This is a genomic window from Acidiphilium sp. PA (genome assembly GCF_026191915.1).
GTDB lineage: Bacteria > Pseudomonadota > Alphaproteobacteria > Acetobacterales > Acetobacteraceae > Acidiphilium.
The window spans coordinates 1-49089 of record NZ_JAIMBY010000022.1 but is presented as its reverse complement, the minus strand read 5'-3'; the positions used below and the strand labels follow the sequence as shown (position 1 = coordinate 49089).

The window sequence follows — 49089 nt, the reverse complement described above, 5'->3', positions numbered from 1 at the left end:
TATGTGGGCCGAAGCCGGAACGGAGTATGGCATTCAATCATTAAGATGAAGTATAGTTTCGACACCTGCAAAATCGACCTTCGGCACTTTTTACGCTTCGTGCGTTACCTCGGTGGTCGCACCCCGAAGATAATCACCAACCAGCAGAAAATAATCCGCCACCCCTGCCAGCACCTGCAGATCGCGATGAGATATCATCCTCTCACCAAATTACACTCGAACGAACCGTAACAATCAAAAATATCAAACGAACTTTAAAACCAACGAACTGCGCCTTTGGCGCGGTCGTCAACTGTCCTTGCCATGCGCGCCCTCGTGTTTGTGCGGTCTGAACCGGGCCAGTTAGCCGGTCAAGGCCGCTTCGCTGCGCTCGCGCCGCAAGCGGTTCGGGCGCGATAGCGCGCCCTCTGCCCTGACCGGCTGCCCGGCCCGGTTCTCCTGGACCGCACACGAGGGACGTCGCTGGCAAGGGCCGGCCGCCCCCTGAGTGATGAAATGAAAACAGGAGACTGAATATGGCCGGATCAATGAATCGCGTCACCCTGATCGGAAACCTCGGTCAAGACCCCGAAATCCGCACCACCCAGTCGGGCGGGAAAGTCGCCTCGATGTCGCTGGCGACGAGCGAAAGCTGGACCGACAAGCACAGCGGCGAGCGGCAGGAACGCACCGAATGGCACCGGATCGTGGTGTGGAACGAGGGCCTGATCGGGGTGATCGAGAAATACTGCGCGAAGGGTGACAAGGTGCTGGTGGAAGGCACGCTGCGAACCCGGAAATGGGTCGATCAGAACGAGAACGAACGCTACACGACCGAAATCGTCCTGAGCTGCTACGACAGTCAGCTGATCCTGCTCGGCTCGCCGAGCCGCGCTGGCCGACAGGGCAGCGAGCGCGCCGCAACCCCCCGTCAGCGCGAGACCGCCGGCGCCACAGGCGGCTTCAAGCCGGGTATGGGCGCTGATCTCGACGATGAGATCCCGTTTTAGGCTCATCCGTCCACTGACCCATGCAGAGCGGGCGATCGGCCACACGCCGATCCCCCGTGCGTGCCCCTCTCTTCCTCCGACCTCGACAGGAGACGACCATGGCTCACGCCATCGCACCAGGTTTCGTGACCGAAGCCGAAATCCGGCATCTCGCCAATCTGCTGAACGTCAACCGCTACCCCGACCATCAGGTCATCATGTCGTGGGGCGAACACCGAATCACCGCCGGCGATCTGCGACGGTTCTGCACCACCGCCATGATCGGTGCCCGCCTGATCGAGAGCAGCGCAGATTTCGCGTTCGCCTGCGGCTTCACCACAGCCCGGCGCTCTCCTGCCGACGCCGACTGATTTTCCCCGGCCGGGCGATGCCCGGCCACACCCCTGAAAGGAACTAACCGATGCCCTGCACCATCACCCTCTCGACCATCCCCGGCCGTAAGACCCCATTCGGCATGACCCTCGCGCTGATGGGAAAATCCCTCGATCGCAGGACGATCGAGGTTGTCAGCACGGTCAACGACATAAAGAGCGCGGTGGCCGATTTCGGAAAAGCGGTTCACCAAGCCCACCCCGATGAGTCGTTCTATATCTCGGTCTCGATCGCCAAAGGCTGCCGCAAGCCCAACGGCTATGATGCGGCACAGAACAAGCACGAATTGGGACAGGAAACATACATGAAAATGGAGGAGCCCGAGTGATGCCCCGCCACCAGCTGATCGACGATATCGAGGCGATCTGTGCCCGCAACAAGGGTGAAGGGTTCAATGTCGCCTGCGACATCCTCGCCGAACTTGGACTGCATGCCCTGACCGACCAGGCGCTCGAAAGCCTCGCCGAACGCTGCCGTTATGAGTTCGGCAGCGGCGGCATGGTGGCCGTTCCATCCGCGCTTCAGATGTCTCTTGATATCTGAAGCGCCTTCATCCGCACCCTCCAATGTGATAGGAGAGACCATGCCTGATTCACCTGTTGAAAAACAAAGCCCCCCAGACTACCCTCATGAGATGGAAACCCGGGTTGCCATCCTCGAGCACTCGACCGCGGAACTGAAATACGAGATCCGCGAGGTCAAGGCTATGGTTCGTGATCTCACGAATACCGTGCTCGCCAAGTTCGATGCGTCCGATAAAGCCATTGCCACCAAATTCTATGCGACAGACAAGGCCATCGCCGACCTTCGCGTCGAGGTTCAATCCGTTCGGACCGAATTGCAAACAGGATTGAATTCCAACCTCCGATGGACTGTCGGCAGCATCCTGGGCTTCGGAACGCTTGGCCTCGGCATCATCGGCCTGCTTCTCAAATTTCACTGATCCGATGATCCGCCCCTTCCGGGGCTGATCACATCCACCTCCCACATCCACCTCCCACATCCTCTGCGACCGATTGAACCGGACAGGCTGGCCTAATCCGGCCATTGTCGCATGCCCGAAAGGTCAATCCCATGCTCCGCCAATACTTCGCGTCCCGCTTCATGGGCGGGAACAACCCGCTGCGCATCGGCACCCTTGCCGTCGGCAACATTTACTACATTCAGGATGACGGCTGGTGGCGCGATGGCTATCGCGGCGCACCGATCTGCCGCAACCCCTGGATCGTCGAAGCCTTCCTCAATGGCGTCTACACCGCGGCCCGCCGAAATCCCGACTCCGGCCGATGGGAGAATTTCTACATCGCCGGCCGCTCAGACCTCGCAATCGTCCGATCCCTCCGCACCGGCAAACGGCAGACCGTCACCGTCCGCGTTCTCCAACTTGCCGACGACGAAGGGCATCACCGGATTTGGCCCACCTATCCCGATCATCCCGCCACGCACCTGGTCGAGCGCTTCCTCAACCGCCGTCGTCATCGCCATGAGCCGCGCAGGAAAGCGGCATGAGCGGCGCATCGGAACTCCCAATCACCACCGGCATGGCGAAATCCCGACGTCTGCTGATCCTCGCCTGCTCGCAACGCGAGCGGCGTGATCTCGCCCGCCCGCTCGCCATCGACTTCTACGACGGACCGCTCTGGCAAACCCTGCGCACCATCGACCACGCCGGCGCCCACGCCCAGGTCGCCGTGCTGTCCGCCCTTTACGGGTTGCGCGACGCCCGGTTCGAACAGATCGCCGATCGCCACTACGATCAGATGATGACCCGCGATCGGGCCGACGCCATGATCGCAGGCGGGATCGCAACACGATGGCCCCGGCCACCGCGCCGAAGCCTGCCCGACACGTTCGGCATCGCGCCCGCTGCGGAAATCTTCTCGATGACCCGCGCCATCGATGGCCCGTTCACAGACGTCGCGATCGCCGGCGGCCACCTCTACATCGACGTCGCCCGCAGCTGGGTCCCGGGCTTCATCAAATCCGGCTGGATCGCACCGAACGCACCGCTCACGATCATCAACGACATGATCGGCCGCATGCGCCAATCGCTCCGACACTGGCTTGTCGCATCCGGCACGATCGACCTCACCGCATCTCCTCCTTCCCGTTCCCCCTGAAAGGATCCCGCCATGCTCACCGCATACTGCGACCGATCGGGCACGATCGGCTTCTGCCGAGCCACCTGCCCGGACGGCACCCTGCCGATCGCCAGCCACGCCCATGACGCCCTGCTCCGAGGTGCCATTGCAGCCCTCGCGCGCCAATCCTACGACACCAACACCCTTCTCGTACCAGGTCTGCCCGAAGCTGGTAGCAGCGAAGCCGCCCTGGATGCGCTGATCGCCTTCTCGGCACTGGTGCACGAACGCCTTGCCGCCGATCTGGGCCAGAAGCCGGGTCAATCCACCAATGCGATCGTCCCACGCGACGGCGACATCGCGCATCGGCGCGGGTTCCGCGCTGACGAGAACCCGTTCATGCCGGGGACGGATCTGCACGCGATCTGGAACGACGACTGGCATTTCCGGGAGCGGTCCATCAACGGTCCGATTGCGAGTGGCGCGCCGGCAACGACGGGGACAGCGCGCGGAGGACAGGGCTCATGAAACCCGCCAATCATTGGCACCAGTGCCGTATCGATGCTGTCAGCGAGGCGATCCGACGCGCCGGCTCAATCGGGGAGATCGAAAGACTCGCCGGCATCCCACCCACAGCGGAAGATCGAACTGCTTTCTGGCTGCCTTTCAGCCATCTGCCCGGCGCATCCGCACTCGATGCAGGAGTGGCCGAACTCAAACGCCGGATCATCGCCGCCCCAACAGCAGCGGCTGCTGGACCGCAGCAAAAGACGCATCGTCGGAAGTGGGAAAATCCGACCGGGCCAAGATAATGGAACAAACCATGACCAGATGAGCCTGCGGCGGTGTCGTCAATTGTCCTCGCCAGCCGCGCCCTCGTGTTCTGCGGTCTGAACCGGGGCCGGCCAGCCGGTCAAGGCCGCTTCGCTGCGCTCGCGCCGCAAGCGGTTCGGGCGCGATAGGGCGCCCTCTGCCCTGACCGGCCGCCCGGCCCGGTTCTCCTGGACCGCACACGAGGGACGTCGCTGGCAAGGGCCAGCCGCCTCCTGAGTGATGAAATGAAAACAGGAGACTGGATATGGCCGGATCAATGAATCGCGTCACCCTGATCGGAAACCTCGGTCAAGATCCCGAAATCCGCATCACGCAGTCGGGCGGAAAGGTCGCCTCGATGTCGCTGGCGACCAGCGAAAGCTGGACCGACAAGCACAGCGGCGAGCGGCAGGAACGCACCGAATGGCACCGGATCGTGGTGTGGAACGAGGGCCTGATCGGGGTGATCGAGAAATACTGCGCGAAGGGTGACAAGGTCCTGGTGGAAGGCACGCTGCGAACCCGGAAATGGGTCGATCAGAACGAGAACGAACGCTACACGACCGAAATCGTCCTGAGCGGCTACGACAGTCAGCTGATCCTGCTTGGCTCACCTAACGGTGCTCGCCGGGAGGACGGAGAGCGCGCCGCAACCCCCCGTCAGCGCGAGACCGCCGGGGAAACGGGTGGCTTCACACCCGGCGCAGGTGCCGATCTCGACGACGAAATCCCCTTCGCGCCCTGCGTCGACTGAAATTCAGACCAGACGCCCCGGTCGCACCGGGGCGTCGTTTCATTGGAGAATTGTCATGGTCATCGACCTGCGGACCGTCGCCCAGCGGTGGTCACACCGCAGCACAACCTGGCGACCGCAGCGCGAGCCGTTCGACCCGCACTGCTACGAGGTCGCCCCAATACCCCACACAAGGGTCGCCAAGGACTTCGTCCTGGCTCACCACTACTCCGGCACGTTCCCGGTCGCCCTCGCCTGCTACGGGCTTTTCGAACGTACCGGCTGGCAGCAACAATTGCTGGTCGGCGTCGTGGTCTTCTCGATCCCCGTCCAGGCCAAGGCCGCCGCAGCCTATGGTGCCGGGAAGACCCCCTTCTGCGACCTCGGCCGGTTCCTGCTCGCCGACCGCGTCGGCGGCAACGCCGAGACCTGGACGCTCCGCCGCGCCCTGAGCCTGTTCGCGGCCGAACATCAGGACGTGCACCGCCGCCCGAAATACCCGCTCGTGTTGGCGTATTCCGATCCGGTGCCACGTACCGATGCGCACGGCAATATCCGGTTCAACGGTCATTTCGGCGGCATCTACCGCGAGAAATCCGCTCTCTACCTCGGCCGCGCGACACGGCGACGGATCTGGCTCACGCCGGACGGCACCGGCCTCTCCGATCGCGCCCTGTCCAAGCTGCGGACCGGCGGTAACGGTGCCGCCTACACCTACGAGCAGCTACGGCGCCACGGTGCGCCGCATCGCGCCAGCGGCGAACCAGATGCGGCCTACGTCAGTCGCGCCCTGCGCGAGGGGCCGTTCCGGGCGGTGCAGCATCCTGGCAACCACGTCTACGCCTTCACCCTCGGCTCACATTCCAGCCGGGTATCCCTCGCCGCCTCGCTGTGCAACGGCGGCCCCTACCCCACCCACGCCGACCCGATGAACACCATCGGCCCATGAACCGGCACATGAAAGGAGAGGAACATGGCCGTGCTCAAACCTCGCGACGAATTCGACTGCGAGGGCTTCAGATGCGTCATCACCCGCACGAAAGGGGATCGCCCCTCAGGTATCGATCTCGACCGCCTCGGCTTTGTGTACGACGAACGCGGCCGGTACTGGTCGCGCATCGTTGTCGATACCCCGAAGCTTCAGGTCAAGGAACGCCAGCACCACGATCATCTGGAGCGGATCGAGCGCCACTACCACGACCCGGTATGATCAGGCTGCGGCCCGATCGTCCGAGCCGCCCGCGTCACTCACCGCGCCGGCCTGGGTTGCCCCGCCAGCATCGACCGGATCGCCCGCTTTGTTCGTCTCGGCACCACGCACGTCGGTTGTGTCAGCCGCTTCTGCTGAACCCTCGCCAGCGTCATTCGCTTGGTCACTCTCTGCGGATCGACACGCGTTGTCGGCATCGATCCGCGCGCGCCGGCGCGCGCGACGGGCGGCAAGCACCGCCCCGGCCGCCTTCCGCTCCGCCTCACTGACCTCACCGGCAATCTCACCCTCGAGGTCATAGCGCGGACCACCCCGCGCCAGTGCGGCAAGATAGCTCGATGTCCTCGTAACCCGCACCAGCACAAGGTCTGCCTGCTCTTCGGTCAGCCCGACCTCGGCTCGCATTGTCTTGAGCCGATCGCCCGTCCCGATCGCCAGCGGCTTGGCTGGACGCGCGACGAGCACAGTATAGCGGGCCGCAACGATGTCGAGCAGCTCGCTCGCCTCGTTCCATTTATCCCGATCGAGCGTCCGCCACTGCCACGCCATCGTCACCTCACCTCATCAAACGGGTCCGGTCCTACGCGTCGGAACCGGCAGTGTTCCGATTTCTGCACACCACACGATCAGCCGCAAGAGCGCTTCCTCCCGTGGCCCTCACCGGTCTTCGGGCGATCACCCCCACAACGCCCATCGATTTCGACAACCGCCAATCTCCGATGACCCGGTCTCCCTGCTCGCGCCGACGCGCGCCTGAAGGAGTGGAGAGCGCCGCCCTCCCCTCCCTGAAGCGCAGCCTACAGCGGGGCAGCGTCGCTCACCGCGCTGGCCCACAGGCCCGCGCGCTCGCAGGCCGGCCCCGCCCGACTGCGCTTCACCCACCCCTCCCGCATCTCGCAGCGTGGCGTCCGTCGAAAGGCGCGACCGCCTTCCGACGATGAACCCAGACCAGGAGCTTCGCCATGATCTCATCCACCGACACCACCGGATACCCGCCCCTGCCCGGCCAGCGATCCGGCACCCGGCGGGGCGACCGTGACAACAACGCCAGCGAGGTCGATCTGCTGCGGCGGACCGTCTCCTGCGCCCTCATCCTCGAACGCGAAGGATGGCACGTCGATCCGGCTGAAAGTTCCCGGCGCGCGGTGAAATACCGCCGCGGCTCCGGCGAGATCCTGATCGTCACCCATGACGACAAGGGCTGGTGGAACCCGCTCGGCGACGAGAAAGGCGATTGCTTCAGCCTGATCCAGTTCCTCCACCCCGATCGCAACTTCGGCCATGTCCGCCAGACGCTCCGCGCGATCGCCGGCATTGCCCCGTCAGGACCGGTCGCTGTTGCCGGCTCAATGTCGGATCGGATCGAGACGGTCTGTCCCTTGGTCCGCTGGCAGGCGAAGCCTGCGCTGCGCCCCTCTACGAAAGCCTGGGGCTATCTCGCTCGGGAACGGCATCTGCCCGCCACCATCCTCGCCGCTGCCGCGGCACAGGATTGCATCCGTGCCGGCGGGTTCGGCTGCGCCTGGTTCGCCCATCGGGACCACGAGGGCAGATTGACCGGCATCGAGGCGCGCGGCCCGGGTTACCGGGGCGTTCTCCGCGGCGGACAGAAGAGCCTGTTCCGGTTCGCGCCCGGCGACACGACCGGATATCCCCGGCGGGTCGCGGTGACCGAAGCACCTATCGACGCCTTGAGCCTCGCCGCCCTTGAGCCAAGCCGGACGGACACGATCTATGTTGCCACCACCGGCGGGTTGGGGCCGGGCACCGTCGCGGCGCTGCGTCAGCTGGTCGGGGAGCTCGGATCCGCCGGCGGCACTCTGGTCATCGCTACCGATGCCGATGCGGCCGGGGATCGCCATGCCGCACGGATCGAGGCGACGATCGCATCGATCGCCGTGACCATCGAAAGGTTGCGGCCACCCGACGCGGCAAAGGACTGGAACGAAGCCCTGACGAGAGCAAGCGTGGGATGATCTGCCCCGCGCGGATCAGGAGGCCAATGGAGGTCACGGCCGTCACGGCCGCAACCGGCTCATTCCTCATGCAATACCCTCAGCCGCCATCGCCGAGGCCACGATCTCAACCGGCTCGACCAAATCCGGACAATCAGTCGTCGCGCGATTGACCGCGCCGGAAACGGGCCACGCGCCCACCGCGCCTACCGTGCTTCGCTTGAGAATACCGGACGGATCCCCCGAAACCTCGCCAAGCCAGACCGGCCAATCCGCTTGATCGATCACCAGCGGCGCCCGAGCATGGATATCCGCGAGTGAATCAGGTGCCGGCGTGGTGATGATCGCCAGCGATAATTCCACCGGAAAATCCCGGTGGGGCCGGCGTAACGAGATGATCCCGCCCAGCGTGATCGGCTCGGCGTCAGTGCGGCCGAGCGCGTACGGCTGCTTCACGCCGGGAGCGATCGTTTTCCATTCATACCAGCAGCGCACCGGCACCAGACAGCGGCGCGATTTGAACGAGCTGCCAAACAGCTTGCTCGCCGCCACGGTCTCCGCTTTGGCGTTGATCGGCTTGATCCGCGCGAGCTCGGCAACCTTCTCCCAGGGTGCCACGAAGCCCCACTCCGGCATGCAGAACTGCCGCTTGCGACCGTCGCCCTGGTGGATCGCAACGACACTCTGACCGGGTGAGACGTTCCATCGCAACGCACGGGGGATTTTCGCACCGGGGATGCCAATCAGGCGATCCAGCGATCCGTCAGGGAAGCTCTGGGCAATCCTGCCGCACATCAGGCATTGGTCTCCCCGGCAGATTTTCCGCCACCCGATACCGCGTTGGCATGAAACGTGGCACGGATCTGATCGAACAGTGGCGGATTGTTGTTGCGCACCCCCTGCCCGTCGATCAGGTCAAGACGGATCAGGCGCTGACGGATTGCGGAGAGGCTCCTGCCGCATCTTATGCTGATGGTCCTTGGCTTCTCGTTGAAGAGAAACCCCTCATAGAGAATGCGGTCCTCGGCCTCGGTCCAGCGATGACCGAGCCCAGCGGGTTTGGTGCCTTCCAGCGCCATTGAAACACCTCATCGTAAACGAACCACGTCATATAGCAGACCACCGATACACCGCCGCTTAGGCGGACAGTGAATATTGACAGGCAATCGGGCCGATTCATTCACCTGACCCCGGCCGGTCAATCAGAGTCCCTGCCCGCCTGCCACGGCCCTGCACGTCCCGGCAAGGGTGTAGGCCGCATAGGGCGGCCCGCGCGCCGATAGAGGCGCGCGCCCTTGCCCGGCCGGTCAGGCCGCGGCCGCGCGATGGTTGTCTTCAGGAAAAAGATAACCCCATGATCAAGGATCAGAAAATGAGCAGCACCTACAATGTGGTCGCGCTACACCCGACACCGACCGCCCTCCTTGCGTCCCACGTCGCTCGGAATAACAAAGCACCCAACGTCCGCACGACGGAGGCCTTTCGCGCCATGCTGGATGCGCCAGAATCGCCTGCCGAACTGACGCTGCTTCGCCTGATCCGTGCCGACGTCTCCAACGGCGCGCTGGCCGGATATATCACCTGGTCGCTCGACGCGGTGTGCAACACCATAGTCATCCGCCAGTGGCCGTCCTGTAGGGTGCTGGATCTCGTGCCCTTCCCGATCAACAAACTCGATCAGGTCGGCCGCACGCTTCGCTTCGCCGCGCGGATCACGGCCGAGACCGCGACGCTCGGCATCGCCGACGATCCGGATCCGGCCCTGAAGGATGAAACCGGCCGCCGGATTGGATCACGCGTCGGCGTGTTCCCCTGATCGGGCCACACGTCGCCATCGAGCCCGGTCCCATTCCAGTATTCCGTCGGGGCAAGGCTGAACTGCTCCCGGACGGAATGGAGACCGAATACTCGCCGGTCGTATCGACGCGTCCATACTGGACGCATTGAACAACGTCTTTCCCGGCACAGCATTCCGGGTAGGCCACGATTGTGTCGGAGCTTCCAACGGGCAGGTCGCCGATCTACCGGAATCGCCGGCGGAAGAAATTGTCGGAACTATTCTGACAGGACGCTACGGTTCGTCAATATATCAGACGATACGCAATGCACGGAGCAATCATCCGTCGCAGCAAACCCTGAATGCCAGATAAACCAGCCAATCATCCGGCAGAACGGCAGTCAGAAAAGAACAAGTTGATCGATAATCAATAAGCAACAGGAAACAACATCATCACTGCCACCGGCCGGCCGGGCCGGCAAGGGTTTCGCCATGCTTGCCTGCCAAGGGGCAGGCTGCGCGTGGCTCAGTTCCCGCGGCTGGCCCCCCAAGTGGGGCGAGACCGCGCCCTTGCCTGCCTCTCCGGCCGGCGGCCGTTCGATGGGGTCTTCAAACAGAAGATAACATCGAAAGGAACACAACGATGACCGACCAAACCCGCATCAAGGTCCGCTACAGCTCGGTGGATCGCCACAGCGAGACCCGCGAGTTCGACACGATCGAACCGGCCCGGGAATACGCCCAATACTGGCTTGGCCGACATCCCGAAATCGGTCGCGGCTACGCGATCAGCGGTGATGGCATCGGCAAGATCGAAGTCACAGGCACCAGCCTCGCCACCCTGTTCCCGGAGGCCGTGTGATGAGCATCGACTTCATGCCGTATGTGTTCAACGCGGCCGAAAACATCTGGCGCATCCCGGCGGGCTGCGACACCGACGATGACCGGTTCAGCATCAACATGTGCAACGCCAATGCGCTTGATGTGCTGGAGAAACTGGGTTTTCCGGAGACAAGCGTCAGCGACGTCCCGGTTCCGATCGATAACTTCCTCGATCGCACGACCCGCGCGCTGCGGGGATCGATCGATCACCCCTCGCCCGCGATGGACGTCCGCACCAGCCAGACCGATTACGGCATGGCGATCATCATCGGCGGGCGAGTGGAGGGGTATGTCCAGAAACGCCTGCACCAGCTCGCCGTCATGGCTCGCGAAAGCCGCGCCATAGGTGCCACCCACATCGGTTGGTCATAAGGAGATGATGATGCAAGAGACCCCCCTCCTTCATCGTCCCTCGCCTGATCTCGGACTGGCTCAGCCAGTCCGATACCGGCTTGCGCCGACGAAACAAACCGAGCGTCAGCCATCAACTCGGGGCATGGTATCAGGCAAACCGGACCAGCGATGATGGGAACGATCGACCGTTCGGCATCATCGTCCAAGACGACGGCATGGTGGCGAGGATCATGCAGATTGCCAATAGAAAGCGGCATAAAGGTCGCCGCTATGTCCGCACCACCATGGGCATGACGAAAATCGGTCGGTGGCAGACAACGTTCGACGGCTCAATGCCCCGAACCTTCACGATCACGATCACCGGCATCCCGCCCATGTTCGTGATTTCCTGCAGTTTCAGCTGACAGATCGTCACATATCTGATCGGATATCACGCTTCGATCGACGCCCTGAACCGGATCCCGATGGGGTTGAACCGGCGTCTCATCCTGAAACTGCTCGACAACAAGGGGATCCACACGGTGGATATGTTCAGCAGCAACGGGGAAGAAACCTTCCACTACCGCCGCGAGAGAGTCGATCTGGAGAACACGGCCCGACTTCAAATCCATCCGATGTTCGATCAGGTGAAGGCGGAAATTCCGACATTCTTATAGCGGATCGACTGGTGGAACCGGCACCATCAGCCCGGCATCTGGAAGATCCCGCTCGCCGGACCACCGGGAACCGGCAAGACCTCGATCATCGAAGCCATCGCGGCGGAATTCGCTCGTACCAAGCCGCGGTCGATAAGACGTATAATTCTACGAAATCGTAAATTTCGGTGAAGTCCGACAAGCTCCTAGCCGGCGACGATCCGATCATCGTGAGGAAGCTGACGCCTGGGTCAGCGGGGAAGGCGAGCCATTAGGGTCACGCCGTCAGCACGCGGCCCCGCGTTTCGGGCAAAGCGAAGGCGGCGAGGAAGAACAGCGCGTAGGCGGCGACGGCGAAAATCGCGATCGCGTTACCGTAGCCGATCGACTGGGTGAGGTAGCCGATCAAAGCGGGAAACAGGGCGCCGAGGCCGCGACCGAAATTATACGTGAAGCCCTGTCCCGAGCCGCGCAGACGCGTGGGGAACAATTCAGTAAGAAACGGGCCCATCGCCGAGAAATAGCCGCTTGCGAAAAATCCCAGCGGAAAGCCGAGCACCAGCATCGCGTCGTTCAAAATCGTGAGCTGGGTGTAGGCGAGGATGGTGACGATCGCGCCCGCCGAGAAAATCAGGAATACCTTGCGCCGACCCAGACGGTCCGATAGCCACGCGCCGGCCAGGTAGCCGATGAAACTACCGGCGATCAGGATCGCGAGGTAGCCGGTGCTGCCGACGACACTGAGGTGACGATCGACTTTCAGGAAGGTCGGCAGCCAGAAGGTGATCGCGTAATAACCGCCCTGCGCGCCGGTCGAGAGTAGGCTGCCGAGCAGGGTGATCATGATCGTCTCACGCCCGAAAATCGTGAGAATGCCGGGCGTGCCGGTTCGGCGCGCGGCAACGGAGATGGCGGGTTCGGCGACGTTGCGGCGCAGATAGAGTACCAGAAGGGCCGGGAGGGCGCCCACCGCGAACATCGCGCGCCAGGCGATGGCGGGCGGAAGGATCGAAAAGATGATCGCCTGCGCCAGCACCGCGATCCCCCAGCCAACCGCCCAGGCCGACTGCACGGACCCCACCGCGCGGCCGCGGAATTGCGGACGGATCGTCTCGCCCATCAGGATGGCTCCCGCCGCCCATTCACCGCCGAACCCGAAGCCGAGCAGGGCGCGGCAGATGATCAACTGGTCGAAATTCTGCACGAAGGCCGATAACAGGCTGAAGAGGGAAAACCACAGAATGGTGATCTGCAGCACCCGCACGCGGCCGATCCGGTCGGAGACGTAGCCGGCGAGCCATCCGCCGATCGCGGAGGCCAGCAGGGTCAGGGTTGCGGCGAAACCCGCGGGGCCGGGGGCGACCGCCCATTGGTGCATGATGGTGCCGATGATCAGCGGGTAGAGCATGAAATCCATGCCATCGAGCCCCCAGCCGCCGGCGCAGGCCCGGAAGGTGCGCCACTCAGTGGGATTCATCGCCCGGAATAAGGCCGCGAGGCTGCCGCTCTCGGCGATAGGAGACGCGGTCTCGATCGTTATTCCGTTATCGGCCATGGTGGTCCTTCCGTATCGGGTCTGAGGGCGGATTACAGTGTTGTCGCGGCGCGGGCCGCCTGATTGTAGGTTCCTGAAAGTCCGCGCAGTAATGCGGCCATTTCGCTGAGCATCGCATCGCCCGGCCCGACGGCTCCGATGGCGGAGACCAGCAGATCCTCGCGGATTTCGTGATAGCGCGCACACAGCGCGACGCCGGATGGGCTGGTGCTGATCAGCCTGTCCTTGCCAGCGCGTGTCACGGTCACGAGGCCGGCGCTTGTTAGTTTGCGGATGACGTAGGTGATCAGATGGATTTCCTCGATGTCGAGGACGAGCATGATGTCCGCGAAGCGCTTGGGTCGGTCGCGATGACGGACTGTGTGCAGCACCAGAACTTCAAGCGGTGACAGACCGGGCATACCCGCGGCGGCCATGCAGCGGACCATCCAGCGTTGATAGGCCATCGCCGCGAGGTTGAGACCGAATTCCACTTCCGACAATGCGGGGGATCGCCCGGCGGCGAGGTGGGCGGAGGACACGACCGGGGCGCTCGCCCGACGGCCGTCTTTCCGGACGGCTTTGTCGGGTAGCATGGCGCCGCTACTGGGATCGATTTTCGCTTTCATGTCACGTACCCCGTGCCGCAATGAAACTTTATATCGACAAATTACCGATAGATTGTCAATCAAATTTCGCTGTGGCAGGCTGAGTGCCTCGATGGTGCGTTTCAAGGAATGAGGTTCAACCATGACGGCAACGGCTCCCGAACGACGAGACGCGGGCTGGCGGTTCTGGATCGATCGTGGGGGCACCTTCACCGATATTGTCGCGACAGCGCCGGATGGGTCACGGCGGACGCTGAAACTGCTTTCGGACGATCCATCTCGCTATGCCGATGCCGCGATCGCGGGGATTCGCGCCTGCCTGAGGCTCGGTGCGGGTGAGCCGATACCGGATGGCGCGATCGAGGCGGTGAAGATGGGGACCACGGTTGCGACCAATGCGCTGCTGGAGCGCAAGGGGGCGCGGGTGCTGCTGCTGATCGATCGTGGTCTGGGTGATCTGCTGCGGATCGGCACGCAGGCTCGGCCAAATCTATTCACCTTCGATATCAGATTGCCCAGCATGCTCTACGAACGGGTCGTTGAAATCGGCGGGCGGATCGGTGCGGATGGAACCATCGTCGAGACACTCGATGAACAGACGGCGCAAGAGGCGTTGCGAACCGCGCGCCTCACCGGGATCGAGAGCGTCGCGATCGCGCGGATGCATGCCTGGCGCTATCCGGCCCATGAGGAGCGCCTTGCGGCACTGGCGGTCGCGGAAGGGTTCACCCAGATTTCCACCAGCCATGCGACCAGCCCGGTGCTGCGGCTGGTCTCGCGCGGAGATACCACGGTGGCGGATGCGTATCTGTCGCCGATCCTGCGCCGCTATATCGATCATGTTGCCGCTGGTATGCCGAACGCGCCGCTGTATTTCATGCAATCCCTTGGCGGGTTGACCGCGGCGGACCAGTTCACCGGCAAGGATGCGATCCTGTCTGGACCGGCGGGCGGGATTGTGGGGGCCGCGCGCACCGCTACGATGGCCGGGTTCGACCGGATTATCGGTTTCGACATGGGTGGCACTTCGACTGATGTGTCGATCTATGATCGGGGTTACGAGCGCACCCTGGAGACCGAAATCGCCGGTGTGCGGTTGCGGGTGCCGATGCTGGCGATCAACACGGTGGCGGCGGGTGGGGGCTCGGTGCTGGGTTTCGACGGCGCACGCCTACGGGTAGGGCCGGACAGCGCGGGCGCCGATCCTGGGCCTGCCTGCTACCGGCGTGGTGGGCCGCTGACCGTGACGGACGCCAATGTGCTGCTCGGTAAGCTGGCACCGGCGCAGTTTCCGGCGATTTTCGGCCCCGATCACGACCAGACGCTCGATGCCGCGATCGTGCGCGAGCGTTTCGCTGAGCGCGCGCGCGAGATTGCTTTGGCAACCTCTACCGACCAGACGCCCGAACGCGTCGCCGCCGGATATATCGCGATCGCGGTGGCGCGGATGGCGCAGGCGATCCGGCAGATCACGATTCAGAAAGGTCGCGACCCGGCGGATTTTGCCCTGGCCTGTTTCGGCGGCGCGGGTGGGCAGCACGCCTGCCTGGTCGCCGAGGCGCTGGGGATGCGCACCATCCTGATCCATCCTCTGGCCGGTGTGCTCTCGGCCTATGGCATGGGTCTGGCCGATCAGATCGTGCTGCGCGAGCAGGCGGTGGAATGCGAGGTCGATCCGGCGGCGATCGCGGCGCTGGAGGCGGTAGCCGATCAACTCGGTGCGGCTTGCGTTGCAGCACTAGCGGCACAGGGCGCGGTACCCGACAGCATCATGACAAGACGCCGCGCGCATCTGCGCTATGCCGGCACCGACACGCCGATTACCGTCGATCTGGCGGATGCGGCAAGCATGCGAGAGGCATTCGAGGCCGCGCATCGGCGGCTGTTCGGCTTCGTCATGACCGATCGCCAGCTGATCGCGGAATCGATCGTAGTCGAGGCGATGGCACCCGGTGAGACGATCATTGAGCCCGTACTGGCGCCGCGTGAAGCCGGCGCGCCAGTGCCGCTGGATCGGCTACGGTTCTACGCGGCAGACACCTGGCAGGACGCGCCGGTGTTCGATCGCGACGCCTTGTGCGCCGGGGACGTGATCATGGGGCCTGCGATGCTACGCGAGGCCAATGCCACCACCATCATCGAGCCGGGATGGTCCGGCACGATCACGCTGCGCAATCATCTGGTGATGACGCATCACGCCGGCCGATCCGCGGAGCTGGGTGAGGTGGGGACGGGTGAGGCTGCAACCCGGGTCGACCCGGTGCGGCTCGAATTGTTCAACAATCTGTTCATGGCGATCGCCGAGCAGAGCGGTGCGGTGCTGCGCAACACCGCGAGTAGCGTGAACATCAAGGAGCGGTTGGATTTTTCGTGTGCGCTGTTCGATCCCACCGGCGGTCTGATCGCGAACGCGCCGCATGTGCCGGTGCATCTGGGCGCGATGAGCGAAAGCGTGCGGATCGTGCTGGCGCGGCGCGGGGCGACGCTGCGGCAAGGCGATGCGGTGGCGCTGAACAACCCCTACAACGGTGGCACCCATCTGCCCGATATTACCGTGATCACGCCGATGTTCGATCTGGCCGGGACCACTCTGCGCGGTTTCGTCGCTTCACGGGGTCATCATGCAGATGTCGGCGGCCTCACCCCTGGCTCGATGCCGCCGTTCGCGACCAAACTTGAAGAGGAAGGCGTGGTGATCGATGATTTTTTGCTGGTGACGGCGGGAGAGTTTCGCGAGGATGATATCCGGGCAGTGCTGGGCGGTGCGCGCTACCCGGCGCGCAACCCCGATGAATGCGTGGCCGATCTTAAGGCCCAGCTTGCGGCAAACGCTGCCGGGATCGCCGCGTTCGAGGCGGCGGTGGCGCAATACGGCTTTGCCACGGTCGCGGCTTATACTGGTCATGTGATGGATAACGCCGAAGCCTCGGTGCGGCGCGCGATCGGCACACTGCGCGACGGCGCATACGATTACCGGATGGATGACGGCACTTCGCTCGCGGTGCGGATTACCGTCGATCAGGCGGCGAAGACGGCGGTGATCGACTTTACCGGCACATCGGGCCAGCACCGGGGCAATTTTAATGCGCCGCCGGCCGTGACGCGCGCCGCCGTGCTCTATGTGTTTCGCTGCCTGGTGAACGACGATATTCCGCTCAACGAAGGCTGCCTGCGCCCGCTGACCCTTGTCATCCCGCCGGGCAGTTTCCTCAATCCGCACCCAGGTGCTGCCGTGGTCGCCGGTAATACCGAGGTCAGTCAGGCGGTGACGGCGGCCTTGCTCGGCGCGCTCGGGGTCTGTGCCTCGGCGCAGGCGACCATGAACAACCTGCTGTTTGGTAATCAGCGGTACCAGTATTATGAGACCATCTGCGGCGGTGCCGGTGCCGGGCCGGGTTTCGACGGCTGCGATGCGGTGCAGACCCACATGACCAACACCCGGATGACCGACCCCGAGGTGCTGGAATTGCGCTATCCGGCGCGTGTCGAGATGTTCGCGATCCGGCGCGGTTCGGGTGGTGCCGGGCATTATCGTGGTGGCGATGGCGCGATCCGGCGGCTGCGTTTCCTCGAACCGATGATTGTGACCGTGCTGGCATCGCGCCGCAGCGTGGCGCCGTTCGGAATTGAGGGTGGGGGCGATGGTGCAACCGGCCGGCAATGGGTGGAACGTGCGGACGGCAGTGTCGAGCCGATTGGCGGCTGCGACCAGGCCAAGCTGAGGACGGGCGATGCTATTGTTATCGAAACGCCCGGCGGCGGCGGCTATGGGGAGGTAAAACCGTAAAGCCGGTGGGCGTTGGCGGTCAGGATGCGGTCGCGAAGCGCTGCATCCGGTACCCATTCCGCCAGCAGATCGAGCAGATCGCCGACATTCGGCATCTTGCCCCACTGCGCGACATGCGGCCAATCCGAGCCCCAGACGCATCGATCCGGCGCGGCTGCGACCAGCGCCCGTGCGAGACGTATCGTGCCTTCGTAGGGCGGTTCGGCTTGCAGCCGGTAGGCGCCCGATAATTTTACCCACCCGCCCGCGTCGAGCAGGCGAAGCATGGTCGCCAACCCAGTTCCATCCGCATCGTCATCGACTGGGAAGTGGCCCATGTGATCGATCACGCAGGGAACCCGGAGCCGGGCGATTCGATCTTCATGCCCGCCGAGATGGCGGACGTCGGTCAGGAATTGAAGGTGCCAGCCGTGATCGGCGCAGATCGCCGCGTAGCGGTCGAGATGCTTGAAGCCGATTCCGCCGCCGAACAGCGTATTGATGCGCAGCCCGGTGATCCCAGACTCTGCCATGACCCGCCAGGCCGCGGCTGGCAGGTCGGGCGGTGCGACGGCGATTCCGCGTAGCCGGTGCCGATGGGCGGCGAGGGTTTCCAGCAGCAAGGTATTGTCGGTGCCGTGCACACTCACCTGCACGAGTACGCCGAACGTCATGCCCGTGGCATCCAGCATGGCGAGGTAGGCTTCGGCCGATGCCGGTGGCGGGGTGTAGCTGCGGGCCTCGACTAGCGCGTATCGCGGCTCCGCGCCGATGACATGGGCGTGGGTATCGACGGCGCCGGATGGTATCGAGTAGGCACGGGGGCCTCGTGGTTGAGGGTTTGGCCCCGGGCAGGTTGGCGCGGCATCGTGGCTCACGCAATCAGCATACCGGTCGAACCACAACCGTCAAGGAGTGGCGATCGGGGTTTGATCATGTTGGTCGCGGCCGGTTAGGACATCGGTCGGATGTTAGCAGAACGGTCATTCATCATCGCAACAGGCTGGATGCCGATGCGCAGAATATTCGGACTCACGACCCGCCGAACCAGTTTTAGCCCTGTTTTTGCCAGTAACCGCTGGGGAACTGATTGGTCACGCCCATTGCGACGATCGATTTTGCGTTCTTGTAGCCGAGCTTGGTTGGGATGCGCAGGCGGAGCGGTGCACCGAAGGAGGCGGTGAGGGGCACACCGAGGAAATCGAGGGCGTGTAAGGTCTGCTGTTGCAGGCAAACCGGGCCAGCGATGATAAGATCGGTCGACCGGTCGGCATCGTCGTCCAGGACGATCATTGTGAGCGGGATTGTGATGGCGACCAGTGGGGTTTCTCGGCTTAGACTCATGATGTCGGCAGCGGTGTCATCAAAATTTTCTCATGAGCCCAGTTGGCGCTGACGGGCGGCAGTGGCGTCAGGGTGTGATGACCACAATGAATGTTATTTTTTGCTCATGTTCCTTGGTCGAGCGAAGTGGATCACGCCTCAGTTGCGGCCTACGCTTGAAGCCGGACCATCTCCGACGGTCACCAGCCACGCGAACATGAGGTGACAAGCACCCGGGATGCGGGTCCCATATCCGGCCAGTGCGGTTCGAAGCCTTGGCTCCGCTGCGATCTTCAGGGCATGGCAAGGTCAGCCAGCCGCTCGATCACGGCCCCGCGTCTCCGTCGATCCGAGACCGTCCCCGACCAGTCGCGGTGTGACTACGGTTCGGCGTCTCACGGATGCTGGATGACCTCCGCTCTGCCGGTGGTCCGCGCCAGCGAGCCGGAGCAGCGTTCGGATTGCATCGGCGGATGCCAGCCGCATCATGCGAGACGGTCTCATCCCCCGTCAGCCCGTCGCGTCCGCTCGCCCGTTACCGTCGTGGATATCTTCAGTCGGGATCCGGGCAGCGGTGGTGCAGAAGTCCCAGCCGGGCGTGGGATCCGATCAGCGGCCGCCATTGGTGAGGCTGATCAAGGTGCGGAATGTGCGGGTTGCGGGAGACGTTCGGGGTCTCTGCCCCGCCATCGCCGATCTCTCCGTACATCGCACGGGACCGCTGACAATTGCCTGCTTCCCGCCGCGCGAGGTGCCCGATCTAGGCCGGGCGAGACCAGCGGCAACCCCCGCTTCGCCCGTCCTGACAGGCGCGCCTGGTGCGCGCCTGTCAGGACGGGCGAAGCGCCTGCGGTTCGGGCCGGCCCGTGTTGCGACGCGTATAGAACGCGTCGCTGCCCGCGCCAGCCGGCCCTCAGGGGTATGCCTCCGGTCTCTATGCCCGGCCTTCAGATCGGCACCGCGGCGGTAGAGCAGGCAAGGTGCCTGCGATCCCCCGGCTTTGTAGAGAGATCAGTCAGATGTCGAAGACGAAAACCCCGAAGAACGCTCCCGCCACCCCCCGCACCCCGCGCGGTGACACGCCGATCACCCTCGAGACGATCCGGATGATCGCCCCCACGCACATTCAGGCCGACAAGATCAGCTCAGCCTACGCCCTCGATCCCGTCGACTTCGAAAGCATACGCGCCAGCACCGAAGAACAGATCGGCCTCTCGGCCCGGGCGCTGGAAGAGCATCTCGATGAAAAGGCGCTGCAGATCCACCTCGATCGCATCGTCAACGCCTTTGCCCGGTCAGCCCATGGTGCCGCCACCTTCTACAGCGCGAAGGTCAGCGACGCCCGTATGGAGACCGCCAAACTCGCCAACGACCACCGCGACGAGGATCGCGATCCGGTTCTCGGCTTTGACAGCAGAGCGGCACGGGTCCGGGAGTTCGCGGCTAAGGCTGGCCTTAACGCCTACGCCCTCATGGCCGCCGTCACCGGAGCCATCGACGCCTATGAAACCGTAATCGGCTCGGACTGGAAGCCCTACTCCCCCTCGGGTGCATCGTCCCGCAACGTCCAACGGCAGGCGGCTGACGTCGAGTTGGGTGCCTTCGGAGCCTGACCCGGCCAGACCCAGGGGCGGAGACCGCAAGGTCTCCGCCCTTTTCCATGTGTCAGAATGTCGTTGACCGGTTTTGGTCCCACCTGACACACGGGCGACCGGAAGGAAACGCGGGGCCAGTTTCGTCATCACCCTCGCCATCAGATGCGCCCGATCACCGCCGGTTGTTCGTCCGATCTTGCCTGACACTTCTGCTGGTCTTCCTATTCTAAAGCCGGCCAAGGTCGTGCTGGTTCAACCCCGCCCTTCGGGCGCCGCGCAAGAGCGCGGTTCAGCCACGCCAGCTATCGCGAGGCCAGGTTGCGGTATCCGCAGGCCCCAAGAGGCCCGCGTCTTCCGCAACCCGACCTCGCGCGCTCGCGTAGCTTCAGGGTTGAGCCACCACGAAGGCCGGCTTTCCCGCTGATCACCAGCAATTCCGCTGATGCAGAAAGGGATCATCCAGATGACATACCTCCGCACGACTGACCGCCTGACCCGCCACGATGGCCGCCGCATGGCCTCAGGTGGCTTCGAGATCGAGTATATCGAGACACGCCGCACCGCCCACGGACCCGAGACGGTCGTGGTCTGGAGCCGCCCCAGCATGCCCGGAGACGTACCGGAGGATCAGATCCCCTACTGACCGACAGGGCCGGACCCCAAAAGGGTTCGGCCCTTTTGCCGTTCCACAGCAAAATGCCCCCACCGCCCGCAGCAGATGAGTGCATCTGCGGTGAGGCCACCACCTGGGGAAACAGTGTGGATCCCTCACAACCACCCCCAATCACCGTGCCGCAGGATCGTCCAGAAGGAAGTAAGAGGGAGGAGAGGGCTGTCTGCCCTCTCCTCCCCAAAACGCATCCTTAGAAGTGGCAGGGCCGCGTCATCCGCAGGCCCCAAGAGGCCCGCGGCTGCCGCAGCCCGACCATTCACGCATGCATTTTCCCCCTCCTCTCCCGCTGCTCGCCGCAGGGCGTCCAGAAAAAACGTGCGTTTTTTCTGGATAGCGTCCGTCAATGTGGTGGAAATTCTGGTGTAGCTGAAGCGGCCAATGGTCACGCGGCGACGGTGGAAATTCGTGGTGTATCGGCATCGATGGCGGGTGCCATGAGTTCGACCATTCCCTCGATCTGCATATAGCGGTTCTGTGTCTGCCATTCGTCGTTGGCCTCGAGCAGCACGGCCTCGATCAGGCGGATGATCGAACCTTCATTGGGAAAGATGCCGACGACATCGGCGCGGCGCTTGACCTCCTTGTTCAGGCGTTCGAGCGGATTCGTCGAGTGAATTTTGGTTCGGTGCTGGGCGGGAAAGTCCATGTGCGCCAGCACGTCGGTTTCACTGTCGTCGATGAACGCGCCAAGTTTTGGCCATTTGCCCCGGAGCTGGTCGGCCACATGGCGCAGGGTCTGGCTGGCACTGACGCGATCCGGCTGGATAAACGCCTGACGCAACGCTGCAGACACCATGCTCTGCTGCCCCTTCGGCACATAGGACAAGGCGTTGCGCATCCAGTGAACGCGGCATCTTTGCCAGGATGCCCCCATCACCCGGCGGATCGCCGCCTTCAACCCTTCATGAGCATCGGAGATCACCAGTTTCACCTCACGCAACCCACGGCGGACCAAGCTCTTGAGAAAGGTCGACCAGAAGGTCTCCGCCTCGGACGGGCCGATGTGCAGGCCGACGATCTCGCGCCGACCGTCGGTGTTCACCGCCACTGCGATTATCGCTGCAACTGAGACGATCCGCCCACCTTCGCGCTGCTTGAGATAGGTCGCATCCAACCACAGATACGGCCACTCGCCGGCCAGTGGCCGGTCGAGGAAGGCGTTCACCCTCTCATCGATGTCCTTGCACAGTTTCGAGACCGTGCTCTTGCTGATCCCCGTCAGCCCCATGGCCTGCACCAGCTCGTCTACCCGCCGGATCGAGACGCCGCCAATCCAGGCTTCCTGGATGACCGCGGCCAGCGCCTTCTCCGAGGTCCGGCGAGCTTCCAGGAACGGCGGGAAGTAGCTCCCCTGCCGCAGCTTCGGGATCCGAAGTTGCAAGCTGCCAAGCCGCGTGTCCAATGCGCGTTCCCGGTAGCCGTTGCGATAGGTCGCGCGCTCGCCGCTGCGCTCGTAGCGGCTGGCGCCGATCAGCCCATCCACATCCGTCTCCATCAGCAGTTGAACCACCGCCTCCGCGACGCTGCGCAGAAAATCGCCGTCCCCGGCTTTGGCCAGTAGCTCAGCCAGTGGTAATCTATCTTCGGTCATCGAATTCTCCAGGCTTCAGGTTGAAGTCTCGCAACTCCACCATAGCCGACTGATCCGATGGCCACCTCAAACTACACCGTTACGGAGCCCAAAAGTCCACCACGACCCCGGACACTACCTTTTTCTGGATTATCAAAGAAGGAGTTACCCAAATGTCCGTCTCTCTTGAAACAGCCCCCCAGCCATCGCCCCCATGAAGCACAGGAGCACTACCTCCCCCGCCTCGCCCGCGCACGGTTGAAAAGATCAGAACTGCGCGAGATCGAAACCCTCTACGCCCGCCTCGATGCCGACCGCGCCGCCCATGGCCTCCCCCCGGCAGAACGCCCGGAATGGTCGCCCGTTGATATCCTCGAATGGCAGGACTTGAACGCCACCGAACGCTACCTCGACCTCGAAACCTACGCCCTCGCCGCAGATCGCGCCGCACAACCCCAGACCGAACGCGCCCCCCTCCAACCGACCCGCACCTACCGCGTTCTGAATAGAAAGACCTACGCCCGCGTGCTCCCCGCCGATGCAGTTTACATCGGCAGGGGCTCGAAGTGGGGAAACCCGTTCGTCATCGGTTGCGATGGCGCCCGCGATGATGTCATCGCCAAGCATGAGCATTGGCTATCCCGTCAAAACGACCTCTTGCGGACCATCGACGAACCCAAAGGCCGCGATCTGGTCTGCTACTGCACCCCCCTCGCCTGCCATGGTCACATCCTCCTGAAATTGGCCAATGCCAGCCGAGACGACCGCATCGCATGGTGGAAGCAAATGCGGGTGGCACACTGACACCACAACGGGGCGGCACCAGCCGCCCCACCTTCCCCCAACCATGACCGGACAAGGGCGGCCTCAGCGCCGCCCCTTTGCGTTCATCCGCAGCACGCCCGCACTCGCCCGGTCACAGTCACCGGCAGCCCGGATCATCACATTTGCGTGCAATGTGCCAGCATGACCGCTGCGCCGAGACCTGCCAGCCGACTTTCGATTGCTCTCCGCGCAGCCCCGGCACTATTGTGCCGTCAGCGCTCAAGCGCCCCGCGCCGTGCCACCCATGCCACACTGGCACGCCAGCGCCACAGTATCGCGGCCCAAGCCGATCACAGTTTACCCCCCTCACGCACGGCTAACGCCCCGATCACGAACCAATCACGCCCCCCATCCTCTCAGCAATATAATTTCATTATTTACTTTCCATACACCATTGCACCCGATTCCGGATGCGAAACGACTTGTTTTAGCAGTTTTCAAAGGGGGTAAGCGAAAAGCGCCCATTTCCGACACCTATATCAACTGTTACTATCCATTCTTCTTTCGGATGCGATGGCGGCTGCATGCAGGAGACGTCATGCTGTGAGCTGATCGTTCACGAGCTTGTTATTATTTTGCCATCGGTATGGCATCGTTTCAGCGTTCCCGTTTTCATCGTTTGGACGTCGGCTGACGCTATTCGCCATCGTGGCGTAGCGACCCACCATTTCCATTTGAGGGATATCCGATGTCGACGAGAGCTCAGAATACGCCAGCCGCCGAGCGGCCAATCGTAACCATACAGTTCAACAACCAGCCCATTCAGGTATTTCAGGAGGTGGGAGTGTTGTGGGTGGAGGTAAAAGCCGTTGCCAGTATCCTGGGTTATCGAAGCCCAGACGACATGCTGAAAATGGTCGATCGGCAGCAGGTAAGAAAAAAATCGCGTCAGACTCCCCGAGGCAAAAAACGGGTAAATTTTACAAGTGAAGCAGGCCTCTACACGGCGATTTTCAACAGCGAGCGTCCGGAGGCGAAGGAATTCAGCCGATGGGTGACGCATACCGTTCTCCCGGAGATCCGCCGAACTGGCAGCTTCGCGGCTCTCGGGGACGAGAGTGTAACGCCCCCCGATATCGTGGGACTGATCAAGGCGGCGCTGCAGACCCGCGAGGATGGTGCTTACGTTTGCGGGATGATCAACGGCGAATTCCGGATCGTCGATTGGGAAAAATATAGTTTCCTGACCGTGATCGACCGGACAATCTTCGATTTGATCTATCTGTCGATCAGTCGGGCGCTCGCACACTTCACGGACGACGTTATCGCCGAATACGTCCCCCCCGATGCTCCCGGCCTAAAAGCGATCACGATGCTGATCATGACGGCATCGAGAGTACTACTGCCGGGTCTGAAAGACGTGGTTTCACGATGCGTCCTGCTCCATCCAGATCGCGCGAAGGAGATGGAGGCCCTAAAAACCCGGTATCGGTTCGAACACAGGGAGGAAGAGTTTCCGGAATTCCGGGAAGACGTAGCCATCGTCAGGCTCAAACAGGGTGGGTTTATCAAACCTGACGACAGCGGGGAATACGTCCTTGATCGGGAACGCCTCATCGCGTTTGAGGTCGAGGTCTCGAAATTGCAGGAGGCGATCAAAGGCACGGCCAAATTACTCGGTGGCCCGATCGTCGACACGTCTGTCGAAATGGTCGGAAACAAACGCCGGATCGTTGATCTCTCACCCCACCAGATCAGGAAATTTCAATTTGAACGCGTCATGCTGGAGACATTCGAGGATCGCGGTCTTCTGTGGATGGCGGCAGTGTCGATTGCAACCGCGATCGGTCATTCGAACCATTCGGTCATGGCGAAAATGGCCGACCGGGACGACGTTCGCTACGAGTATTTTCCGACAGAGGGCGGGCATCAGCGCATCCAGTTCATCAGCGAGAGCGGCCTGTACCGGATCGCACTGAAAACCACGCTTCCCAGGGCCGCGCGGTTCAGGGATTGGGTGACCGGGACAGTCCTCCCGGAAATCCGCAGAACTGGCCGCTTCCACGGACCGTCTGGTCGCGCGCCGCTGATCGAGGGACCGAAGGATCCTATGAGGCTGGCAAAATCGCTGATGGAAGGTCGCGAGGATGAGCTGTACATCGCGTCCAAAAAAGATGGCGACCTCGACGTAACGCATTGGCGCGGCATCGGCTTCATATCGCCTCGCGTCGAAGGCGTTGCTGCGATGAGCATCATCCATGCCAGCGAGGTTCTGCTGATGTATGGCAGCGCCGGCGTGCTCCGCTATCTCCCGGGGGACCACGATGTTGTCGATGAGATATTCAAATTCGATATCCCGCTCGCGAAGTTCCTCATTTCCGTTTCAGGGTATCTCCTCGAGCAAACGGTGCTTCCGTCCGGGCGCCTGGCAAAGAAGCTGCGGCAGACGCTCTACGACGCACCGACGCCCATCCCGCTCGATGAGACCGACGGCGAACAGACGACGACCGGGAAAAGCGACGAGCAACCGGATCAGAACCCGAAATCGACAGATCCCGCAGGAGACAACGCCGCAGACACCGGATCGAAACAAAATACGACCGAGCGGCCGGAAGGAGACAAGGAGGCTGAATCGTGACCGACCTTGTCACAGGCAACCCGCCCGAAGAACCGGGCGGGAGGTTACCGATTGATTTCGGGGCCCTCCTCCTCGCGATGAACCAGCGGCAGCAGCAGCACGGCGAGATCCTGATCGCGATCCTGACCATGCTCAGGGGCGAAGACGACAAGAACGCCTCGAACGACCTCATCAAGGAGTTGATGAACCGGATCGATCGGCAGACCGCGATGATCCGCGCACTCCTCGTGTCCGTCACCAGCCTCGGCGAGAATGTCCCGGCTACCGTCCTGCGCATGCTCAGGGATGGACAGGGTCAGGGCGGGGACGAATATCTTCGCGCCGATCGGCATAGCGGCGAGCCGCTCGCGAATGGACGGGGAGACGCATGATCTCGTTCCGCAAGATCATGGCCGACAGCAACGGCCAACTGATCATGCAGTATTTCACCGAAAATACCCCCGATCCTGCGCCCAAGACCATCGAGGACCTCCGCGGACAGGTCGATAGCGGCGGCCGGATGACGAACTACTACACCGGTCGGGACACGAGGGCCTCCTGGGGCCCGGACATCTCGCCCGAGATTGCCGCTTCCCTCGGCATCGACCGGATGAAAGGCCCAAGCAACGCGGCACTCGCCCACCTGTTCGAAGGCAAGCGCGCAGACACCGGCGAGGCATGGTCCGGCCACAAGCGCGAGATCAGCGGCTACGATCTGACGATCGCGCCGCATAAGTCGGTGACCCTTGCGGCGGAGTTCGGCACGACCGCAGCTGAACGCGAGGCGGTTCGCTATGCGATCATGCTGGCCAATGACGATACGATGCGCTTCGTCGGAGAAGAACTGGGCTGGGCACGCAAGGGCAAGGGCGGCGGAGACGGTGCCGATCCGGGCGACGTCGCCTGGATTTCCTTCTATCACCATACCGCCCGCCCGACTGTCCACATCGAGGACAAGACGAAAGGGGTCACCTACCTTGCCGATATCCCCATCCCCGGCGATCCGCATGAACACATTCATAACGTCCTGCTGAATTTCGTGCTGACCGACGAGGGGCGCGCGGGGTCGCTCGACACCAACCGGCTGCACAGCCGCGTCCATGAATTCGGTGCGTATTTCCAGGCCCGGCTCGGCGGCTATCTGCGCAATCTCGGGTTCGAAACAGGCATGGACGCCCGCGAGCAGGCGGTCACGATCGCCGGCATCCCGCAGATCGCGGTCGACACATTCTCCAAGGGCCGCAAGTCGGTCGAGCGCAACGCCAAGGCCTATGCAGCGGACCACGGAGAGGACTGGGAAAGCCTGCCCGCCGACCGGAAATACGCGATGCTGCAGGCGGCCGAGTTCACCGCCCGACTGAAGAAGACCGGGGATGCAGACGATCGTGCATCATGGCGCGCGCAGGCCGAGGCGATCGGCTGGACGCCGGAGTCGATGATGGATCCCGACCGCCCGGTGTCATCCGTGCCAGCGATCGAACGATACGAGCGCGCCTACGCCTATGCAGCCCGCCACCTGGAGATCGAGTTCCGGACCGCGGCCGTTCTGGATTTCGAGAAACTGCGCATTCACGCCGCGCGCGGGTTTATCGGTACCGGTATCAGGGGGCCGCACGATATCGATGAAGTGGTGAACCTGCTGATCGACCGGGGGATCGAGGTCAAAGGCGTCCAATCGGAACTGATCGTCGGCCGGGAGATGAATGAAATTCCCGGCAAGCCCGCCGAAAAGACGCCGTCGCCCCTGCGGGTGACCCACACCGCCCAACTCAGACTTGAAGAGGCGCTGATGGAACGGGCGCGGAGTGCTGCATCGAGTCGCGCCGGCGCGCTGACCACGGCAGCGATCCAGCGCGCGATCGCCAACTCAGACCTCGATCTGACCAGTGAACCGGAGCAAGCGAAGGCGCAGATAGCGGCGATGTACGCCCTTGGCACCGGAGGCGATCTTTCGATCCTCATCGGTGTGGCGGGTTCCGGCAAGACCGCCCTGCTGGCGCCGCTCGTGCAGGCTTACAAAGAGGATGGGCGATCGGTGTTCGGTGTGGCCACCGCCTGGCGGCAGGCGGACGCCCTTGCCGACGCCGGCATCGATCGATCAGTCGATAGAGCCGGCTTGATGGCCGGCGGTTGCATGGCGCTGACCCCGTTCCTCGGCGCGATCGAGCGGGGCGAACTGGTGGTCAACGACAAAACGGTGCTCATCCTCGACGAGATCAGCCAGATCGGCCCGAAACCTTTCCTGAAACTGCTCGAATTTCAAGCACGAACCGGCATGGTCATCAAAGGCATCGGCGATCCCGAGCAGGTTCAGACGATCGATGCCGGCAACACCATCAAGCTGCTGAAGGAGATCCTGCCGCCCGATAGCCTCCCCTACATCGACACCACGATCCGCCAGAACTCCGTGCGGGAACGCCAGATCGCCACCCTGTTCCGAGACGGCATGGCGGCGAAAGCCCTGACGATGAAACGCGAGGACGGGACGGCGCGCCTGGTCGGCGGTGATTACGATCAGGTCGTGCAGCGCATCGCGGATTTCTACATTGAGCGGCGGGATATTCTGCGCGCGGCCGGCGCATGGCGGGGCATCACGATCTCCGCCCTCACCAACGAGGACGCCGGCAATATCAGCCGCGCCGTGCGTGAACGCCTGAAGGCACGTGGCGACGTCGCACAGGATGAAATCATCGTGCCGGCGCTCATGCCAATGGGAGATGGCAAAGGCGAACATCACGACCTACCGATCGCGGCAGGCGATAAGCTCCGTTTGTTCCGGCGCGTCAGGGGTACCCCGGTCGACGCGCCCCAACGAAATGGTCGGTCGCGCGGCACGGTGGCGATCGGCAACAATGGTACGATCGTAACCGTAATCGAGCGAAGGTCGGACGGATTGGTCCTCGAGGGAATGAAGCAGCGCCGCGCCTTCGTGCCGTGGGATTTTCTGACCGACCAGGCTTCGGGGCGGGTCATGCTCGGTCACGGCCACGCTTTGACCATCGACAGCGCCCAGGGGGTCACGTCCGACGAGCATATCAACGCCCTGCCCCGCGGTAGCAGCGGCATCACCTCCTTCAAAGGGTACACCGCCGAAAGCCGGCACGTCAGGCAATCCTTTACGATGATCTCCGAGGCGGCGGTAATGGAATCGATCAAGCTAGGCCGCGCGCTGGGCGACAACAAACCGATCACGATCGAAGATCTTTGGGGCCGGGTTGCCGCCGATATGGCCGATCACCCCGCCAAGGCGAATGCGAGCGATGTGGAGCAGGCGGATCGCGAGGACAGCGACGTCCGGCAAACGACCACGCTGTTCCGGCTGCGCCATCATTTTGAGATGGCGGAACAGAACGGCAGGCGCATCAACCAGAACAACATGGCGCGCCGCCGGAGCGATCTATGCCTTGAAGCCTTCAGGGATCAGGCGTCCGCATTCCGGGAGACACTCGACAGGCAGGAAAGACTCGGAACCGACATCGAAAGGCGGTTCATCCCCGCCTTGGACAAATTTCCAGAAACGTTGCAACATCTTGCCCTCGGCTTCCAAGCTGAACTGGATGGCCGACGCTCCGCTCCGAATGGGCCGACACCCCAGTGATACCGACACTTTCGCAGATCGGCCAAACAATCTATGCCGAACATAGGCGCATCTTTCTTTGGACGGTAAATAGGCAATTTACGATCATCAAGAGGCCTGCGCATATGTGCGCGGATGCCCCCTATTCACTCGCGCGGTTGGCCCGCGCTTCTATGTCGGCACACCGATCCATCAGCGCCTTGAAGGGCTCTGCATCATCGAGCAATAAGCCATCATCGACCATTTGGCCGTAGTCTTTGCTCAGCGCCGCAAGCCCTTCGCCTGCCGGGACGAGGCGCAGCCCCCCATTCACGGCGGCGTCATAGTCAACCAGCGTGCCATCCGCCCCCTTCTCGGCGAAGAACATGCTCTTGTGGCGGGCGACAGCACTACCGAGCTGGCGATCCGCGAGGGCCGCGGCGGCGATTCCGGCCTCGTCGAGCCGAACGACATCGTGCCAGTGCCGCGCGAAGCGTTCGCCGCGCAGCCTCTCTTGCAGGCAGAAGACATGGATTGCCGTGACCTTCTCCCAGAAGGTCCGCTCGGCGTGCATCACGCGGGGCCGGGCCGATGGAAAGTCGACGCCGTTGATCAATCCGGCAGCGTCGCAAGTCACGTCGCGAAAGCTTGCCGGCTCTCCCGTCGACCGGGCGCCAAATTCCAGCATTACGCTGGGAGCTACGTACCCGGAGCCCGCCGCCGTGGCCTCATAGTTGATGTAGAGCCGATCGCCCTCTGCTCTGAGGGTTGCCGCGAGCGACTGCGCGTCGATCTCGCCAGCGATGACAGGCTGGACTGTTTCGGCGATCCATTCGGGGAGGCGCTGGCGTACCGCCTTCGACCACCGCTTCTCCTCGCTGCGGTTCTTCGGCAGAGCTTCGCCGTTCTCGCCGACAAGGTCGGGCGCGATGGCGCGAATGTCGTAGGTCAGGTCAACGTCCTCGGAAAAGCGCCGGATGACGCCATAAGCCTTGGACAGGGAGGTGCCGCCCTTGAACACCAAGTGCGCGCCGATGTCCGATCCGAACAAGGTCGCCAGCGCCCAGACGACCCACACATCCTTTTCGAGAAGATGTGCCGGGCGGCCGGATCGATCGGCGGCGACGCGCAGGGCCTCACGGCGGTCCTCGACCGGCAGGGGGAGGAAAGCGTCAGCCATAGGCGACCTTTCCCACGCTCCGCGCGAGCCACGTCGGAAGCTGCGGTGCGGCGGCCACCAACTCGCCGAAGACGCCCGGCGGCATCTTCTGCTTCAGCGTCATGAGCGCTTCCTCGGCTTTGTCGGGACCTAGCCACGCGAGGGCGCGCACTGCTTCCCCCGCCGGCCGGGTCCCCAGGGTCAACTGCCAGCGTGGCGCGTGGCGCAGTTCCACGACCTGCTTGCCGAGGCTCATCTTCCGGCTGCGGCCCGAAGTCAGATAGACCGACCGAACCGGCACCTGCGTCGTCAGGCCAAGGGCGTTGGCCGCAGCCGCCCCGTTCGAGACAATGACCTCGCCTCGCTGGGCGGCAAGCGCCTCAACAGCCTGTTCGACGGAAGGCGCTCGCGTGCCAAACCGGGACGTGATTGGGCGAAGGTAGACCCCCCGCCCGGCGCGGATGAGCTGCCCGCGGTCGGCCAGACGCGACAAGGCCTGGTCCACCGCAGCGCGATTGCCAAGGTGAAGCAAGCTCTTAGCAGATGTGGGCGCCCCTTCGGACTGCCTCTCCGCATATGCCAGAATCTGTTCGCTTAGGCGCGACATGACCATTCTCCTGTTAGAAACATAAGCGGCTTTCTGACAGTTTGCAACCTGATGCCCAGGACACCGAAGGCTCCGGAATTTAGGAGTCATGGGGACCAACCGCACCCAGGGGCCTGGGCAGCTTGGACGACGCTGTCTCAGATCCGAAGATTGCGCTAAGGTTGCAGGCCTCCTTCGCAGAGTCTGGCGACGAGAAACGAGACAGGTGGAGGCCCTGACATGCCGACGATCACCCTCTCTGCCACGCCCAAGGGCAATGGCTTCCAAGCAACGGTGACCTTCCCGGGCGACGGCGTTTCAATCAGCTCGGCCGAAACCTATCCGATGATCGCTGAAGCCTTGACCGCCGCTGCGCTCAAATTGCTCGACATGCCCGAACGCCTGGAGGCGATGGACCGCGGTCCTCAACGGATGGGTACGGCCTATATGAGGTTTCCCAAGGAACACCGCACCAAAATCCACTCGACCAACCCCATCGGACGGCTCAATGGCGAAATCAAACGCCGCACCAATGTCGTCGGCATCTTCCCCAACGAAGCCGCCATTCGTCGCCTCGTCGGCGCCATCCTGCTCGCACAAGACGATGAGTGGGCGAAGCAGCCCAAGGTTCCGCCGACAAAGTCGGTGGAAAGGCAGCGGAGGGGGTTCAGCGCTGACGCTATATGACGCTGGAAACCATCGCCGGGTTGTGCGATGAACTCGTTATCAAACTGCCCGCAGTGGCTGGCTGATAAGCCCGACCAACCCAGCCGGAGAGCGCGATGAGGTAGCTAATCCTACACCACGCAATGCGGCACGATCCTCGCTGCTACCGGAATGAAAAATCCTGTGAGGACGTTGGCTCGGCACCGGTCTGGAATGCTTGTTCCTTGGCGGCAATCGATGCATCGGAGGAGAACGGGAAGCCTCCATTTTTGCCGTGCCATCCATCCACGCGGCAGGTCGCCGGGATGTCGTCGAGAAACATGGAGGGCTGCATTTTTCCGTAACGGAACCCGGCATGGGACACCGTGACCAACTGCCGACCCCGGGTCAGCGCCACATAGGCCAAGCGGCGTTCCTCTGCGAGGTCGCCGAACGAAGGCGGGAATACGCCTTGTTCCCAGGAGAGCAGGAACACATGGTCGAACTCGAGCCCCTTGCTCTTGTGCAACGTCATCATCTGGATGTGGTCGTCGACGTCGCGCTCATCCCCCGGACCACCACTCGCCAACGCGGCATGATCGAGAAGATCCCGCGCCCCATGAAAACCGCCGGCGATCATGATGAGCTCGCGCAGATTCTCGATCCGCTCGGCGGCTTCCTCGGCGCGGCTGTCCCGCCACATCTGCCAGTATCCCGTTCGTTGGAGTAGGGTGAACAGCCGGTCGGCGAGAGTGTCCGGCAGGGCCTCCCCATGACCGCGGATCGCATCGGCGAACGCGAGCGCTATTGCACGGTTGCGCGGCGGCAGCGGCGCGGTCTCGATCGCCGCGAGCAGCGAGCATTGCCGCCAGCTCGCCTCGCCTTCGAGGCAGGCGAGTGCCTTCTCTCCGAAGCCGCGCGCTGGCACGTTGATCATCCGCCTGACCGCCTCGTCGGACTGGACGGAATCCGGCGATGCCGAGATCCGCAGCAGGGCGAGCGCATCCTTGATCTCGGCGCGCTGGTAGAACCCAACGTCGCCAACGAGCACATAGGGCACCCGGCTGCGGATCAGCGACTCCTCGATCGCCCGTGACTGGAAATTGCTACGATAGAGAACGGCCATCGTTCCAAACCGGGCTCCTTCGCCATGCCGGCAGAGGATCCGATCCACGATGCCGTCAGCCTCGGCCGTGCCATCGCGGAAGCGAACCACCTCGATCGGATGGCCGGCGGCCTTCCGGGTGAATAGGGTCTTGCCCATCCGTTCCTTATCGTGGGCGATCACGGCATTGGCCGCTGCGATGATCAGGCCGGTGGACCGGAAGTTTTCTTCGAGCCGGACCTGCGAGCCGCGCGGGTAGTCGGTTAGGAACCGCCGCAGGTACCGGATGTCGCTGCCGCGCCAGCCGAAGATCGCCTGGTCATCGTCCCCGACGCAGAACAGCTGGCGGTGTGTACCGGCGAGCAGGTTGATCCACCGGTACTGGGCGAAACACACGTCTTGATATTCATCTGCCAGCACGCAATCGAACCGGTCCGCCCATCGTGCGCGATAGGCGGCGTTGCGGCTCATGGCGAGTGTCGGCCAGAGGATAAGGTCCCCAAAATCCGCTGCGTTCGCGTCGCGCAGGTAACGCTGGTACTCCTGATAGATGCCGACGGCCGCGCGCATGCCGATCTGATCGACGGGGGTTCCCTCGCGCGACGCCTGTACGATCAGCCCCTCGACCCGTACAGCGGCGTCCCCGGGCGCGATGAGATTATCCTTGAACCGAGCGATCCTGCCGCAGATCTGCTTGAGCAGATCGGGATCGGAGTCGCCCGCACCCTCTCCCGCCTCGATATTCCTGGCCTTGAGCACGCGTCGCACGACGCGACGGCTGTCATCAGCGTCGTATATCTCGAAATCCGGCCGCAGGCTGGCGACTTCCGGTTCGGCCCGCAACTGCCGGGCGCAGAGTCCATGAAACGTGCCGACCCATTTCGGGCGGGTCCCGGCGCCGAGTGCTTTCTCGATCCGCGCGGTCATCTCTCGCGCTGCCTTGTTGGTGAAGGTCACCGCGAGAACGCGGGATGGTGAAATACCGCCATAGCGGATCCGGCGAACGATCGCGGCGGCCAGCGTTTTCGTCTTGCCGGTTCCGGCCCCGGCCAGCACGAGAACCGGCCCGTCCTGCCAGACCGCGTCCCGCTGGGAGTCTGTCAGATCGGCGAACGGGTCTCGATCGCCCGAAGTAACCGGGTGATCGTCGCTGCCGGCGGCTGAGGGGAGGCTATCCATCGGTGAATGCCGCTCCCTCCATGTTTCAGCCAAAGACCAGATCGTTGGCCGTGCCGCCAAGACGCTGCGCCACGTTCCGCTGGAACTCGCCGACCGTCCATCCTTGCATGCCATTGTTGGCGAGATCCTCCGCGGTAACGTATTGGGAGAGCGGTGTATCCGCAGACGCGGTTGCGATTTCGCTGCCAGGACCCGCCCCGAAGACCCAGGCGCCGTAGCTTTGAATGACTGTGGGCGGCGCGTTAATGGCCGTCGCGACGCTTTGCGAATAATTCTGGAGGATATAACCTGCAACAACCGTCTGGTCGGCTGGGTTAGTCATGTCTGCGGAAGTGTAGGGCAAACCATACTTTGAGACGGTGGAATTCCAGGTCGGCTGCGTGATCTGGTAGACCCCATATGCCGACGTGCTACCGTTCGCGTTAGCCACGTTCGTGTCATGGCTCTCCGCTTCAGCAATCCCGGCGAGCGCTTCAGCATTCAAACCAAGCTGGGAAGCAATCGCTTCACCGCCGGCCGCATACCCCGCCTGTTCGTACAGCGTCATTGCGGAACTCGAACTTCCGGATCCGGTGCCGCCACTAGTTCCGGGACTGCCAGCGCCTTGTCCCATGGGCCACTGATACGGTGACTGCGGCGCAGGGACGACAATGCCGGTGCCGAGTTCGGGATAAACGGGAACCACCATGGCGGGTTGACTCACGACCGGACCGAGATTTTGCGCGAGCGCTACAGCCCCTGTCGAGCTTGCCAGAACGACTGCAAACTCGAGCCCACGAAAGGCCATATTTCTCATGGCTAGGGCGTCCTTATGTCGAATAAGTTGATGCCCGAGGGCTGATCCCCGTCAAACGTGCAGATCGCATGCGGCGCAAGTTTGTCGTGAAAGGGATGGATGTAGGATGATCGGACGTAGCCGATTTTGCCTCGGGCGAGGTGAACTTTCGTGAAACCCGCGGTCTCCGGACCCGCTGCCAGCCAGCCGTAAGTAATACCCACCGCCGGGCTCGATGCGGATGGGGCGCTATGGATGTGTTTGTAGTCATCGACACTCAGGCACTGCCAGAATCCATGCGCGGGCGTGAATTTCGTGTGTGGAATCGAACTCTGCGGCTGGGGTGGCCCCCAGTTGCGGTGAACCAGCGCGTTGTTCTCTTTGGAAAGCTGATCGAGTTGTTTCATCTCCCGGCCCATATGCGGCTGGATCGGCTGCGGCGGGGTCTCGGATTGCGCCAGCGCGCACCCGGTCGATGCGAGCAGCGCGAGACCCGACAGGGCGGCGAGAAGTTTCGTTTTGGACAGGTTCATAGTCGGTCTCCCATGGTGAAGCTTAAGGGATGGGGGGCGTGGCCCCTTTGAGAAAACGATGATTGAGGCGGGTAAGTGTCGTGGTGCTGACGAGATCGCGAAGCGGGCAAGCCAGTAAGTCTCCGTTGGCCGTTGCGATGGTCAGAGGCGCCTGTTCGCAGGCATATCGACCGGAGACCGCGTTGCCTTCCTGGACGGAACGCCACGCATACCCGCCGATGACGCAGGCGAGGAGCACCGCGCCGGCGATGGCTGCGCCCATGATGTTGTGTCGAAGGTTCCAACGTTTCTGGAAGATCACGTTGGCACTCTTGTTCGCCTCGACGATTTGCTGGCCAAGTCTCTTGACGGTCGCATCGATCTTCGCCTGCAGGTCGGTTTCCATCTCTGCGCGCTTCAGACGCAGCCTGTCGATCTCCGTGCGGAGGACCTCATGCTGGGCGCGGGACGCATCGACGACATCCCGGCGGAACGCCGCACGACTGTCGGCAAAAGTCGTTGCGATGGTTCCGAGTTCCGTCCCGATGCCGTCGAGGAGACCTGCTAAATGAATGAAGCTGACGGCAATCCCGCTCGACCAGGTGAACGCTGCATCATCTTCGGCCACCCCCTTGGCGCGGAGATCCTCGACAAGATGAACGGCCTCCGCCCGAAGTTGCTGAGCAAGCCGCGCCTGCGACGACAGCGGCGGGATGGTCTGGTCGGCGGGATTGATCGCATTCACGGCAGCACGTCCTCAACCCCGGCTTGACGATGCTGCATTTCAAGCTTGCGGTTCCAGTCTTCGACCATGATCTGCATGGTCGGAGGCGCGCGGCGACCGTTTCGGCCCGGCCGGTTCGTGAGCACGTCGTTGATCGACAGACCGAGTGCGCGCATCTCATCCAGGCAGATGATCCGTGGAACACTGACCGCCTTGATACCGGCTGCCTCGAGCTCTTTGAATTGCTGATGCTGTGTCACTGGCAGAAAGACGGACGCGGGATCCTGGCTGGTCCGAAGCACGCCACTGTTGAGGTAAAGGATGGTCCGGCGAGCGTCGAACTGAGAATCGTCGATGGTCGCGAGGACGTGCCGGAAATCCTCCTCGTCAGGTCCGAGAAAGAAGGCCTGTACCAGCACGATCTCGAATCGCTCAGCGAAATTGGCGAGGTCGAGGTCCTGGACGAATTCCTGAACAATCCGATCTCCACCGCCCAGGTCGAGTACGCGCGATACCCGGTCTTCGGCCATCGAGTTGAGTTCGGCCATTAGCCAGTCGCGGATCGTGCCCAGTGCCTCATTCACAGGGACGCTGGCACCATCCTGAACCGGGATCCCATCGGCGTCATGGGCAGGATAGAAAGTTTTGAGCGTGCAGCTCCGCAAATCACCGTCAAGCGCCTGAGCCCGCCTTTCGTTTCGGCGGGCGCGCTGGATCAGCCAGTCACAGAGTGTACTGCCTCCCGTTCGTCCGCGCCCGCGACGCACGAAGAGTACGGGCGGTCGAGCCGGCGACGCGTGCGTCGCGAGTTCCACACCTAATTCAGGATCGTGATCGTTGAGGTCCATAGTTCTCACCTTTCTTCACTTCGTCCATGATTCTCTGTATTTCCGTGAGGTGCGCCAGGACACGCTCGCCGGTTGCATCAGCGTCGAACCGCGCGATGTAAACGGCAAATCCCGCGTCGGTGAGATCGTTGACCAGGTCCTGCTGCAGCGTGGCGAACGGCGTGTGCCGATCATCAATGAGAATCCCGTTGCGCGTTGTTTGCACGCCCCACGCCTGCTCGTAGGACAGCTTGGCGGATTTCCCGGGCGGTAATGGCTCTCGCGCCAACGGGGCAGTATCAGCCTGCCACTTCTTCGTGACGATCATCGGCGGTTTTCCCGGTCGGAAAACGACGCTCCCTACCATCGGGGGCGGTCGGGTTGTTGCGGGCGTCGCAATCGTCTGCGCCGGAGGTTCGGACATCTGCGGCGGGCTGGGCGTGTTGGCAGGCGTGACGATCCGCGCGGCCGGGCGGGACCGCGACGCCTTCACCGCCCGAGTGACACGCTCCCAGGTGCGATAGAGGACGCGAACGGTCACCGGCCTGTGCTGCCCATCCCGGATGCCCGCTTCGTTGACCAGTTCCAGAAACTTGTCCCAGCTGCCGTATCGCGACCGCTTCTCGGCGATGGCATCGTGGTGCTCGACCATGAAGCGGTAGAGCGGCGAGTGACGGTCGGTGTCTTCGAGGGCCCGTGAGAAAGCCTCGGAGAACGCCACACGTCGCGGAACCTCGGTCGAAGCCATGGCTGCATTCCCTTCTGGTATCGAATGGCGGATATTTGACGAACGGGGCCGGCCGAGACCGCGCGCGTCCCGGATCGCCCCCACTCTTGCCCAGGTGGCCGCCAGCAGTTGCGGTGTGACCGGCCTGCCGCGCGTGTCGGTGATGCCGTTGTGGGCCAGCCAGTCGAGCACCGGCTGCCAGGAATCGCCCCGGCTACGTCGGGCGGCGATCGTCTCGTAATTTTCGTCCAGAATGCGAGCAAGCGCAGATCCCGCGCTGTGATGGCCGCCCTCGCCCCCGGCGTGATCAGTCGGGCGGTTCGTCGTTTCCGGATCCAGGTTGGTGGTGTTCGCCCACTCCGGTTTCGTCGTTTCCGGATTGGTCGCGTTCGGGTTCGCCATCTCCTGCGGTCTCATGACCGGTCTCCCCGGCTGACGGATCCCCGGGCGCATCGTCGCGGCGACGTCTCCCTCGCCGCACAACCGGCCATTTGTAACTCTTCCGCTCCTTGAAGCGGCGCGTCGGGTTGGAAAGATCGGGCAGGCCGGGGGATGGTCTTTGAGTTCCGAACCCGCTCAAAAGAGCCGCGTTCATCGTCTCCCAGGCGCTTGTGAGCGTCTCCAGCGTGACCTCGTTGCCGTCGCGATCGCGGATACCGTTTTTCCGTATCACGCCCAGAATGAAGTCCATGCTTTCCGTCTTGGCAATGATCCGTTCGATCGCATCGTAATTCTTGCCCAGATACGCGATCAGGCGATCCCTGGGATTGCGCTGGAGATAGATCTCGATCCGGGCCGTGCGTCGTGGGCCGTACAAGAGATGCTTGGTCATGACAGCCTACCAATACTGCCCACGATATCGCCGACGCATGATGGGCGTTCGGCCGAAGAGAAACAGGCCTGCGAGGCAGGTCACACCGAGACCGACGAGGTCCGGTTCGGTCAGATCTCGCAGAAGCTGAAATACAACGCCATAGACGATCGCGTGCAGCACCATCACGGTCGGGTAATGCATGTCTTTCCTCCCCTGATCCGGTCAAATCAGCGTCCCACATTGGCACGTCTCCAATCCGCACGAAATTCCCTCCCCGTAACGTATCGACAGATAATAGACCTCGATATCGGCAGGATGCCGGGCGGTCTCGATGAAACGGACGATCGGTGCGGAACCTGCACCGGGTTCGATGAAGAGGCTCATCGGCCGCCTCGCGCGATCGCCTCGATCTGCTGGTTGAGCGAGGTGATCATCTGATGGAATTCTGCCAGTGACATCGGCGGCAATCTGGTGCGCTGACGACGCGGCTGCGGTGCCCGCATCGCTTCGACCGCCTGCGATGCCGCCGCGGCATCGCCGCGCGCCCAGGCCTCCGCCTGTTCGATCATCGCGCGGCAGACCGCGTCGAGAACGGGATCCATCGGTTCCTGACGCAATGCCGCAATCTCGACCGGGGCCGGTTTCAACATCTGTTGCAGGATCGTCTTCGGCGCTTCGTCGGGACCGGCGACCGTTTCGAAACCCGCCCCGTCGTCGAGAGCGGGCACCTGGGTTTCGGGCAGATCCTGCACGTGGCGGCAGAGCGTGTCGGCGACATCCGTCCCGTCGATGACCTTGCCGGTCGCGACGGCCTCGCGCATGCCGGCGAGGATTACATCGAGCGCGTTGCTCCGGGGCAGCGGGGCAAAGGGGTCGAACTCCCGGCCGGCTCTGCGGATGGCGGTCTCGGTGGCTTCGCAGGAGGCGATCAGCACGGCGCGATCGGCCATCGCCATCTGGATCGGGCGGTTGATCCGCGAGACGCCCTTCGGGGCGGGATTGACGTAGATCAGGTTGGCGTACATCCGCATCGCACCGAACAGGATGACCGCCTCGCCTTCAATCTGCCCGCGCAGATCCGCAAAATCCACCCGTTTGGTCCGCTGGACGTCGGCGCGCGAGGTTTCGAGATATCCGCCAACCCCCGAAGAATCATAGCCAGCGACCTGGGTAACAAAACTGTCCCCCGCGGTGTTCTCGACATAGTCCCGGGTTGGGCCGCCTTCCTGAGTCCGCATCAGGATCTGGAGATTGAGATTGCCGAGCCAGGAATAGAGCGCATCGCCGATCCGGGCGCGGATACCGGCGATTTCCTGAAAGCCGAGCATGAATGCAAAACCGAGCCCGCGCCCCATGGCGAGCATCTTGTCCATGCCGGCGACGGCATAATAGCCGACCTCGTCGAGGGCGACCGGATAGGCGGAGGGGGAGAAGGACGGATCGTTATCGATGATATCGGCGATGTCGCCTTCGAGGTTCACGCCGAGGACCTGCGCCATCATGTTACGCATGGCCGAGACAACGATCTTGCCGAGAGCCGCGGTGGTTTCGCCGGCGTTCTCGAGGGCGGGCAGGTTGACCACGAGGATGCGGCGGTTGAGGACGATATCGCGCATATCGATGTCGCCGTTCTGGCACTTGAAGATGTGGCCGAGTGTGACGGCCAGCTGGGTGAATGTCTGCCGGAAATGCAGCAGCACGAAACTGTGCTGGCGCGAGGGTTCGGTGGATTTCTGGCGGTTCCAGTCGAGTTGCAGATTGAAATCCCCGGTCTCGCCGAGATAGGCGCGGAGCGGATAGAGCAGCGCATCGGGGATATCCGCGATGTCGATCGCGTGCGGTTCGTCACGGTCGGAGATGCGAACGAGAAATTTCTTCTTCGCCGCGATGGCTGCGACCGAGCGGAGTTCGGTGGCGTAGCGGATGCGCTCGATATCGATCGGGATCTGCTTGTTGTCGCGGACCCAGACGAGGACGGGGGCGAGGGAGCCGAGGAGAGCGATCGCGCCGGCGCGGAAGACGCCGTTGCTGTCACCGCCGCCCGAGGGGTTTTCCTCGATCTGGCTGACCAGGAGTTCGCGCAGCACGTCGGCGTTGCAGGTGGCGAAGGGATTGAACGTGTTGGTATCGCGATTGCCGCTGGCGACGAGGTAGTTCTGGGTCAGCACGTTGTCCTCGAGGCCAGTGCGGCGGGCGAGCGCGATGACATCGCTGTAGACCCGGTTCTGCGCTTTGCCGTCGACGATGGTGAAGCCGCTGCCCTGCAGGAGCGAGTTACTCAGGATGCTGATGATGGCGCGGGTCTTGCCGGCGCCGGTGGTGCCGAGGATCGGAATGCCCTGGCGCATATCGTCATCCGCGGCCCAGACCTGCTTCAGCGAGTTCCAGATATGGCCGAGATAATAGGTCCCTGCGGCCGGGCGCGGCTTGCGCGAGCCGGGCAGCGGATGGTTGCGGTCCTTCAGCTTGGAGTGGACGGGCAGGCGGAACGGCAGCACGACGGCGCCGGAGAGCGTGTAGAGGGCGATGCCGAGGCTGCCGAGCAGGGCGAGGTTCAGTGAGGCGGGTTCGATCACGCCGATGAAGCCAAGCCCGATGATCAGGAAGCCACCGAACGCGGTCCGTACCAGATCGAGGAAGCGCGTCGATCCCGGGCGGACGTCGCGATAGAGTTGCGCGCCGGTGCGCTCGGTATTGTTGTCCGGACCGATGACGACCCGCTTGCTCATGAGTGCAATCCGAACAGCGCGCCCGGATCGGGGGGCGGCGGCAGCTGCGGAGGCGGTGCCGCGATGCGGGCGGGTTCGGAACGTCCGACCGGCACGTGTAGTTCTAAGGGGGCGGGATACGGAGCGGCGACTTCTGCCGAGCGAGGGGGCGCGACGATCGAAGGAATGTCTGGGCCCCGTGCGGGTGCCGCGATGTCGCGGGGGATCAATTCGCTGCCCCGCGACGGTCCCAGCCGGAAGACCGAACCGATCACCATGCCGACGACGAGGAACCCGGCAAAAGTGACGGTCATCGCAGCGAAGCGCCCGAGACGACCGCCGGATGGCGCGGGCGTGGTGATCGGTGCCGGATCATCCTTTGGATGCATCCTTGCGCGGGGATCGCCGGAATACGCATCCCTGCCGCCCCCGCCTGACGAAGGCCAGCTGAGACGGAATGAACAGTCGCGCCACGGCAAGGTCTCGATGCAGGGGAGCGGCTCACCTTCGGAGTCGATGGTGATCTGGGGTTTCCCGTCGATCGAGCGCAGGTGGATCAGCATCAGCGTATCTCCTTGATCGGCCGGCCGCGATTGGTCGCATCGCGCAGGCGCTGGTTGATCGCCTCCATCGCCATCTCCATCCGGGGGCGCGGGAGTCTCTGCCGCACCGCCCGTTCGGCCTCCCAATGGGCACGGCTGCCGAGCGCCTCGATCCGGGCGTTCGGCTGGGGCCCGTAATCGCTGATGGTCAGGGGAAACCCGAGACTATGCAGCGCGTACCAGAGCGGGCGATCGACCAGTTTGAGAAAGGCGAACTGGCCGGGTGCGAGAACCCCGGCGCGCGCCCTGGCGTGCATCAGGAGACCCATCAGCGCGGTAGAGGTGAAGGCGTAGGTCGCCATTTCCGCAAGGGCGGGGTGGACGATCTCGGGACGATGCAGGACCGCATCGACCGCGGCGACGGCGTCGGGCGACAGGACCAGCGGGGCTGTCGGGCCGGTGCGGGCGAGCGGATCGGCCTTCCTATCCTGTTGGGCTGCCTCTTCGGGCGTGAGGGGGGCGAGGGATGTGGAAAGGACACCGAGCAGCACGCGGGCTTCGTCGCGTTCGCGTGCGGCATGCAGGCCAAAGACCGCGACCATGGCGCGGACCTGCGGGGTCGCCTCGTCGAGACCGCGCCATACCGGTCCCAGCTGGGCGACCAGCGCGCCATGGGCGGCGATCGGATCGTAGCGGCCTTCGGCATCGAGCGCGAACAGGCCGATCCATTCACCGAGATGCAGCGCGAAATCCGCCTGCCTGACCGCCTCCGTGCCGGGCCGGACGAGACTGTGCCGCCGGTCGAGGAAGGCGGCAATCGAGGGGAAATTCAACACCTGCAGCTTCATCAACCCCTCGAAATCCAGCGGGCGCGCGAAGCGCTCGCCGGGGGCCTTCCAGATCGTCAGGGCAGCGAGGCCGGCGAGGAAGAGGGTGACCGGAATACGGTACACCCGCCCGACGAAAGCGCAGGCGAGGACGATCTGATGCAGCGTCACGGTCGCGGGATGGGCGGTTGCCATGGCCTGGCGCGCCTGGTCGACGCTGTGGGTCCAGAGGGAGGCGGGCCAGAGTTCCGCGTGCAGGACAGCCAGTACGACAAGGGAGATGATCGCGTGTTCCTTGAACCAGCCGAAGAACAGCAGGCCGCCAATCAGGATCACCATGAAGACGAGGGCAAGCCCGGCCTCCTCGAGGGAATTCTGCCGGGTGCGAAGACTGCCGCTCATGAGGTCCTGCTTTCATGCGCGCGCATCTCGGCCTGAAGGTGGCGGGCTTCGGCCAGCACCGCGCGGAGATACTCGCTCTCGAAAACTCTCGTGTGGGAATGATAGTAGGCGACGCCGCGCCAGAGATGGCCATCCGCCGCCTTGATCGCCTTGTGCAAAATCCACGTCCCCGCGACGAGGTTGGCGCAGAAATTGTTCTCGAGCTCGGCGTAGGTTTGCGGCACCGTCAACCGCCAGTGACGGGCAAGTGTGGGGAGCCAGATCTGGTTGATCTGCATCGGGCCGATATCGACGGTGCCGTTGGCATTCGGGTGGACCGCGCCGAGCGCGCCCCCCTCGACATGCAGCAGGATGACGATGACGATGGGGGAGATGTGCCAGGTCGAGGCCGCGGCTTCGATGCAGGCCGCGATCTGCCGATCGGGATCGGGGCGGGCGATCGGCGATGGAGAGTCCGGAGATGGCAGCGGTTGCGCCGTGATCGTGGTTGACGCGCTCGAGGCAGGTGAGGCGAGCAGGCAACCGGCCAAGGCCATCGCCACCAACCATGCCCTGATCGGGGACAACTGCCACGCGGCGCGCGGCTGCCTGCTCATGGCGACGGTCCTGACAGGGGGGATTGTTCCGGACCTTGCTCGACGCTGGGAGTGGAACCGGCGTCGAGACCCGCCGCCCCCGTCATACGGATCAATCGCGTCCGCGACAACTCGACGACGAGCTTGAGATCGTCAGCCATCAGGCGGCCATTGCGCGCGATCTGATCCGTCGCTTCCATCATCGCCAGAATGACGTCGCTGAAGCGCTGATGGCGCACGGCAGCCACCCGAAAGCCCAGAAGAGAAACCCGCTCTGGCGCGAGATCGGTCTCGACCCCCTTGCCGGTCGCCTCGCGCAGCAGCGCGTCGCCGGCGACCAGAAAGGCCGGCAGCAGCCCGGCCGGGGCTGCCGCGACATGGCTCGGCACCCGGTGAAGCTGCCAGCTCGCGATGCTACGCAGCATCACCGGGCGGGAGTCACGGTCGAGCACCGCCTCGAGAACGCGGCTGACCCGGGTGAGATCGAGTGCCGCACTCATGCGTGGTCCCGTTTCCAGCTATCGCGCCGGGCCGGCCGGATGGGACCGAAGATCCAGCCCCGGATGATACGGAACGCGGCCGTGAACCGGACACCGGCATATTCCACGCCGGCGAAGATCAGCACACCAACGCCGGCAATCTTCAGCGTCAGCAAGCTCCAATGGACAAGAAAGATCATCAGCGGCACCAGCGCGCGCGCATCGATCACGTACAGCCTGAAGGGCGACATGGTATAGCGCCACACGGATCACCTCCTTTCTGCGGGAATGACATCAGCCGACATCGCCGAATTCCCGGCCGATCAGGTACGCGGTCTCCTCGGTGATCTTGCCCCGCGCGAGCGCGCGCTGGGCTGCCACCCGGAAGGACTGGCCATGCCTGGCCAGCGCATCATGGGCGATCTCGGGCCAGACCGAGGGGGCTGCGCTCAGCAACTTGCGGCGCAGCGCGTCGTCGAACACCAGATACTCACGCAATGCCGTGCGTTTGCCGTCCGCCGAGGGGACGAGGCGCTGGTTGACGACGAGGCGGAGCGACTGCGCCAGCTGCACCGCAACCGCCTCGCGTTCGTTGACCGGGCAGAAGCTGACCGCACGCTGGATCGTCTCGACCATGCTGCCAGCGTGCAAGGTCGTGTAGACGCCGCACCCGGCGATCGAGAGATGGCAGGCGGGCACCATCGTTTCGGAATCACGGCACTCGCCGACGATCACCATCTTCGGGTTGCGCCGCATCGCGTTGCGCGCACCGGCGGCAAAGCTCGGCAGATGACGCGGGATCTCGGACTGGCTGATCCCCGAGGACACGCTGATGATCGTGTCGTAGACGAACTCGATCGGGGCTGCGAGTTCGATGATCCAGCGGTTGCTGTCGGGATCTTCGAGGATCGCCCGCGTCATCGCCGCGAGCAGGGTGCTCTTGCCATTCTCGACCCCGCCGCTGACGATCACGAACCCCTGCCGGATCTTGAAGTTCGCGAGGATGTCCGGCTCGACGTCGAGATCGGCGAGGCGGGGCGGCACGGCTGGCAGGGTGCGCAGCGTTACGGACCCGCCGTCATTGCCGCGCGCCCGCACGGCAGTCGCATTGACCCGGAAGCGAAGCAAGTGACGGCGGCTCGGACGGAACTCGTAACTGACGTCGAAATCCTCGCCCGCGCGCAACCTTGCCTGCCCGTCCGCGCCGTAGAGCCGGTTGATCGCCTCCTCGACCTCGGCGTCGATCAGGGTGCGGCTGGTAACCGGGATTTCCCGACCGTGAATCCGGATCCAGACCGGCAGGTTGTTCTGCAGGCGGATATCCGATGCGCCCTGCGCGGTCGCCCAGGCCAGAAGATCGTCGAATTCCGATCCGGTGATCCGGATCGTCTCGCCCGGCCAGAGGAGACCGCTCCGGCGGGGCGGTTCGTGGTCCGGCACCATCGTGATGATTTCGTTCACGGCGTCGTCTCCTCGCCATCGCCCCGCAGCAGGGCGATGATCAGGCCAGCCCGGCGCCCATGGCGGTCGGTGACGGTCATGCGCATGACCGGGCGTCGCCGGCTCAGAAACCGGCAAGCGCCGGCGCCGAGTTGACTAACTATCTGCCAGCGCTGGCTTTGGAAGAAAGCGCCGCCCCGCATCGGCCCGGTGTGGCTGATGAGACGGACCAAGGCGTGTGGCGGCACCATCCAGGGATACTGGCCAGCCACATGTTCAAGCGGATAGTCCGCCGTCAGCGACCCTTTACCGAAATATTGCACCGTGGAGCGGCACGAGGGCGGCACCATCCGCACACCATGCTGCGATGGTGGGACGATCGGATGGACCGCCAGCCGAGCCTGTGCCGCTCCTGGAACCAGTATCAGGGCGGGCAGAACGGTGATGAAGGCGACCATCGCAGCCTGACGGATCCGGGCCATCACGGTGCCTCCCCGATCGGACCACCGGACGGCAGATAGCCCGGATGCCAGTCGGCGATGTCCGGATTGAGGCCGGGCTGGTCGGTGATACGAACCACCTGGTTGCCGACGAGCATGCGGTCACGCCCGCCGGAGACGTAATGGCGATGGCTCTCCGTGTCGGGCGGTTCGACCAGCCCGGCGCGGAGCAGCACGGCGTAGCGCAGCATGCCGATATAATCAGTCTGGAGACGATCGAGATCATCGAGGAAGATCTGGACCGCCTGCTGCTCGCCGAGCGCCCAGCCCTGCGCGACCCAGCGCGACCAGTCGGCCGCCTCCGTCGCGTTGTGCGGCATCAGGTTGCGGGGGGGCGGGGTCGGCGCCGACCAGCTGCGCACGAGGAACTCGCGCCAGTTGGGCGATGCGGAGGCGAGCCTCGCCTGTTGGGTGATCTCGTAGACCTTGTCCGTCTGTTTCGCGACCTGACCACCGGGTGCCAGAGCGAAGGCGAACTGGGCCTCGGTGACGATTGGCGGCACGAGCAGGGTCTGATCGTTGCCGATCGGTTGGACCATCCGGCTGAAATCGAAGGTCTTGTCGAGCGTGTGGCGGTATTGCGAGAGATCGATATTGATCGTGTAGCTTTCCGCTGCGAGCCCGCCGCGCGCACCATAGGAGAGAGCGGCCTGACGCAGCGCGTGAAGACGAAGCGGGGAAATCGTCTTGCCGGGGATCTGGCCCGGGCGTGCCGCCTGCAATGCGGCGAGCGAGGGCGGCGCCTGTCCGCCGACGATCTGCCCGTCGATCCGTGCGCCGGCGATCGGCGTGTTGAGCGGATTGGCGTTCGCGGCATAGCCGCGATCAACCGCGCCGACCGAGGGTGAGAGCCCGTATTGCGGAAAGGGTGGTACGCTCGCCGGTCCCGCCCCGGCCCAGGCTGCGTGAACCCGAAGCAGGGCGATCGGCAAGGTGATCCCGAGACCGGCAATGCGGCGCAGATGCGGGGTTGTCGGCATGTTTCCACGCTTTCTCATGAGGGGGGCACAACCCAGCCGGCGTCGATCTTGACGACGAGCAGGCGCCAGACCCGATGGCGCATCGCCGTGATCCATGAGGACCATTGCGCTTGCGGCATCTGGTAGATCTCGAGCACCTGGTTTTGCCGGCGTTCGAACGCGGTTTCCTGGAAATACGGCACTGGGTTGATGCCGCGCGTCTTCAGAAGATACTGGCTGTAGAGATAGGCCGCGACGTCCTCGGCATTGCAGGTCACGAACCGCCCGAACCATCCCGGATGGTCATTGACCGCGTAACAGGAGCGGACGTCTCGCGCGACCGCGGGCATTCCATCTGTGGATTCCGAGACGAAGTAATCCACCCCCGAGGACATGAAAGTGTACATGACGACATGCGGGTCATAGAGCATGTTCGCCGCGGCGCGCGGGATCGGGGTCATGGTGGCGGTGACCGTGATCAGTGAGAACAATCCGATCCGGCCGGCGAGCCAGTACCGCCCTCGTGCGGGTTTGCGGCGAGACAGGATCGGCGGCTTTACCCACGTTGCCATCTCAATCCTCCCGATCCGGACGTGTTTTTGCCATGGCGTATGCGGAGCGGACGGTGACCGCCCCGGCGCCGAGGCGCTCGTCGCGCACCGCGCGGATGATGCCGATCAGGACGCCGACGCCCATGCTCAGGACGACATCGCGTATATCCTGGCGCGACAGGAGCGTGGAGAATGAATTCCTGAAATACGGGGCATACACCGCGTAGCTCATCGCCACGAAACCGCCGACCACGATCCCGTAGCGTGTGCCGGAGAGCGCGATATCGCCGGCGAATGCGGCAAGCTCGCCAACGGGTTCGAAAAACCGGGTTACCGAGCCGGGCGGATCGAGATCGACCGGGTGGTCGGACGGGCGGGACTCAATTTCCATATCTCATGCCTCTCAATCGGACTGAAGCTTTTGCGGGACGGTGCCGGACAAGGCGGGCACCGGCTGGGCGCGGATCATGGGGCCGCCGGGATCGACATCGCGCGCAGCCGGGTTGGCGGGAGCTGCAGCCGGAACCGGCGTGACCGCGCCCGTCGCCGCGTTGCCAGGAGGAGATTCGATGACCGAGATCTTATGGTTCCGCGGGTCGATCGACACATCCGCGCTGGATCCGGCCTGGATGCCGAGTTCGCGGATGACGGTGATGACCGGGACGTGATGGACATCGATCGCAACCGGGATCGGGCGGTGCAGCCGGGCGCGTTCGACAAGGGCCTGGTAGCCGACGATCTTCGCGAGCGCGCGCACGGCGGGAACGAGATGGCCGTGATATGTCCAGCCGATCGGTTGCTGGAGTTCGGCCGGAACGACGGCGGGCAGACGGGCGGAAGCCAGTTCGGTGACCGGCACGCCGTTGAGTTGCCGGACTGCCGCATCGGTGCGCGCGATCGCCCGGTTCAGCGCGGTTTGGATGTTCGGCATGCCGGGTGTTGCAACAGCTGGTGCTCCGAGCGGTTGCGCCGTGGCACAGCCGGTCAGTCCGATGATCCCTGCCACGCCGATGATCGATCCAATACGCATGGTCATCCTCCTCGCCGGCAAGCTGCCGCCAAACGATGCAAACGGGATCGGTTTTTTCCGGGGGTGCGCATTATTTTTTTCGGATGACCAGTTTGTCGAAGATCATGTCGATCCGTTCGAGACCTTCCTGACGACTGGCAACGTCGAACTGGATCAGATCGTGACCATGGATGACGACGTTGCACGAGCCGTTCCGCATCTCGCGCAATGTCATC

Annotated in this window: 58 protein-coding genes and 1 pseudogene; 28 read left to right on the top strand and 31 right to left on the bottom strand. The window is 63.5% G+C overall.

Annotated features, from left to right (window positions below):
• Nucleotides 1-515 precede the first annotated feature (515 nt).
• The 12 genes from ssb (AruPA_RS18105) (at nucleotide 516) to AruPA_RS18050 (ending at nucleotide 6198) form a co-directional block, all read left to right on the top strand.
• Nucleotides 516-989, top strand: a complete 474-nt coding sequence (gene ssb / locus AruPA_RS18105) for a single-stranded DNA-binding protein (RefSeq protein ID WP_265638162.1) — start codon at nucleotides 516-518, stop codon at nucleotides 987-989.
• Nucleotides 990-1087: 98 nt separating this feature from the next.
• A complete protein-coding gene (locus AruPA_RS18100) occupies nucleotides 1088-1339 on the top strand; it encodes a hypothetical protein (RefSeq protein WP_265638161.1) in 252 nt (83 codons plus the stop codon).
• Nucleotides 1340-1389: 50 nt separating this feature from the next.
• Nucleotides 1390-1689 carry a hypothetical protein gene (locus AruPA_RS18095; protein ID WP_265638160.1) on the top strand — a complete coding sequence of 100 codons (300 nt, stop codon included), beginning with the start codon at nucleotides 1390-1392 and terminating at the stop codon, nucleotides 1687-1689.
• Nucleotides 1689-1904 carry a hypothetical protein gene (locus tag AruPA_RS18090; RefSeq protein ID WP_265638159.1) on the top strand — a complete coding sequence of 72 codons (216 nt, stop codon included), beginning with the start codon at nucleotides 1689-1691 and terminating at the stop codon, nucleotides 1902-1904. The genes AruPA_RS18095 and AruPA_RS18090 overlap by 1 nt, the downstream gene beginning before the upstream one ends.
• A gap of 40 nt (nucleotides 1905-1944) precedes the next feature.
• Complete coding sequence (locus AruPA_RS18085) at nucleotides 1945-2304, top strand: hypothetical protein (RefSeq protein ID WP_265638158.1); 360 nt, start codon at nucleotides 1945-1947, stop codon at nucleotides 2302-2304.
• A 131-nt stretch (nucleotides 2305-2435) separates the two neighbouring features.
• Nucleotides 2436-2870: a hypothetical protein gene (locus AruPA_RS18080; RefSeq protein WP_265638157.1), complete on the top strand. Its 435-nt coding sequence runs from the start codon at nucleotides 2436-2438 to the stop codon at nucleotides 2868-2870.
• Nucleotides 2867-3481, top strand: a complete 615-nt coding sequence (locus AruPA_RS18075; protein ID WP_265638156.1) for a hypothetical protein — start codon at nucleotides 2867-2869, stop codon at nucleotides 3479-3481. Before AruPA_RS18080 ends, AruPA_RS18075 begins: the two co-directional genes overlap by 4 nt.
• A gap of 12 nt (nucleotides 3482-3493) precedes the next feature.
• A complete protein-coding gene (locus tag AruPA_RS18070) occupies nucleotides 3494-3970 on the top strand; it encodes a hypothetical protein (RefSeq protein ID WP_265638155.1) in 477 nt (158 codons plus the stop codon).
• The gene (locus tag AruPA_RS18065; protein ID WP_265638154.1) at nucleotides 3967-4254 is read left to right on the top strand and encodes a hypothetical protein; all 288 of its coding nucleotides are present in this window, start codon (nucleotides 3967-3969) and stop codon (nucleotides 4252-4254) included. The genes AruPA_RS18070 and AruPA_RS18065 overlap by 4 nt, the downstream gene beginning before the upstream one ends.
• 266 nt (nucleotides 4255-4520) lie before the next feature.
• Nucleotides 4521-5009: a single-stranded DNA-binding protein gene (ssb, locus tag AruPA_RS18060; protein WP_265638153.1), complete on the top strand. Its 489-nt coding sequence runs from the start codon at nucleotides 4521-4523 to the stop codon at nucleotides 5007-5009.
• A 55-nt stretch (nucleotides 5010-5064) separates the two neighbouring features.
• Nucleotides 5065-5937: a hypothetical protein gene (locus AruPA_RS18055; protein ID WP_265638152.1), complete on the top strand. Its 873-nt coding sequence runs from the start codon at nucleotides 5065-5067 to the stop codon at nucleotides 5935-5937.
• Nucleotides 5938-5961: 24 nt separating this feature from the next.
• Nucleotides 5962-6198, top strand: coding sequence for a hypothetical protein (locus tag AruPA_RS18050; RefSeq protein WP_265638151.1), 237 nt, complete (start codon nucleotides 5962-5964; stop codon nucleotides 6196-6198).
• On the opposite strand, the gene AruPA_RS18045 is transcribed toward AruPA_RS18050, so the two are convergent.
• Nucleotides 6199-6747: a ProQ/FINO family protein gene (locus AruPA_RS18045; protein ID WP_265638163.1), complete on the bottom strand. Its 549-nt coding sequence runs from the start codon at nucleotides 6745-6747 to the stop codon at nucleotides 6199-6201.
• A gap of 413 nt (nucleotides 6748-7160) precedes the next feature.
• Here AruPA_RS18045 and AruPA_RS18040 point away from each other — a divergent pair, with 413 nt between their 5' ends.
• A complete protein-coding gene (locus AruPA_RS18040) occupies nucleotides 7161-8174 on the top strand; it encodes a DUF3991 and toprim domain-containing protein (RefSeq protein WP_265638150.1) in 1014 nt (337 codons plus the stop codon).
• Between the two features lie 66 nt (nucleotides 8175-8240).
• On the opposite strand, the gene AruPA_RS18035 is transcribed toward AruPA_RS18040, so the two are convergent.
• Both AruPA_RS18035 and AruPA_RS18030 read right to left on the bottom strand, forming a co-directional pair.
• Nucleotides 8241-8948, bottom strand: a complete 708-nt coding sequence (locus AruPA_RS18035; RefSeq protein WP_265638149.1) for an SOS response-associated peptidase — start codon at nucleotides 8946-8948, stop codon at nucleotides 8241-8243.
• Nucleotides 8948-9232 carry a hypothetical protein gene (locus tag AruPA_RS18030; protein WP_265638148.1) on the bottom strand — a complete coding sequence of 95 codons (285 nt, stop codon included), beginning with the start codon at nucleotides 9230-9232 and terminating at the stop codon, nucleotides 8948-8950. Before AruPA_RS18030 ends, AruPA_RS18035 begins: the two co-directional genes overlap by 1 nt.
• Before the next feature lie 293 nt (nucleotides 9233-9525).
• Here AruPA_RS18030 and AruPA_RS18025 point away from each other — a divergent pair, with 293 nt between their 5' ends.
• From AruPA_RS18025 to AruPA_RS21850, 6 genes are all read left to right on the top strand, one after another.
• Complete coding sequence (locus tag AruPA_RS18025) at nucleotides 9526-9969, top strand: hypothetical protein (RefSeq protein WP_265638147.1); 444 nt, start codon at nucleotides 9526-9528, stop codon at nucleotides 9967-9969.
• 604 nt (nucleotides 9970-10573) lie between these two features.
• On the top strand, nucleotides 10574-10792 hold the full coding sequence (locus AruPA_RS18020) for a hypothetical protein (RefSeq protein WP_265638146.1): 219 nt from the start codon (nucleotides 10574-10576) through the stop codon (nucleotides 10790-10792).
• Complete coding sequence (locus AruPA_RS18015; RefSeq protein ID WP_265638145.1) at nucleotides 10792-11184, top strand: hypothetical protein; 393 nt, start codon at nucleotides 10792-10794, stop codon at nucleotides 11182-11184. Before AruPA_RS18020 ends, AruPA_RS18015 begins: the two co-directional genes overlap by 1 nt.
• Nucleotides 11185-11264: 80 nt before the next feature.
• A complete protein-coding gene (locus AruPA_RS18010) occupies nucleotides 11265-11570 on the top strand; it encodes a hypothetical protein (RefSeq protein ID WP_265638144.1) in 306 nt (101 codons plus the stop codon).
• 66 nt (nucleotides 11571-11636) lie between these two features.
• Nucleotides 11637-11822, top strand: coding sequence for a hypothetical protein (locus tag AruPA_RS18005; RefSeq protein ID WP_265638143.1), 186 nt, complete (start codon nucleotides 11637-11639; stop codon nucleotides 11820-11822).
• Nucleotides 11823-11825: 3 nt separating this feature from the next.
• Nucleotides 11826-11993 carry an AAA family ATPase gene (locus tag AruPA_RS21850; RefSeq protein ID WP_408858943.1) on the top strand — a complete coding sequence of 56 codons (168 nt, stop codon included), beginning with the start codon at nucleotides 11826-11828 and terminating at the stop codon, nucleotides 11991-11993.
• Between the two features lie 85 nt (nucleotides 11994-12078).
• Here AruPA_RS21850 and AruPA_RS18000 read toward each other — a convergent pair whose 3' ends face one another.
• Nucleotides 12079-13356: an MFS transporter gene (locus AruPA_RS18000; protein ID WP_265638142.1), complete on the bottom strand. Its 1278-nt coding sequence runs from the start codon at nucleotides 13354-13356 to the stop codon at nucleotides 12079-12081.
• Between the two features lie 32 nt (nucleotides 13357-13388).
• The gene (locus AruPA_RS17995) at nucleotides 13389-13964 is read right to left on the bottom strand and encodes a winged helix DNA-binding protein (protein WP_265638141.1); all 576 of its coding nucleotides are present in this window, start codon (nucleotides 13962-13964) and stop codon (nucleotides 13389-13391) included.
• A gap of 121 nt (nucleotides 13965-14085) precedes the next feature.
• Here AruPA_RS17995 and AruPA_RS17990 point away from each other — a divergent pair, with 121 nt between their 5' ends.
• Nucleotides 14086-17730 (top strand): hydantoinase B/oxoprolinase family protein, encoded by a 3645-nt coding sequence (locus AruPA_RS17990; protein WP_265638140.1) that lies wholly within the window; start codon nucleotides 14086-14088, stop codon nucleotides 17728-17730.
• Here AruPA_RS17990 and AruPA_RS17985 read toward each other — a convergent pair.
• Both AruPA_RS17985 and AruPA_RS17980 read right to left on the bottom strand, forming a co-directional pair.
• On the bottom strand, nucleotides 17709-18587 hold the full coding sequence (locus AruPA_RS17985) for an amidohydrolase (protein ID WP_265638139.1): 879 nt from the start codon (nucleotides 18585-18587) through the stop codon (nucleotides 17709-17711). The genes AruPA_RS17990 and AruPA_RS17985 overlap by 22 nt on opposite strands.
• Before the next feature lie 175 nt (nucleotides 18588-18762).
• Nucleotides 18763-19053 carry a molybdopterin-dependent oxidoreductase gene (locus AruPA_RS17980; RefSeq protein WP_265638138.1) on the bottom strand — a complete coding sequence of 97 codons (291 nt, stop codon included), beginning with the start codon at nucleotides 19051-19053 and terminating at the stop codon, nucleotides 18763-18765.
• A 998-nt stretch (nucleotides 19054-20051) separates the two neighbouring features.
• Between AruPA_RS17980 and AruPA_RS17975 the strand changes: the two genes are divergently transcribed.
• Together AruPA_RS17975 and AruPA_RS17970 are read left to right on the top strand one after the other, a co-directional pair.
• Nucleotides 20052-20645 carry a hypothetical protein gene (locus AruPA_RS17975; protein ID WP_265638137.1) on the top strand — a complete coding sequence of 198 codons (594 nt, stop codon included), beginning with the start codon at nucleotides 20052-20054 and terminating at the stop codon, nucleotides 20643-20645.
• Between the two features lie 445 nt (nucleotides 20646-21090).
• Entirely contained in the window at nucleotides 21091-21270 is a 180-nt protein-coding gene (locus AruPA_RS17970; protein ID WP_265638136.1) for a hypothetical protein, read from the top strand.
• Between the two features lie 412 nt (nucleotides 21271-21682).
• On the opposite strand, the gene AruPA_RS17965 is transcribed toward AruPA_RS17970, so the two are convergent.
• Nucleotides 21683-22891 (bottom strand): IS256 family transposase, encoded by a 1209-nt coding sequence (locus AruPA_RS17965; RefSeq protein ID WP_265638135.1) that lies wholly within the window; start codon nucleotides 22889-22891, stop codon nucleotides 21683-21685.
• A 165-nt stretch (nucleotides 22892-23056) separates the two neighbouring features.
• Between AruPA_RS17965 and AruPA_RS17960 the strand changes: the two genes are divergently transcribed.
• From AruPA_RS17960 to mobF, 4 genes are all read left to right on the top strand, one after another.
• Complete coding sequence (locus AruPA_RS17960) at nucleotides 23057-23674, top strand: DUF4326 domain-containing protein (RefSeq protein WP_265638134.1); 618 nt, start codon at nucleotides 23057-23059, stop codon at nucleotides 23672-23674.
• A gap of 709 nt (nucleotides 23675-24383) precedes the next feature.
• Nucleotides 24384-26273, top strand: coding sequence for a BRO family protein (locus AruPA_RS17955; RefSeq protein ID WP_265638133.1), 1890 nt, complete (start codon nucleotides 24384-24386; stop codon nucleotides 26271-26273).
• Entirely contained in the window at nucleotides 26270-26644 is a 375-nt protein-coding gene (locus AruPA_RS17950; protein WP_265638132.1) for a hypothetical protein, read from the top strand. Before AruPA_RS17955 ends, AruPA_RS17950 begins: the two co-directional genes overlap by 4 nt.
• Nucleotides 26641-29850: a MobF family relaxase gene (mobF, locus tag AruPA_RS17945; protein WP_265638131.1), complete on the top strand. Its 3210-nt coding sequence runs from the start codon at nucleotides 26641-26643 to the stop codon at nucleotides 29848-29850. The genes AruPA_RS17950 and mobF overlap by 4 nt, the downstream gene beginning before the upstream one ends.
• 121 nt (nucleotides 29851-29971) lie before the next feature.
• Here the strand turns inward: mobF and AruPA_RS17940 are convergent, their stop codons facing one another.
• Together AruPA_RS17940 and AruPA_RS17935 are read right to left on the bottom strand one after the other, a co-directional pair.
• Complete coding sequence (locus tag AruPA_RS17940; protein WP_265638130.1) at nucleotides 29972-30988, bottom strand: nucleotidyl transferase AbiEii/AbiGii toxin family protein; 1017 nt, start codon at nucleotides 30986-30988, stop codon at nucleotides 29972-29974.
• Complete coding sequence (locus AruPA_RS17935) at nucleotides 30981-31574, bottom strand: DUF6088 family protein (RefSeq protein ID WP_265638129.1); 594 nt, start codon at nucleotides 31572-31574, stop codon at nucleotides 30981-30983. The genes AruPA_RS17940 and AruPA_RS17935 overlap by 8 nt, the downstream gene beginning before the upstream one ends.
• A 420-nt stretch (nucleotides 31575-31994) precedes the next feature.
• Here AruPA_RS17935 and AruPA_RS17930 point away from each other — a divergent pair.
• Nucleotides 31995-32305: pseudogene (locus AruPA_RS17930) on the top strand (transposase); the annotation flags it as partial.
• A 77-nt stretch (nucleotides 32306-32382) separates the two neighbouring features.
• Here AruPA_RS17930 and AruPA_RS17925 read toward each other — a convergent pair.
• Genes AruPA_RS17925 through AruPA_RS17825 form a run of 21 tightly spaced genes read right to left on the bottom strand, consistent with a single transcriptional unit; the run spans nucleotide 32383 to nucleotide 48874 of the window.
• A complete protein-coding gene (locus AruPA_RS17925; protein ID WP_265638128.1) occupies nucleotides 32383-34482 on the bottom strand; it encodes an ATP-dependent helicase in 2100 nt (699 codons plus the stop codon).
• A 25-nt stretch (nucleotides 34483-34507) separates the two neighbouring features.
• Nucleotides 34508-35278: a transglycosylase SLT domain-containing protein gene (locus tag AruPA_RS17920; protein WP_265638127.1), complete on the bottom strand. Its 771-nt coding sequence runs from the start codon at nucleotides 35276-35278 to the stop codon at nucleotides 34508-34510.
• 2 nt (nucleotides 35279-35280) lie between these two features.
• A complete protein-coding gene (locus AruPA_RS17915; RefSeq protein WP_265638126.1) occupies nucleotides 35281-35790 on the bottom strand; it encodes a hypothetical protein in 510 nt (169 codons plus the stop codon).
• 22 nt (nucleotides 35791-35812) lie between these two features.
• A complete protein-coding gene (locus tag AruPA_RS17910) occupies nucleotides 35813-36514 on the bottom strand; it encodes a hypothetical protein (RefSeq protein WP_265638125.1) in 702 nt (233 codons plus the stop codon).
• The gene (locus tag AruPA_RS17905; RefSeq protein ID WP_265638124.1) at nucleotides 36511-37341 is read right to left on the bottom strand and encodes a hypothetical protein; all 831 of its coding nucleotides are present in this window, start codon (nucleotides 37339-37341) and stop codon (nucleotides 36511-36513) included. The genes AruPA_RS17910 and AruPA_RS17905 overlap by 4 nt, the downstream gene beginning before the upstream one ends.
• Entirely contained in the window at nucleotides 37316-38449 is a 1134-nt protein-coding gene (locus AruPA_RS17900) for a hypothetical protein (protein WP_265638123.1), read from the bottom strand. Before AruPA_RS17900 ends, AruPA_RS17905 begins: the two co-directional genes overlap by 26 nt.
• On the bottom strand, nucleotides 38355-38879 hold the full coding sequence (locus tag AruPA_RS17895) for a hypothetical protein (protein ID WP_265638122.1): 525 nt from the start codon (nucleotides 38877-38879) through the stop codon (nucleotides 38355-38357). Before AruPA_RS17895 ends, AruPA_RS17900 begins: the two co-directional genes overlap by 95 nt.
• Before the next feature lie 6 nt (nucleotides 38880-38885).
• Nucleotides 38886-39062: a hypothetical protein gene (locus tag AruPA_RS17890; protein WP_265638121.1), complete on the bottom strand. Its 177-nt coding sequence runs from the start codon at nucleotides 39060-39062 to the stop codon at nucleotides 38886-38888.
• A gap of 21 nt (nucleotides 39063-39083) precedes the next feature.
• Complete coding sequence (locus AruPA_RS17885) at nucleotides 39084-39245, bottom strand: hypothetical protein (protein ID WP_265638120.1); 162 nt, start codon at nucleotides 39243-39245, stop codon at nucleotides 39084-39086.
• Nucleotides 39242-41590 (bottom strand): type IV secretory system conjugative DNA transfer family protein, encoded by a 2349-nt coding sequence (locus AruPA_RS17880; RefSeq protein ID WP_265638119.1) that lies wholly within the window; start codon nucleotides 41588-41590, stop codon nucleotides 39242-39244. Before AruPA_RS17880 ends, AruPA_RS17885 begins: the two co-directional genes overlap by 4 nt.
• On the bottom strand, nucleotides 41587-42132 hold the full coding sequence (locus AruPA_RS17875; RefSeq protein ID WP_265638118.1) for a hypothetical protein: 546 nt from the start codon (nucleotides 42130-42132) through the stop codon (nucleotides 41587-41589). Before AruPA_RS17875 ends, AruPA_RS17880 begins: the two co-directional genes overlap by 4 nt.
• Complete coding sequence (locus AruPA_RS17870) at nucleotides 42132-43340, bottom strand: hypothetical protein (RefSeq protein WP_265638117.1); 1209 nt, start codon at nucleotides 43338-43340, stop codon at nucleotides 42132-42134. Before AruPA_RS17870 ends, AruPA_RS17875 begins: the two co-directional genes overlap by 1 nt.
• The gene (locus AruPA_RS17865; RefSeq protein WP_265638116.1) at nucleotides 43337-43936 is read right to left on the bottom strand and encodes a lytic transglycosylase domain-containing protein; all 600 of its coding nucleotides are present in this window, start codon (nucleotides 43934-43936) and stop codon (nucleotides 43337-43339) included. The genes AruPA_RS17870 and AruPA_RS17865 overlap by 4 nt, the downstream gene beginning before the upstream one ends.
• Entirely contained in the window at nucleotides 43933-44415 is a 483-nt protein-coding gene (locus tag AruPA_RS17860) for a hypothetical protein (protein ID WP_265638115.1), read from the bottom strand. Before AruPA_RS17860 ends, AruPA_RS17865 begins: the two co-directional genes overlap by 4 nt.
• Nucleotides 44412-44660: an IcmT/TraK family protein gene (gene icmT / locus AruPA_RS17855; RefSeq protein WP_265638114.1), complete on the bottom strand. Its 249-nt coding sequence runs from the start codon at nucleotides 44658-44660 to the stop codon at nucleotides 44412-44414. The genes AruPA_RS17860 and icmT overlap by 4 nt, the downstream gene beginning before the upstream one ends.
• 28 nt (nucleotides 44661-44688) lie before the next feature.
• Entirely contained in the window at nucleotides 44689-45855 is a 1167-nt protein-coding gene (locus tag AruPA_RS17850) for an ATPase, T2SS/T4P/T4SS family (RefSeq protein WP_265638113.1), read from the bottom strand.
• The gene (locus tag AruPA_RS17845) at nucleotides 45852-46316 is read right to left on the bottom strand and encodes a hypothetical protein (protein WP_265638112.1); all 465 of its coding nucleotides are present in this window, start codon (nucleotides 46314-46316) and stop codon (nucleotides 45852-45854) included. The genes AruPA_RS17850 and AruPA_RS17845 overlap by 4 nt, the downstream gene beginning before the upstream one ends.
• Nucleotides 46316-47314 (bottom strand): type IV secretory system conjugative DNA transfer family protein, encoded by a 999-nt coding sequence (locus AruPA_RS17840; RefSeq protein WP_265638111.1) that lies wholly within the window; start codon nucleotides 47312-47314, stop codon nucleotides 46316-46318. Before AruPA_RS17840 ends, AruPA_RS17845 begins: the two co-directional genes overlap by 1 nt.
• Before the next feature lie 14 nt (nucleotides 47315-47328).
• Nucleotides 47329-47865 (bottom strand): hypothetical protein, encoded by a 537-nt coding sequence (locus tag AruPA_RS17835; RefSeq protein WP_265638110.1) that lies wholly within the window; start codon nucleotides 47863-47865, stop codon nucleotides 47329-47331.
• Nucleotide 47866: 1 nt separating this feature from the next.
• Nucleotides 47867-48235, bottom strand: a complete 369-nt coding sequence (locus AruPA_RS17830) for a hypothetical protein (RefSeq protein WP_265638109.1) — start codon at nucleotides 48233-48235, stop codon at nucleotides 47867-47869.
• 12 nt (nucleotides 48236-48247) lie between these two features.
• Nucleotides 48248-48874: a DotD/TraH family lipoprotein gene (locus tag AruPA_RS17825; protein ID WP_265638108.1), complete on the bottom strand. Its 627-nt coding sequence runs from the start codon at nucleotides 48872-48874 to the stop codon at nucleotides 48248-48250.
• Between AruPA_RS17825 and AruPA_RS17820 the strand changes: the two genes are divergently transcribed.
• On the top strand, nucleotides 48873-49089 hold a 217-nt coding region (locus tag AruPA_RS17820), incomplete at its 3' end, for a hypothetical protein (protein ID WP_265638107.1). The two genes, AruPA_RS17825 and AruPA_RS17820, sit on opposite strands and share 2 nt — an antisense overlap.

Excerpts from the sequence above, each read along its gene's own strand:
- AruPA_RS17880 (WP_265638119.1), bottom strand. The coding sequence starts at position 41,590 with ATGAGCAAGCGGGTCGTCATCGGTCCGGACAACAATACCGAGCGCACC.
- AruPA_RS17995 (WP_265638141.1), bottom strand. The coding sequence starts at position 13,964 with ATGAAAGCGAAAATCGATCCCAGTAGCGGCGCCATGCTACCCGACAAA.
- AruPA_RS18075 (WP_265638156.1), top strand. The coding sequence starts at position 2,867 with ATGAGCGGCGCATCGGAACTCCCAATCACCACCGGCATGGCGAAATCC.
- AruPA_RS17885 (WP_265638120.1), bottom strand. The coding sequence starts at position 39,245 with ATGAGCCTCTTCATCGAACCCGGTGCAGGTTCCGCACCGATCGTCCGT.
- AruPA_RS18070 (WP_265638155.1), top strand. The coding sequence starts at position 3,494 with ATGCTCACCGCATACTGCGACCGATCGGGCACGATCGGCTTCTGCCGA.
- AruPA_RS17830 (WP_265638109.1), bottom strand. The coding sequence starts at position 48,235 with ATGGAAATTGAGTCCCGCCCGTCCGACCACCCGGTCGATCTCGATCCG.
- AruPA_RS17870 (WP_265638117.1), bottom strand. The coding sequence starts at position 43,340 with ATGAGCGGCAGTCTTCGCACCCGGCAGAATTCCCTCGAGGAGGCCGGG.
- AruPA_RS18055 (WP_265638152.1), top strand. The coding sequence starts at position 5,065 with ATGGTCATCGACCTGCGGACCGTCGCCCAGCGGTGGTCACACCGCAGC.
- AruPA_RS17970 (WP_265638136.1), top strand. The coding sequence starts at position 21,091 with ATGACATACCTCCGCACGACTGACCGCCTGACCCGCCACGATGGCCGC.
- AruPA_RS17990 (WP_265638140.1), top strand. The coding sequence starts at position 14,086 with ATGACGGCAACGGCTCCCGAACGACGAGACGCGGGCTGGCGGTTCTGG.
- AruPA_RS17915 (WP_265638126.1), bottom strand. The coding sequence starts at position 35,790 with ATGAACCTGTCCAAAACGAAACTTCTCGCCGCCCTGTCGGGTCTCGCG.
- AruPA_RS18065 (WP_265638154.1), top strand. The coding sequence starts at position 3,967 with ATGAAACCCGCCAATCATTGGCACCAGTGCCGTATCGATGCTGTCAGC.
- AruPA_RS17925 (WP_265638128.1), bottom strand. The coding sequence starts at position 34,482 with ATGGATAGCCTCCCCTCAGCCGCCGGCAGCGACGATCACCCGGTTACT.
- AruPA_RS17875 (WP_265638118.1), bottom strand. The coding sequence starts at position 42,132 with ATGCTGATCCACCTGCGCTCGATCGACGGGAAACCCCAGATCACCATC.
- ssb (WP_265638162.1), top strand. The coding sequence starts at position 516 with ATGGCCGGATCAATGAATCGCGTCACCCTGATCGGAAACCTCGGTCAA.
- AruPA_RS17905 (WP_265638124.1), bottom strand. The coding sequence starts at position 37,341 with ATGGACCTCAACGATCACGATCCTGAATTAGGTGTGGAACTCGCGACG.
- AruPA_RS17835 (WP_265638110.1), bottom strand. The coding sequence starts at position 47,865 with ATGGCAACGTGGGTAAAGCCGCCGATCCTGTCTCGCCGCAAACCCGCA.
- AruPA_RS17940 (WP_265638130.1), bottom strand. The coding sequence starts at position 30,988 with ATGGCTGACGCTTTCCTCCCCCTGCCGGTCGAGGACCGCCGTGAGGCC.
- AruPA_RS17900 (WP_265638123.1), bottom strand. The coding sequence starts at position 38,449 with ATGGCGAACCCGAACGCGACCAATCCGGAAACGACGAAACCGGAGTGG.
- AruPA_RS18080 (WP_265638157.1), top strand. The coding sequence starts at position 2,436 with ATGCTCCGCCAATACTTCGCGTCCCGCTTCATGGGCGGGAACAACCCG.
- AruPA_RS18030 (WP_265638148.1), bottom strand. The coding sequence starts at position 9,232 with ATGGCGCTGGAAGGCACCAAACCCGCTGGGCTCGGTCATCGCTGGACC.
- ssb (WP_265638153.1), top strand. The coding sequence starts at position 4,521 with ATGGCCGGATCAATGAATCGCGTCACCCTGATCGGAAACCTCGGTCAA.
- AruPA_RS18025 (WP_265638147.1), top strand. The coding sequence starts at position 9,526 with ATGAGCAGCACCTACAATGTGGTCGCGCTACACCCGACACCGACCGCC.
- AruPA_RS17825 (WP_265638108.1), bottom strand. The coding sequence starts at position 48,874 with ATGCGTATTGGATCGATCATCGGCGTGGCAGGGATCATCGGACTGACC.
- AruPA_RS18000 (WP_265638142.1), bottom strand. The coding sequence starts at position 13,356 with ATGGCCGATAACGGAATAACGATCGAGACCGCGTCTCCTATCGCCGAG.
- AruPA_RS17965 (WP_265638135.1), bottom strand. The coding sequence starts at position 22,891 with ATGACCGAAGATAGATTACCACTGGCTGAGCTACTGGCCAAAGCCGGG.
- AruPA_RS17955 (WP_265638133.1), top strand. The coding sequence starts at position 24,384 with ATGTCGACGAGAGCTCAGAATACGCCAGCCGCCGAGCGGCCAATCGTA.
- AruPA_RS18035 (WP_265638149.1), bottom strand. The coding sequence starts at position 8,948 with ATGTGCGGCAGGATTGCCCAGAGCTTCCCTGACGGATCGCTGGATCGC.
- AruPA_RS17840 (WP_265638111.1), bottom strand. The coding sequence starts at position 47,314 with ATGCCGACAACCCCGCATCTGCGCCGCATTGCCGGTCTCGGGATCACC.
- AruPA_RS17890 (WP_265638121.1), bottom strand. The coding sequence starts at position 39,062 with ATGCATTACCCGACCGTGATGGTGCTGCACGCGATCGTCTATGGCGTT.
- AruPA_RS18040 (WP_265638150.1), top strand. The coding sequence starts at position 7,161 with ATGATCTCATCCACCGACACCACCGGATACCCGCCCCTGCCCGGCCAG.
- AruPA_RS18085 (WP_265638158.1), top strand. The coding sequence starts at position 1,945 with ATGCCTGATTCACCTGTTGAAAAACAAAGCCCCCCAGACTACCCTCAT.
- AruPA_RS17935 (WP_265638129.1), bottom strand. The coding sequence starts at position 31,574 with ATGTCGCGCCTAAGCGAACAGATTCTGGCATATGCGGAGAGGCAGTCC.
- AruPA_RS18015 (WP_265638145.1), top strand. The coding sequence starts at position 10,792 with ATGAGCATCGACTTCATGCCGTATGTGTTCAACGCGGCCGAAAACATC.
- AruPA_RS17845 (WP_265638112.1), bottom strand. The coding sequence starts at position 46,316 with ATGGCCCGGATCCGTCAGGCTGCGATGGTCGCCTTCATCACCGTTCTG.
- AruPA_RS18020 (WP_265638146.1), top strand. The coding sequence starts at position 10,574 with ATGACCGACCAAACCCGCATCAAGGTCCGCTACAGCTCGGTGGATCGC.
- mobF (WP_265638131.1), top strand. The coding sequence starts at position 26,641 with ATGATCTCGTTCCGCAAGATCATGGCCGACAGCAACGGCCAACTGATC.
- AruPA_RS17895 (WP_265638122.1), bottom strand. The coding sequence starts at position 38,879 with ATGACCAAGCATCTCTTGTACGGCCCACGACGCACGGCCCGGATCGAG.
- AruPA_RS18095 (WP_265638160.1), top strand. The coding sequence starts at position 1,390 with ATGCCCTGCACCATCACCCTCTCGACCATCCCCGGCCGTAAGACCCCA.
- AruPA_RS18045 (WP_265638163.1), bottom strand. The coding sequence starts at position 6,747 with ATGGCGTGGCAGTGGCGGACGCTCGATCGGGATAAATGGAACGAGGCG.
- AruPA_RS17860 (WP_265638115.1), bottom strand. The coding sequence starts at position 44,415 with ATGAGTGCGGCACTCGATCTCACCCGGGTCAGCCGCGTTCTCGAGGCG.
- AruPA_RS18100 (WP_265638161.1), top strand. The coding sequence starts at position 1,088 with ATGGCTCACGCCATCGCACCAGGTTTCGTGACCGAAGCCGAAATCCGG.
- AruPA_RS18090 (WP_265638159.1), top strand. The coding sequence starts at position 1,689 with ATGCCCCGCCACCAGCTGATCGACGATATCGAGGCGATCTGTGCCCGC.
- AruPA_RS17975 (WP_265638137.1), top strand. The coding sequence starts at position 20,052 with ATGTCGAAGACGAAAACCCCGAAGAACGCTCCCGCCACCCCCCGCACC.
- AruPA_RS17920 (WP_265638127.1), bottom strand. The coding sequence starts at position 35,278 with ATGAGAAATATGGCCTTTCGTGGGCTCGAGTTTGCAGTCGTTCTGGCA.
- AruPA_RS17980 (WP_265638138.1), bottom strand. The coding sequence starts at position 19,053 with ATGAGTCTAAGCCGAGAAACCCCACTGGTCGCCATCACAATCCCGCTC.
- AruPA_RS18050 (WP_265638151.1), top strand. The coding sequence starts at position 5,962 with ATGGCCGTGCTCAAACCTCGCGACGAATTCGACTGCGAGGGCTTCAGA.
- AruPA_RS17865 (WP_265638116.1), bottom strand. The coding sequence starts at position 43,936 with ATGAGCAGGCAGCCGCGCGCCGCGTGGCAGTTGTCCCCGATCAGGGCA.